The sequence below is a fragment of the Paenibacillus piscarius genome, assembly GCF_022234545.1.
In the GTDB taxonomy this organism is placed as follows: domain Bacteria; phylum Bacillota; class Bacilli; order Paenibacillales; family Paenibacillaceae; genus Paenibacillus_AQ; species Paenibacillus_AQ piscarius.
In genome coordinates, this window is record NZ_JAIEUI010000001.1 from 639,276 (window position 1) to 696,493 (window position 57,218).

54 protein-coding genes and 1 riboswitch are annotated in these 57,218 nt (G+C 56.6%); of the genes, 36 read left to right on the top strand and 18 right to left on the bottom strand.

Annotation, left to right across the window (positions count from 1 at the left end):
- Positions 1-127 precede the first annotated feature (127 nt).
- Positions 128-1,183, top strand: a complete 1,056-nt coding sequence (locus K1558_RS02910; protein ID WP_238650016.1) for an FUSC family protein — start codon at positions 128-130, stop codon at positions 1,181-1,183.
- Between the two features lie 53 nt (positions 1,184-1,236).
- On the top strand, positions 1,237-3,600 hold the full coding sequence (helD, locus tag K1558_RS02915) for an RNA polymerase recycling motor HelD (RefSeq protein WP_238649853.1): 2,364 nt from the start codon (positions 1,237-1,239) through the stop codon (positions 3,598-3,600).
- A 46-nt stretch (positions 3,601-3,646) separates the two neighbouring features.
- Here the strand turns inward: helD and K1558_RS02920 are convergent, their stop codons facing one another.
- The 3 genes from K1558_RS02920 to fsa form a co-directional block, all read right to left on the bottom strand.
- The gene (locus tag K1558_RS02920; protein WP_274528335.1) at positions 3,647-4,864 is read right to left on the bottom strand and encodes an MFS transporter; all 1,218 of its coding nucleotides are present in this window, start codon (positions 4,862-4,864) and stop codon (positions 3,647-3,649) included.
- A 12-nt stretch (positions 4,865-4,876) separates the two neighbouring features.
- Positions 4,877-5,407: a MarR family winged helix-turn-helix transcriptional regulator gene (locus K1558_RS02925; RefSeq protein WP_238649854.1), complete on the bottom strand. Its 531-nt coding sequence runs from the start codon at positions 5,405-5,407 to the stop codon at positions 4,877-4,879.
- A gap of 605 nt (positions 5,408-6,012) precedes the next feature.
- Complete coding sequence (gene fsa / locus K1558_RS02930) at positions 6,013-6,660, bottom strand: fructose-6-phosphate aldolase (RefSeq protein WP_238649855.1); 648 nt, start codon at positions 6,658-6,660, stop codon at positions 6,013-6,015.
- A gap of 236 nt (positions 6,661-6,896) precedes the next feature.
- On the opposite strand from fsa, the gene K1558_RS02935 reads away from it, so the two are divergent.
- A complete protein-coding gene (locus tag K1558_RS02935) occupies positions 6,897-7,361 on the top strand; it encodes a hypothetical protein (RefSeq protein ID WP_238649857.1) in 465 nt (154 codons plus the stop codon).
- A complete protein-coding gene (locus K1558_RS02940) occupies positions 7,324-7,878 on the top strand; it encodes a macro domain-containing protein (protein WP_274528336.1) in 555 nt (184 codons plus the stop codon). The genes K1558_RS02935 and K1558_RS02940 overlap by 38 nt, the downstream gene beginning before the upstream one ends.
- 32 nt (positions 7,879-7,910) lie before the next feature.
- On the opposite strand, the gene K1558_RS02945 is transcribed toward K1558_RS02940, so the two are convergent.
- Complete coding sequence (locus K1558_RS02945; protein WP_238649858.1) at positions 7,911-8,108, bottom strand: hypothetical protein; 198 nt, start codon at positions 8,106-8,108, stop codon at positions 7,911-7,913.
- 108 nt (positions 8,109-8,216) lie between these two features.
- Here K1558_RS02945 and rpiA point away from each other — a divergent pair, with 108 nt between their 5' ends.
- From rpiA to K1558_RS02980, 7 genes are all read left to right on the top strand, one after another.
- Positions 8,217-8,897, top strand: coding sequence for a ribose-5-phosphate isomerase RpiA (gene rpiA, locus K1558_RS02950; protein WP_238650019.1), 681 nt, complete (start codon positions 8,217-8,219; stop codon positions 8,895-8,897).
- Complete coding sequence (locus tag K1558_RS02955) at positions 8,881-9,378, top strand: VanZ family protein (RefSeq protein WP_238649860.1); 498 nt, start codon at positions 8,881-8,883, stop codon at positions 9,376-9,378. The genes rpiA and K1558_RS02955 overlap by 17 nt, the downstream gene beginning before the upstream one ends.
- A gap of 51 nt (positions 9,379-9,429) precedes the next feature.
- The gene (locus K1558_RS02960) at positions 9,430-9,870 is read left to right on the top strand and encodes a GNAT family N-acetyltransferase (protein WP_238649862.1); all 441 of its coding nucleotides are present in this window, start codon (positions 9,430-9,432) and stop codon (positions 9,868-9,870) included.
- A gap of 153 nt (positions 9,871-10,023) precedes the next feature.
- Positions 10,024-10,476 carry a MarR family winged helix-turn-helix transcriptional regulator gene (locus K1558_RS02965; protein WP_238649863.1) on the top strand — a complete coding sequence of 151 codons (453 nt, stop codon included), beginning with the start codon at positions 10,024-10,026 and terminating at the stop codon, positions 10,474-10,476.
- Complete coding sequence (locus tag K1558_RS02970) at positions 10,473-13,631, top strand: MMPL family transporter (protein WP_238649864.1); 3,159 nt, start codon at positions 10,473-10,475, stop codon at positions 13,629-13,631. Before K1558_RS02965 ends, K1558_RS02970 begins: the two co-directional genes overlap by 4 nt.
- A gap of 201 nt (positions 13,632-13,832) precedes the next feature.
- Positions 13,833-14,366, top strand: a complete 534-nt coding sequence (locus K1558_RS02975) for a sigma-70 family RNA polymerase sigma factor (protein WP_238649865.1) — start codon at positions 13,833-13,835, stop codon at positions 14,364-14,366.
- On the top strand, positions 14,363-15,505 hold the full coding sequence (locus K1558_RS02980; protein WP_238649866.1) for a DUF4179 domain-containing protein: 1,143 nt from the start codon (positions 14,363-14,365) through the stop codon (positions 15,503-15,505). The genes K1558_RS02975 and K1558_RS02980 overlap by 4 nt, the downstream gene beginning before the upstream one ends.
- A 78-nt stretch (positions 15,506-15,583) precedes the next feature.
- Here K1558_RS02980 and K1558_RS02985 read toward each other — a convergent pair whose 3' ends face one another.
- Positions 15,584-16,255: a tetratricopeptide repeat protein gene (locus tag K1558_RS02985; protein ID WP_238649867.1), complete on the bottom strand. Its 672-nt coding sequence runs from the start codon at positions 16,253-16,255 to the stop codon at positions 15,584-15,586.
- Positions 16,256-16,514: 259 nt separating this feature from the next.
- Here K1558_RS02985 and K1558_RS02990 point away from each other — a divergent pair, with 259 nt between their 5' ends.
- From K1558_RS02990 to K1558_RS03000, 3 genes are all read left to right on the top strand, one after another.
- Positions 16,515-17,516, top strand: coding sequence for an aldo/keto reductase (locus K1558_RS02990; RefSeq protein ID WP_238649868.1), 1,002 nt, complete (start codon positions 16,515-16,517; stop codon positions 17,514-17,516).
- A gap of 37 nt (positions 17,517-17,553) precedes the next feature.
- Positions 17,554-17,922: a hypothetical protein gene (locus K1558_RS02995; RefSeq protein ID WP_238649869.1), complete on the top strand. Its 369-nt coding sequence runs from the start codon at positions 17,554-17,556 to the stop codon at positions 17,920-17,922.
- A 203-nt stretch (positions 17,923-18,125) separates the two neighbouring features.
- Positions 18,126-18,284, top strand: a complete 159-nt coding sequence (locus K1558_RS03000) for a hypothetical protein (protein ID WP_238649870.1) — start codon at positions 18,126-18,128, stop codon at positions 18,282-18,284.
- 162 nt (positions 18,285-18,446) lie between these two features.
- Here K1558_RS03000 and K1558_RS03005 read toward each other — a convergent pair whose 3' ends face one another.
- The 3 genes from K1558_RS03005 to K1558_RS03015 form a co-directional block, all read right to left on the bottom strand.
- A complete protein-coding gene (locus K1558_RS03005) occupies positions 18,447-18,752 on the bottom strand; it encodes an HNH endonuclease (RefSeq protein ID WP_238649871.1) in 306 nt (101 codons plus the stop codon).
- Between the two features lie 3 nt (positions 18,753-18,755).
- Positions 18,756-18,968, bottom strand: a complete 213-nt coding sequence (locus tag K1558_RS03010; protein ID WP_238649872.1) for a hypothetical protein — start codon at positions 18,966-18,968, stop codon at positions 18,756-18,758.
- Between the two features lie 87 nt (positions 18,969-19,055).
- Positions 19,056-19,454, bottom strand: a complete 399-nt coding sequence (locus tag K1558_RS03015) for a hypothetical protein (protein WP_238649873.1) — start codon at positions 19,452-19,454, stop codon at positions 19,056-19,058.
- Between the two features lie 168 nt (positions 19,455-19,622).
- On the opposite strand from K1558_RS03015, the gene K1558_RS03020 reads away from it, so the two are divergent.
- The 17 genes from K1558_RS03020 (at position 19,623) to K1558_RS03100 (ending at position 42,626) form a co-directional block, all read left to right on the top strand.
- Positions 19,623-21,002 (top strand): ABC transporter substrate-binding protein, encoded by a 1,380-nt coding sequence (locus K1558_RS03020; protein WP_238649874.1) that lies wholly within the window; start codon positions 19,623-19,625, stop codon positions 21,000-21,002.
- Positions 21,003-21,113: 111 nt separating this feature from the next.
- On the top strand, positions 21,114-22,841 hold the full coding sequence (locus tag K1558_RS03025) for a cache domain-containing sensor histidine kinase (protein ID WP_238649875.1): 1,728 nt from the start codon (positions 21,114-21,116) through the stop codon (positions 22,839-22,841).
- Positions 22,842-22,855: 14 nt separating this feature from the next.
- Positions 22,856-24,223 carry an ABC transporter substrate-binding protein gene (locus K1558_RS03030; RefSeq protein WP_238649876.1) on the top strand — a complete coding sequence of 456 codons (1,368 nt, stop codon included), beginning with the start codon at positions 22,856-22,858 and terminating at the stop codon, positions 24,221-24,223.
- A gap of 18 nt (positions 24,224-24,241) precedes the next feature.
- The gene (locus K1558_RS03035; protein WP_238649877.1) at positions 24,242-25,834 is read left to right on the top strand and encodes a response regulator; all 1,593 of its coding nucleotides are present in this window, start codon (positions 24,242-24,244) and stop codon (positions 25,832-25,834) included.
- 340 nt (positions 25,835-26,174) lie between these two features.
- Complete coding sequence (locus K1558_RS03040; protein ID WP_420800393.1) at positions 26,175-26,360, top strand: hypothetical protein; 186 nt, start codon at positions 26,175-26,177, stop codon at positions 26,358-26,360.
- A gap of 117 nt (positions 26,361-26,477) precedes the next feature.
- The gene (gene desA, locus K1558_RS03045; RefSeq protein ID WP_238649878.1) at positions 26,478-27,545 is read left to right on the top strand and encodes a Delta(5) desaturase DesA; all 1,068 of its coding nucleotides are present in this window, start codon (positions 26,478-26,480) and stop codon (positions 27,543-27,545) included.
- A gap of 148 nt (positions 27,546-27,693) precedes the next feature.
- Complete coding sequence (locus K1558_RS03050) at positions 27,694-28,833, top strand: sensor histidine kinase (RefSeq protein ID WP_238649879.1); 1,140 nt, start codon at positions 27,694-27,696, stop codon at positions 28,831-28,833.
- A complete protein-coding gene (locus K1558_RS03055; protein WP_238649880.1) occupies positions 28,830-29,432 on the top strand; it encodes a response regulator transcription factor in 603 nt (200 codons plus the stop codon). Before K1558_RS03050 ends, K1558_RS03055 begins: the two co-directional genes overlap by 4 nt.
- A gap of 286 nt (positions 29,433-29,718) precedes the next feature.
- Positions 29,719-31,164 carry an SWIM zinc finger family protein gene (locus tag K1558_RS03060; protein WP_238649881.1) on the top strand — a complete coding sequence of 482 codons (1,446 nt, stop codon included), beginning with the start codon at positions 29,719-29,721 and terminating at the stop codon, positions 31,162-31,164.
- A 14-nt stretch (positions 31,165-31,178) separates the two neighbouring features.
- Positions 31,179-32,996 (top strand): HEAT repeat domain-containing protein, encoded by a 1,818-nt coding sequence (locus tag K1558_RS03065; protein ID WP_238649882.1) that lies wholly within the window; start codon positions 31,179-31,181, stop codon positions 32,994-32,996.
- Positions 32,997-33,018: 22 nt separating this feature from the next.
- Complete coding sequence (locus K1558_RS03070; RefSeq protein ID WP_238649883.1) at positions 33,019-34,851, top strand: HEAT repeat domain-containing protein; 1,833 nt, start codon at positions 33,019-33,021, stop codon at positions 34,849-34,851.
- Between the two features lie 39 nt (positions 34,852-34,890).
- A complete protein-coding gene (locus K1558_RS03075) occupies positions 34,891-35,994 on the top strand; it encodes an ATP-binding protein (protein ID WP_238649884.1) in 1,104 nt (367 codons plus the stop codon).
- Complete coding sequence (locus K1558_RS03080; RefSeq protein WP_238649885.1) at positions 35,991-38,345, top strand: DUF5682 family protein; 2,355 nt, start codon at positions 35,991-35,993, stop codon at positions 38,343-38,345. Before K1558_RS03075 ends, K1558_RS03080 begins: the two co-directional genes overlap by 4 nt.
- A gap of 15 nt (positions 38,346-38,360) precedes the next feature.
- Entirely contained in the window at positions 38,361-39,575 is a 1,215-nt protein-coding gene (locus tag K1558_RS03085) for a VWA domain-containing protein (protein ID WP_420800394.1), read from the top strand.
- Positions 39,576-39,702: 127 nt separating this feature from the next.
- On the top strand, positions 39,703-40,788 hold the full coding sequence (asd, locus tag K1558_RS03090; protein ID WP_238649887.1) for an aspartate-semialdehyde dehydrogenase: 1,086 nt from the start codon (positions 39,703-39,705) through the stop codon (positions 40,786-40,788).
- A 173-nt stretch (positions 40,789-40,961) separates the two neighbouring features.
- Positions 40,962-41,657, top strand: a complete 696-nt coding sequence (locus K1558_RS03095) for a pseudouridine synthase (RefSeq protein ID WP_238649888.1) — start codon at positions 40,962-40,964, stop codon at positions 41,655-41,657.
- A gap of 30 nt (positions 41,658-41,687) precedes the next feature.
- Positions 41,688-42,626: a hypothetical protein gene (locus K1558_RS03100; RefSeq protein WP_238649889.1), complete on the top strand. Its 939-nt coding sequence runs from the start codon at positions 41,688-41,690 to the stop codon at positions 42,624-42,626.
- 130 nt (positions 42,627-42,756) lie between these two features.
- Here the strand turns inward: K1558_RS03100 and K1558_RS03105 are convergent, their stop codons facing one another.
- Positions 42,757-44,580 (bottom strand): ABC transporter ATP-binding protein, encoded by a 1,824-nt coding sequence (locus K1558_RS03105; protein WP_238649890.1) that lies wholly within the window; start codon positions 44,578-44,580, stop codon positions 42,757-42,759.
- An 86-nt stretch (positions 44,581-44,666) separates the two neighbouring features.
- On the opposite strand from K1558_RS03105, the gene K1558_RS03110 reads away from it, so the two are divergent.
- Positions 44,667-45,218, top strand: coding sequence for a GNAT family N-acetyltransferase (locus K1558_RS03110; RefSeq protein WP_238649891.1), 552 nt, complete (start codon positions 44,667-44,669; stop codon positions 45,216-45,218).
- Positions 45,219-45,641: 423 nt separating this feature from the next.
- Here the strand turns inward: K1558_RS03110 and thiE are convergent, their stop codons facing one another.
- From thiE to K1558_RS03145, 7 genes are all read right to left on the bottom strand, one after another.
- On the bottom strand, positions 45,642-46,313 hold the full coding sequence (gene thiE, locus K1558_RS03115; RefSeq protein ID WP_238649892.1) for a thiamine phosphate synthase: 672 nt from the start codon (positions 46,311-46,313) through the stop codon (positions 45,642-45,644).
- The gene (thiD, locus tag K1558_RS03120; protein WP_238649893.1) at positions 46,310-47,140 is read right to left on the bottom strand and encodes a bifunctional hydroxymethylpyrimidine kinase/phosphomethylpyrimidine kinase; all 831 of its coding nucleotides are present in this window, start codon (positions 47,138-47,140) and stop codon (positions 46,310-46,312) included. The genes thiE and thiD overlap by 4 nt, the downstream gene beginning before the upstream one ends.
- Positions 47,141-47,173: 33 nt before the next feature.
- Positions 47,174-47,971, bottom strand: a complete 798-nt coding sequence (gene thiM, locus K1558_RS03125; RefSeq protein WP_238650020.1) for a hydroxyethylthiazole kinase — start codon at positions 47,969-47,971, stop codon at positions 47,174-47,176.
- Between the two features lie 30 nt (positions 47,972-48,001).
- Positions 48,002-49,090 carry an ABC transporter substrate-binding protein gene (locus K1558_RS03130; protein WP_238649894.1) on the bottom strand — a complete coding sequence of 363 codons (1,089 nt, stop codon included), beginning with the start codon at positions 49,088-49,090 and terminating at the stop codon, positions 48,002-48,004.
- On the bottom strand, positions 49,087-49,860 hold the full coding sequence (locus K1558_RS03135) for an ABC transporter permease (RefSeq protein WP_238649895.1): 774 nt from the start codon (positions 49,858-49,860) through the stop codon (positions 49,087-49,089). The genes K1558_RS03130 and K1558_RS03135 overlap by 4 nt, the downstream gene beginning before the upstream one ends.
- Positions 49,844-50,611, bottom strand: a complete 768-nt coding sequence (locus tag K1558_RS03140; protein WP_238649896.1) for an ABC transporter ATP-binding protein — start codon at positions 50,609-50,611, stop codon at positions 49,844-49,846. The genes K1558_RS03135 and K1558_RS03140 overlap by 17 nt, the downstream gene beginning before the upstream one ends.
- Before the next feature lie 133 nt (positions 50,612-50,744).
- Positions 50,745-50,847: riboswitch (TPP riboswitch) on the bottom strand.
- 68 nt (positions 50,848-50,915) lie between these two features.
- Positions 50,916-51,521: a TetR/AcrR family transcriptional regulator gene (locus K1558_RS03145; RefSeq protein ID WP_238649897.1), complete on the bottom strand. Its 606-nt coding sequence runs from the start codon at positions 51,519-51,521 to the stop codon at positions 50,916-50,918.
- Positions 51,522-51,681: 160 nt separating this feature from the next.
- On the opposite strand from K1558_RS03145, the gene K1558_RS03150 reads away from it, so the two are divergent.
- From K1558_RS03150 to K1558_RS03165, 4 genes are all read left to right on the top strand, one after another.
- The gene (locus tag K1558_RS03150) at positions 51,682-53,202 is read left to right on the top strand and encodes a DHA2 family efflux MFS transporter permease subunit (protein WP_238649898.1); all 1,521 of its coding nucleotides are present in this window, start codon (positions 51,682-51,684) and stop codon (positions 53,200-53,202) included.
- Positions 53,203-53,364: 162 nt separating this feature from the next.
- On the top strand, positions 53,365-54,180 hold the full coding sequence (locus tag K1558_RS03155; protein ID WP_238649899.1) for an amino acid ABC transporter substrate-binding protein: 816 nt from the start codon (positions 53,365-53,367) through the stop codon (positions 54,178-54,180).
- 68 nt (positions 54,181-54,248) lie between these two features.
- A complete protein-coding gene (locus tag K1558_RS03160) occupies positions 54,249-54,917 on the top strand; it encodes an amino acid ABC transporter permease (RefSeq protein WP_238650021.1) in 669 nt (222 codons plus the stop codon).
- Between the two features lie 24 nt (positions 54,918-54,941).
- Positions 54,942-55,691 (top strand): amino acid ABC transporter ATP-binding protein, encoded by a 750-nt coding sequence (locus K1558_RS03165; protein ID WP_238649900.1) that lies wholly within the window; start codon positions 54,942-54,944, stop codon positions 55,689-55,691.
- Positions 55,692-55,765: 74 nt separating this feature from the next.
- Here the strand turns inward: K1558_RS03165 and K1558_RS03170 are convergent, their stop codons facing one another.
- Positions 55,766-56,443 carry an S-layer homology domain-containing protein gene (locus K1558_RS03170; protein WP_238649901.1) on the bottom strand — a complete coding sequence of 226 codons (678 nt, stop codon included), beginning with the start codon at positions 56,441-56,443 and terminating at the stop codon, positions 55,766-55,768.
- Between the two features lie 89 nt (positions 56,444-56,532).
- Entirely contained in the window at positions 56,533-57,108 is a 576-nt protein-coding gene (locus K1558_RS03175; RefSeq protein WP_238649902.1) for a hypothetical protein, read from the bottom strand.
- Between the last annotated feature and the right edge of the window lie 110 nt (positions 57,109-57,218).

The window sequence follows — 57,218 nt, forward strand, 5'->3', positions numbered from 1 at the left end:
CCGGCACAGTTCATGGGTAATAAAGTGTGTGCAATTATTAGGGATTCACCGAATGCCCTCAGGATATACATACATGATTCAGATCAGCAATTACTATAATAAGCACATGCTTCGGGGAGGGATGAATTTGGCTTTTGGCGCCCGCATACTCAAGACCGGAATGGCCGTTACGCTTGCGCTGTATCTGTCCGTTCTATTTAACTTTGCTTCTCCTGTAGGGGCAGCCATTGCGGCGATCTTCGCCATGCAGCCGTCCCTGTACAGGTCCTGGCGGTATTTCCTGGATCAGATTCAGACCAGTACCATGGGGGCGGTGATCGCGCTGCTCGCCGGAATGGTGCTGTCCAATGAACCGATTGCGGTCGGGCTGGTATGTATTCTGGTCATTATGATCAGCATGAAAATGAACCGCGCCGACACGATCGGCCTGACGCTGGTCACCGTTATCTCCGTCATGGAGGCCTCCGGGCAGTGGCAATTTGCGTTAACCCGGTTCCTGCTGACATTGACCGGCATCCTCTCAGCTTTTATTATCAATATATCTGTATTTCCGCCGCAGCCGCGCAAGCAGTACATCCAGCAGATCGAGAGTGTATTCACGAGCCTGTCGCTGCTGCTGCGGACCGCTGTCTCCCATGAGATGAAGGAAAGTGTCTTCCGGGATGAGAAGAACGGCCTGGAGGGCTCGATCAAGGCGCTGGCTGACAAGTATGCCTTGTTCGAGGAAGAGCAGAAGCAGCTCAAGAGGGCCAAGTACAGTCAGACCAGACAGATGGTTGTCTATAAGAATCTGCTGAATTCGCTGCAAAAAGGGTATCAGGTACTCGAAGCTATCGACCGCCACTATTTCCAGGCCGAGCGCACGGAGCATACGGATGAGCTGTTCGACCGGCATCTGGAGCAGCTGATCAAGTACCACGAATACATTCTGCTGAAATTCGAGGATAAGCTGAAGCCCGGCGCGAATGACTCGGAGCCGCTGGCGGAAGACAATGATAACTTCCTTAAGGCCGCGATTGACGGCTATGACCCGGCGAAGGCCGGTCAGCTCCGTCTGTCAGTGGTGGCGGCAGCTATCTATGATTACGGCTACCAGCTGGAGCGTCTGGATAAGGTGGCTGACCAGATTAACCGGATGAACGGGGAGGACAAGGACAGCACCGTGCTTCATGACAAAATGTAAACGGACGCTGTATTCAGCGAAAGCGAATAAGTGAACCTTTCAAAGGGGATGAGATGCACTTGGACAAACAAGATCGAGAGTGGCAGAAGGAGCAGCAGCGGGTAACAGGAATTACCAGGCTGTTATCCGGCCGTATCCGGCTGCTGTCGGAGGAGCTGGGACTCCACCGGACAGATGTCGTGGATATGCGCAAGGACTTCTGGGAAGAGGTGACCGTGAACTTCAGCAGCCCGGACGATCTGGGGGAGACCTCGACCAGCCTGCGGCAGCAGGCCCAGATTCTGAATGAGCGTGAACGCCATCATCTGCAGTCCAGTAAGGCGCTTAAGAAATATAAGAAGCTGGTCGTCTCCCCTTATTTCGGGCGGATTGATTTCAAGGAATCCATAGCTGAGCCGGCTGAACGGATCTATCTCGGCATCGGCTCGCTGATGGAGGATGACGGGACCTTCCTCATCTATGACTGGCGGGCGCCAATATCGAGCTTATATTATGATGGCGCACCGGGTCCTGCCGCCTATGAGACGCCCGGAGGTCTGATTACCGGGACGATGGAGCTTAAACGCCAGTTCGTCATCGACGACGGCGAAATTGAGGTGATGTTCGACACCGGTATGACGATCGGCGATGAGCTGCTGCAGCAGGTGCTGAGCCATAGTGCGGATGACCGGATGAAGTCGATTGTGGCTACCATCCAGAAGGAACAGAATGCAGTGATCCGCAATGACCGCAGCCGGATGCTGGTGGTGCAGGGGGCAGCCGGCAGCGGGAAAACCTCGGCGGCGCTCCAGCGGGTAGCCTATCTGCTCTACAAATACCGCGAGGTGCTTCAGGCCGATCAGATGCTGCTCTTCTCGCCGAACCCGTTGTTCAACAGCTACGTATCTACGGTGCTGCCGGAGCTGGGCGAGGAGAATATGCAGCAGACCACCTTCCAGATGTATCTGGAGCACCGGCTGGGCCAGGAGTTTCAGCTGGAGGATGTGTTCAGCCAGACGGAGAGCCTGCTGAATGCGCCGGATGCACCGGAGGCTGCAATCCGCAGAGAAGGCATTGCCTACAAGTCTTCTGTGGTGTTCCTGGATGTTATCCGGCGTTATGTGAACCTGCTTGAGCATGAGGGGATGCTGTTCAAGCCGCTGATGTTCCAGGGGCGGGCGGTGGTCAGCAAGGAAGAGATGGTGCGCCAGTTCTACAGCTATGATCCCGGAATCAAGCTGGCGAACCGGATTGAACTGATGACAGGCTGGCTGCTGAAGCGCGTCGCTGCGTTCGGGACAGAAGAGCGGACTGCGGCATGGGTGGATGAGCAGATCGAGCTGATGGACAACAGCGATTATCAGCGGGCCTACAACATGATGCGCCGCAAGGGCGGCGGACATAACGAGAGCTTCGATGATTATGAGATGGAGCGGGTCCTGCTCGCCCGGTATGTGGTGAGCCAGAAGCTCAAGCCGCTGCGCGGGTGGACCAAGCGTGGCCGGTTCGTGGATGTGAAGGGCCTGTACAGCAGACTGTTCCAGGACCGCGTATTCATCGAGAGCCTGGATAACCGCCAGCCGCTGCCTGAGGCGTGGGAAGAGATTTGTGAATATACACTGGCTGTGCTTGGCCGGAATGAGCTGGCGTATGAGGATGCCACTCCGTTCCTGTATTTGAAGGAGCTAAGCCAGGGGTTCCGCACGAATACGCTGATCCGGCATGTCATTGTCGATGAGGTGCAGGATTACTCCCCGTTCCAGCTCGAATTCATGCGCCGGTTGTTCCCGCGGGCCAAAATGACGGTGCTGGGCGACCTCAACCAGGCCATCTATGCCCAAGGAGAGGTGCTTGGTGATCTGGCCGGACTGGTCAGTATCTACGGGGAAGAGAATACCGAAGTGATCTCATTAACCCGCAGCTACCGCTCCACCTATGAGATTGTTGAATTTACCCGGGCAATGATTCCCGGCGGCGAGAAGATCATTCCCTTCAACCGGCGGGGAGAGGAGCCGCTGCTGACCGTGGTGGACAGTGAATCAGACCTGCTCTCTTCCGTGGAGAAGGATGTGCTGGGGCTTCATGCCCGGGGCTATCACTATGTGGCGGTCATCTGCAAATCGGCCGAGGAGAGCGCACAGGTGCACAGCGCACTGGAGCAGAAGCTGGGGGTGCGGCTGGTGACGAAGGAAACGCCTAATTTTCAAAAAGGGACACTGGTGCTTCCCGCCTATCTCGCCAAGGGTGTCGAGTTCGATGCGGTGATCATCTATGACGGCTCAGCCGCGAAGTACGGCCGGGAACATGAGCGCAAGCTGTTCTATACCGCCTGCACCCGGGCTATGCATCTGCTGCATATCTATAGCCTGGGACAGCCCAGCCCGTTCCTGCCTGCTGCGGTACGCGAGACGGTTGCGGCAGGCACAAGCCAGAACTGAATATAAAGAAGCCGCCTGCGTATATCGTGCAGGCGGTTTCTTCTTGTTATGACGAGAGGTGAGTTATACCCGGCTTAGTGCTCCGGCCGGAGATAAGAATGGCGAGATACACAGCGAGCAACAGAGCAGGGGCAAGGATGGAATAACGATACATTACCGCATAGCTGGTATATAGAGCGATTACGCCGAGCAGCATGGAGCCGACGGCTACGCCCAGATCGAGCGAATTGAAGAACATTCCGTTGGCGAAGCCGCGCTGGCGCGGTCCGACCGACTGGATCATCCAGGTCTGCAGCGCCGGCTGCATTGAGCCGAAGCCGATTCCGTAGCAGAGGGCAGCGGGGAACAAAGCGGCTGTGGACGAAGCATAAGACAGCAGCAGCAGACCTGCGGAGATGAACAGGCTGCCCGGAATCAGCAGGGCAGCCGGACCGAAGCGGTCATAGATTCTGCCGGAGAGCGGGCGGACAATGACGATGGCCACGACATTGAACAGGAAGAAGTAGGCGATATGCGGGAGCTGCCGCTCCGCGCCGTATAGTGCCAGGAAGCCCAGCAGTCCTCCGTAGGAGATGGACAGCAGGAAGTTAAGCAGGCAAGGCAGCAGTAATCTGCGGGAAGCTCCGCTCCCGGAGGCGGAAGCCGGAGCTTCGTGCGGCTCCTGATGCCCGGCGGGCAGAGAGCGGGCCAGGCGGAAGCCCAGCGGCAGAATCAGCGCCAGTGCTGCCGCAGCGCCGAGCAGCAGGGAGCCGAAGCCCGGACCCTGCAGCAGGCTCAGGCCGATGAGCGGTCCTATCGACATGGCCAGACTGGTCGAGAGGCCGAAGTAGCCCATGCCTTCACCCATCCGCCGGACCGGGATGACATCTGAGGCCATGGTCGGGAATGCGGTGCTTGTCATGCCGAAGCCTATGCCGAACAGCACGCGCAGCAGCAGCATAACAAGGATACTGCCGGTGAAGTAATATCCGGCCAGCGCCGTCAGCAGAATGGCAAGGCCGAGGAAGATCAGCAGGTTGCGGCCGCCCTTCTCCATCGCCCGCGCCGAGAACAGGCGGGCGACGATGGCGCTGAGCGCAAACAGGCTGGTCACCAGGCTGACCTGTACCGATGTGCCATGAAGAGTGTCTTCAACATAGGCAGGCAGAGTGGATAAGGTCATTTGCAGTGCGGTGAATAATAACAGGTTGCAGAGTGTAAGTGTGACGAAGGATGAGGTCCATAACCGTTCGGGTGACTGTTTCAATGTTTCTAATGGTTTCAACGAGGCAGACTCCTATTCATGTTGTAGATTTCCGGTGTTGTGGTAGATATGCTCCAGCATACTGCGGAGCTCTTCAAGCTGCTGTGCACTGAGCCCGGCTACAGCTGCGTTCGTGGCCTGGCGCTCCAGTGAAAGCGTACTGTTGATCAGCTCTTTCCCCTCTTCGGTTGCATAGAGCTGGAAGGCCCGGCGGTCCCCGGGATTAGGCTGTTTGCGGATGAAGCCCTTCTTCAGCAGCAGCTCCACGATCCGCGCGGTGGTCGGCTGGTCTTTGGCGGCCGTATCGGCTACTTCCTTCTGGTTCATTCCGCTGCGGTCGCAGATGATCAGCAGGGTGGACCATTGCTCGGGGGTAATGTCATACGGCTTCAGCGCCCGGGCGAAGCTGACAGAGATCCGCCGGTGGGTTGAGCCCAGCAGGAAGCCGAGAAATTGCTGCGGGGAGGAATCGGACAGGGAATTGCCCAAGGAGTTAGACAAGGAATTGGAGGAGAAACTGGACAAGGAACTGGGCAAGGAATCGGACGAGTGATCAGACATCATGAGCATGCTCCTTAGATATACTTGTTATGACAATTATAATTATAACAAGTAATTTAGTCAAGGGTTAGGCGTTGAGGCGGGGCAACTGAGTGGGAGGGAGGAAAGTAAAAGGTAGAGTCCCAAGTACCGTTCCTGCGCATCAAATATAATCGGTTTTTCGACTATATCCAGCCAAGTGTCATCGTGCGAGGGAAATGAAATCGGTTTTTCGACTACATCCGTCCAAGTATCATCATGTGAGCGAAATGTGATCGGTTTTCCGACTACATCCGGCCAAGTATCATCGTGCGAGCAAAATGTAATCGGTTTTTCGATTATATCCAGCCAAGTGTCATCGTGTGAGCGAAATGTGATCGGTTTTTCGACTATATCCAGCCAAGTGTCATCGTGCGAGCGAAATGTAATCGGTTTTTCGACTACATCCGGCCAAGTATCATCGTGCGAGCAAAATGTAATCGGTTTTTCGACTACATCCGTTCAAGTACCATCGTGTGAGCGAAATGTGATCGGTTTTTCACACACATATTACTTGCCTGCACATCAAAAAGCCCCTCTCCGCAGAAGCGGCAAGGGGCTTGGGAAATCAGTAATCAGATAAAGTGTGCTTAAGCCTTCGGAACAGTCTCCCAGTCCTTCAGGAACCGCTCGATTCCGTTGTCGGTCAGCGGGTGCTTCCAGAGGGAAGGCAGCAGGGTGCCCGGGATAGTAGCGATATGCGCGCCGGCGAGGGCGGCCTGCTCCACATGGGCGATGTTGCGGATACTGGCGGCGATGATCTCGGACTTCAGGTCATAGTTGGCCAGAATCGTCTTCAGTTCCTTGATCAGCTTCATGCCGTCTACACCGATATCATCAAGACGTCCGACGAACGGACTGATATAAGTAGCTCCTGCCTTGGCTGCCATGAGGCCCTGTGCCGCGGAGAAGATGAGGGTTACGTTGGTTTTGATGCCTTTCTTGGTCAATTCATAGCAGGCTTCCAGGCCATCTTCGGTCATTGGCAGCTTGATAACCACGTTCGGAGCCCATTCTGCGATCTCGTAGGCTTCCTTCAGCATCTCTTCGGCCTTAAGCCCGATAACTTCGGCGCTGACAGGACCGGGAACGATAGCTACGATCTCCTTGATGACATCCTTAAACAATCTGCCTTCCTTGGCGATCAGCGACGGGTTCGTCGTTACGCCATCCACTAAACCGAGGCGGGTGATGCGTTTGATTTCCTCAATATTTCCGGTATCCAAGAAAAACTTCATTTCCAGAATCCTCCCTTGATTTCGTATGGATTGACAAACAGCAGGCTCCACTTCATTATGAGACATGCCAGGTCAAGTTTCAACTGTTAATTTGAATATCTCAAAATAACTTTATGGACCGGCAGTAAAACTCATTTTCGCAGCATGACGCATCACGGGCTACTTCTGCCGGGCATAATTCCATGATAATATAGAAGCGGTATGGTTTCATAACAGGCGATTGGCTGGTGAAAATAATGTTTACTATACTTGCAGGCGCCGTGCTGTTTCTGCTGCTGGCCGCCGGAATCATCGCATACCAGAACAGCAGAATCCTCGCTGAGCAGAAGACGGAGGCATCGAGACCGCATACCGGCAAGCGGATGTATTCCGTCTATAATCAGAGCTTCACCCCGGAGACGGAGCTGCCGGCAGCGGTTCCGCTGTTTCAGTTCACGGCAGGTGAGGGCGGAGCGGAAGCCGTCCGCGCCTTGTGCAGGGTCGCCGCCGGTACAGGCGAAATGGCTTTATCCGAGGCGCAGCATTATATGCTGGGCATTCTCCGCCAGGCCGCGCTTCAGGGAGGCCTGCTGAAGGTAGCAGCTTTTGCTGATAACGCTGTCTACACGGGAGAGAAGGAATTGATCCAGGCGCTGGAGGCTGCGGCGAGGGAGGAGGCAGAACATGCAGATCACCGTCAACAGGATCGTTCTGACGGTTGAACAAGGCGACATTACCGCCTGGAATGGCGAGATGATTGTGAATGCTTCGAACTCCGGTCTGTACGGAGGCGGAGGGGTGGACGGGGCGATCCACCGGGCCGGCGGCCCGCGGATTGCTGAAGAATGCGCCGAAATCCGCTGCAGGCAGGGCGGCATTCTCCCTGGTGAAGCGGCGCTGACCAGTGCGGGCCTGCTGCATTTTCGCGGCGTGATACATACGGTCGGACCGATCTGGAAGGGCGGCTCCGCCGGAGAAGCAGTGGTGCTGTCCAGATGCTACCAGAGCAGTCTGGATCTGGCTTGCGCCCAGGGGGTGCAGAGTCTGGCTTTTCCGAATATCAGCACCGGGATCTATAACTTCCCGAAGGAGCTGGCCTGCCGGACAGCGCTGGATTCCGTCATTCAATATGTGCGCGGGAAGGACCCGGCAGAGCTGACACTGCGGCGGATTGACTTCGTGTGCTTCGAGCAGGATAACGCCGAGCTGTACCGTGCGGAATTAGAGGCTTACAGCTAAGCAGGGAGTACATCACTGGCAGCAGCCGGGACTCACGCGTGGTATTTGCCTACGGGTGCGTTCAGTACCCATTCAAGCATCAGGACCATGTCCTGTACCCGGGTCAGCTGGACCTCCAGGCCCGCACGCTGCGGGTCATCTCCCGGCAAGGCGGCAAGCCGCGACTCCAGCGATCTGCGCTGAAGCGTCATTTCGTTGATTTTGGACTGAATCTGGTTCTCGGTTCTCATCCGGGTTCCTCCTGACAGGCAATTTGCAAATTGTATTACCAACGGGACGGCTTGGCCGTCGCTTGCTTCATCCATTATACCGGATAATTTGGAGGGAATAAAATGAGTATCAATGTGAAACAGCTGGCTGCCGAGAAGGCCGTAGAGTATGTGCAGGACGGCATGAGGGTGGGGCTTGGTACAGGCTCAACAGCGTATTGGGCTATTCAAAAGCTGGGGGAGCGGGTTAGCGGCGGCTTGCAGATAACTGCTGTAGCCACCTCCCAGGCGTCCGAGGATCAGGCCCGGGAGCTGGGCATTCCGCTCGTCTCCTTCGGCGAGGTGGACCGCCTGGATCTGACCATCGACGGTGCGGACGAGCTGGACGGTGAGCTGCAGCTCATCAAGGGCGGCGGCGGCGCACTGCTGCGCGAGAAGATTGTCGCGATGGGCAGCGACCGGATGATTGTTATCGCCGATGAGAGCAAGGCGGTCAGTACACTCGGCAAGTTCCCTCTGCCGGTCGAGATTGTCCCGTTCGCCTGGGAGTGGACGGTTGCTGATCTGGCCAAGCTCGGCTGTAAACCGGAGCTGCGGCGCAGCGGGGATGGACTGTACAAGACGGATAACGGCAATTACATAGCGGATTGCCATTTCGGAGCCATCGCCTCAGCGCCGGAGCTGGCGTTGTCCCTCCAGCGTATTCCGGGCGTCGTGGAGCACGGCCTCTTCATCGGTATAGCCAGCATAGCGATTATCGGCAAAAGCGACGGCACTATCGAGATTGTTGAAGGTGGCGGAGATCGCTAATCCGCGTACCCGGAGCCGGAAGGGGAGGGCAGCCGCCCCGGCGGGCAAGCATATGTTATCGCCGGGACGGCGTTTTTGTGCCGGCTTGCTGCTGACTGCTTACAGTGCCATGCTGCTCTATTGGATGTTCCTCGGCTTCGGACGGACGATGCAGCTCGATGGCCCGCTCCGGTACAACCTGGAGCCGCTTCGCACCGTGCGTTTGTATTTTGACATGAGTAACGGCGTGTCGTATGCGAACCGGATGGTCAATCTGCTGGGGAATGTAGCGGTGTTTGCGCCTGTAGGCCTGCTGCTCCCGCTGGCTGCACCGCGTTATTATTCCTGGCTCCGGCTAACGGTGCTGTCTGCGCTATGCATCATGCTGCTGGAGCTGCTGCAGATGGTCCTGCATGTCGGGAGCCTGGATATTGATGACCTGCTACTGAATCTGCTGGGTGTATGGGCCGGTTACGTGCTGCTGCGGCTGGTGAGGGGTTAGCGGTTGCCGTTAGGGTACAGGGATCCACAAGGTGAATGGAGGAATTAATCAATGTTAATCGATATTAAGCCGCTGGCAGCAACACCTGAGGTGAACGAGCTGCTGGGCTATGCGGTGATGGATGACCCGGAGGCGCTGGAGCGCGCTTCGGCAGAGTACAAGGAGCTCCCTGCCCTGCAGCTCTGCGGCTGGGAAGAGGAAGGCCTGCTGGTCGGGATTACCGGCTATGAAGAGACGGAGGATGGATCGCTCGATATTCGTCATATCGCAGTGCTGCCGGAGAACCGGGGTAAGGGGTATGCCCGGGGGATGATTCTGGAGCTGCTGACCGCCCGTCAGCCGCGTTATGTGGTGGCTGAGACGGAAGACGAGACCGCCGCCGACTTTTACCGCAGCCTGGGGTTCATGGTGTACAGCCTGGGCGAGAATGCCGCCGGTATTGAGCTGTTCCGCTGTGTGTACGAAGTGGAGGAGTCAGAGGACGACGAGTAAAAAATGAATGGAGCAGCTACTCCGCACTTAATGGTGCAGGGTGGCTGTTTTTTTATGCCGAAAATTCAATTGACTTTTGCAGAAAAGGACAATATAGTTTTACTGTGAAACAGTTCTACACGTGAACTATAAGGACGGAAGGAGGAACCGGCTTTGAGAAAAGATGCAGAGGAATGGATTAACCGCTACGTAGAGGCTTATATGGTCGTTACCAGGCAGATCAACTCGCGGCTCCGGGATATTTTTGGAGAAGGCCTGACCTCGGATCAATTCCGCATTCTCAGGCTGATTGGCGGGCAGGAGAAATGCACCTCCACCTATCTGGCCGAGGCTGTGGCGGTAGGCAAAAGCTCGATCACAGCGATCATCAACCGGCTGGATGAAGCGGGCATGATTCAGCGGACCCGGGATGAGAATGACCGGAGGCAGGTGTACCTGACAATGACGGAGCGGGGGAAGAATGTGTATGAGACCTCTCAGAAGCAGATGCATGAGCTGATCTCCCCGTATCTGTTCCATTTCGATAATAAGGATATTGAGCATTTCGTTGTGATGTTTGAGAAGCTGGCATTTCTGATGCAGGAACCGGGAGGGCGAAGTAATTGAGAACGATTCTGAAGGCAAAATGGGTGATTATTGCGGTATGGCTGGCGGTGGCGGTTGGGTTATTCCTGAGTGCCCCGCCGATGTCAGAGCTGGTACGCGAGAAGGGGCAAATCTCCGTTCCGGCAGGTTATTCCTCTTCAAGAGCTGCTGAGATCATGAAGGAGGTGGCGGCCGCCAAGGACGGGGAGACGGTGCATCAGGTGGCGCTGGTGTTTCATAAGCCGGAGGGCTTGACGGACGCTGACACTGAGAGCATTAAGCAAGGAATTGAGCAATTGGCCGGGGAGAAGGACGCCCTGAAGATCAGCACAGTGACTGATCCGTTCGCACAGCCTGAGCTTAAGGATACGCTGATCGCCAAGGACGGCAAGACAATTATGGTCGCTTTGTCGGTTAAGGGCGGGGAAGAGGCGGTTAAGGAACTGCCGGCAAAGACGGCTGCACTGCTGGATAAGGTCACTGCAGAGCATTATATGACCAGTGAAGGACTGATTACGGAGGATACGATTGCCAGCTCGGAGGCCGGGCTCAAGAAATCGGAGTATATCACCGTTGTATTCATCCTCCTGATTCTGTTCGTGGTGTTCCGCTCGTTCGTGGCTCCGTTTGTGCCGCTGCTCACGGTGGGGCTTAGTTATATCGTGTCCCAGTCGGTGGTGGCCTTCCTGGTGGACCGGTTCGATTTCCCGCTGTCCACCTTCACCCAGATCTTCATGGTTGCCGTTATGTTCGGGATCGGTACCGACTACTGTATCCTGCTGATCAGCCGGTTCAAGGAGGAGCTGGTTCAGTCTGAGGATACCAAGAGCGCCATTATCGCTACTTACCGCAATGCAGGCAAAACGGTCTTCTTCTCGGGACTCGCGGTCTTCGTCGGCTTCGTGGCGATCGGCCTGTCGCAGTTCATGCTCTACCGATCTGCAGTGGCGGTGGCGGTTGGCATCGCGGTGATGCTGCTGGCGCTGGTGACGGTCGTTCCGTTCTTCATGGCGGTGCTCGGTCCCAAGCTGTTCTGGCCGTCGCGCGGCAAGCTGGAGCATAGCGAGAGCCGGCTCTGGGGGGCAGCAGGCTCGTTCTCGCTGAAGCGTCCCTGGGCTGCGCTGCTGATTGTGGCAGCAATTGTTGTACCGTTCCTGCTGACCTACAGCGGGAAGCTGAGCTTCAACAGCATGGATGAGATCGGGCCGAACTACGCGTCGGTCAAAGGGTTCAATATCATCGCCGACAGCTTCGGTCCAGGGGAATCCATGCCGGGCAAGATTGTCATCAAGAACGATGACCGGATGGATAATGCGGAATATATAGGCCTCGCTGAGAAAATCAGCCGTGAGCTGGAAAAGGTAGATGGCGTTAAGGCGGTACGCAGCATGTCGCGGCCGACCGGGGAGCAGATCAATGACTTCCTGATCCCAACCCAGGTCGCTACCTTAGCTGACGGTCTGGATCAGAGCAATGAAGGCTTAACCAAAATTCAGAACGGGCTGAGCGAAGCGAGCAAGCAGCTGAAGGACAACGGGCCGAAGCTGGCAGAAGCCGCCTCAGGCAGCGCAAAGCTGACCGAAGGAACGGCCGAGCTGAAGAAAGGCATTGCTGCACTGGGCGACGGGCTGACGAAGATCGAACGCGGCATCCGCAGCGGCTCCGCCGGAGCCGGCGAGATTAAGGCGGGCCTGTCGCAGGCGGCGGCCAGCGCGAAGCAGCTGGCCGATGCGAATGCGGCCCTGCTTGAGGGCTACAAGAAGATCGGCAGCGGGCTGACCGCGCTGGATGGCGGGCTGAGCGGACTCAAGACTCAGCTTCAGTCCGTGGCAGATGCACTTACCGGTCTGGGCGGCGCGTTCACGGGACTGGAAGCCGCCCATCCCGAGCTGCAGCAGGATGTGAATTACCAGACCATCAAGGGCACGGTCACCCAGAGCGGCGCCGGCGCTGCCAAGCTGGCAGGCGGACTGGGCCAGATCTCGGACCAGTTAAGCGGTGTTGCGGCCGGATTGACGGAGGCCAATGCCGGCTATGCCAAGGCAGCCGCAGGGCAGGCGGCGCTGGCGAAGGGCCTGAACCAGCTTGTAGCCGGTATCGGCCAGCTGCAATCCGGCCTCAATCAGGCTGCTGACGGCCAGGGGCAGATTGTCGGCAAGATTCCGTCCATCACAAGCGGGCTGGATCAGCTGCAGGGCGGCCAGAAGCAGCTTGCCGACGGCTTCGGCGAGCTTAGCGGACAGCTCGGCAAGCTGACGGACGGACTTACGCAGAGCGCGGACGGTCTGGGCCAGATCACCGGCGGCCTCAGCTCTGCACAGGATTATCTCAAGCAGATTGAGGCGCTCAAGGACGATGAGCTGAGCGGGTTCTTCGTACCGGCGGAAGCACTGGAAGCCCAGGGCATTCAGCAGGTCTTCGACAACTATCTGTCGGGAGACCGCAAGGTCATGACGCTGGATGTTGTTTTTGCCGGAAATCCATACAGCTCAGAGGCCATTGACAGTGTTCCGCAGATTCAGGCTGCGGTGGACCGTGCGGTCGCAGGCACTAAGCTGGAGAATGCTGAAATCGCCATGAGCGGTGTGACCAGCACTTACAATGATCTTCAGCAGATCTCCAATAAGGACTATACGCGTACCGTGATTCTGATGCTGGGCGGTATTCTTCTCATCCTGGTGGTGCTGTTCCGCTCACTGATTATGCCGCTGTATGTCATCGTTTCGTTGTTAATTACGTATTTCACGGCGCTTGGCATCACCGAAGCGATCTTCGTACATCTGCTGAACTACTCGGGCATCACTTGGACGACGCCGTTCTTCAGCTTCGTCATGCTGATTGCCCTCGGGGTAGACTACAGCATCTTCCTGATGGACCGCTTCAATGAGAACAAGACCTGGGATGTGCGTGAAGCGATCCTTCATGCTATGCGCAACATGGGAACGGTCATTCTGTCCGCCGTAATCATCCTGGGCGGCACCTTCGCCTCGATGTACCCGTCCGGGGTACTGTCGATGATGCAGATTGCCACGGTTGTACTGTCCGGTCTGGCGCTGTTCGCCCTGGTGTTCCTGCCGTTCTTCGTGCCGGTGATGGTGCGGATGTTCGGGCGGGCCAACTGGTGGCCGTTCACACCCGGGGCTGGCGAGGACCAGCCTAAATCGCTTGATATGTGACGTTTTGCATTACTAGAGATGCAACAAAAGAGAGCAGGCTTCCCGGTTATCTGGGACCTGCTCTTTGGCTGTTTACAAAGAAAAAATAAAAAATCACCATGCCGATGTAACCATATCGTCTTGTACATCATCTAAAGTGTATATGAAAAAAAGCACTGAATGGGATGCGGCAGCTTCCCGGTAGAAGGGAGGCAATCAACTTTGGACACCGGACAAGAGGATCTGGTCAGGCGGGCCCAGGCGGGCGACAGCGAGGTCTTCATCCAACTGGTGAAGAGCCGGGAGCGGCGGATGTACAGCGTGGCCAAGTCCATGGTCAGAAGTGATGAGGATTGTGCGGATGCGATGCAAGAGACGGTACTGAAAGCTTTTAAAGCCATCTCAGGACTGAAGGAAGCGGCTTATTTCAACACATGGCTGTTTCGGATTCTGATTAACGAATGCAATATGATTCTGCGCAGACGGGAGCGGGTAGTCGTCATGTCCAATCCGCCGGAGAGTGTACAAGCCAGCCCTTCGTCCGCAGAAGAGCTGGATCTGCGCCAGGCCATTGGCAGGCTCGAAGAGATATCAGGGACCATTGTTAAGCTGCATTATTATCAGGGGCTGACCGTGCAGGAGATTGCCGGGCTGCTTGAGCTGTCAGAGAGTGCGGTCAAGACCAGGCTGCACCGCGCCCGAAAGACGTTACAGCAATTCCTGGAGCAACCTGTGGAAAGGAAGGTGAACGGATGAGCCAGCAGCGGTTGGAGAGCAGACTGGCAGACCTTCAGGAAGAGACTCTTCCTGAACTGCCGGAGCTTGTGCATCTGCGGATGGAAGAGACTTACCGGATCATCAGTGGAAAGGATGAGGCGAGCTTGGAGGCAGCTTCAGAGCCTCAGGAGACGCTCAGACGCAAAAGAATACCCCGGTGGCTGTCCCGGGTGATGATCAGTGCAGCAGCTGTGGCCGGAGGACTGGTGCTTCTGATAAGCCTGGGATTCATCTCCCCGGCCATGGCAGAGACCTTGAAGCAGCTGCCGTTCATGTCAAGCGTATTCCAGCTTGCAGGAGATGCCGGGCTGCGAAAAGCCAATGAAGCAGGGTTAACCACAAATGTGGAGCAGACCGTTACTCTAGATGGCATGACCCTCAGGGTGTCGGAACAAATGTATGACGGAAGCCGCTTTTCGGTGGTGCTTACCCGTGTCCAGGCAAAGGAGGATCAAAAAAAGGAGGACTGGTGGGATTTACTGACCCGAAGAGGGCAGCCGGCGGGAGGAATAAATAACATCGAGTTTATAGTGAACGGAGTAAAGGTCAACACCGGATACGGGTTTGCCCGGGGAGGTAGAGGCGCACCTGACTCTATCATTGTTACAGCACTGGATGGAGCGAATTTACAAATCCCTGACCAGTTTGACCTCACTATGTTAGTTCTTATTGATGGAATGGATGAGAAATTCCGCTTTGAGTTTCCCGTTAGCAAAAATACGCTGGGTGACCTTGTGCTTGGCCCTGGAGAGACCAAGGTACATGATCATATCCATCTCCGTTACACACGGCTGGAACTTAGCCAGACGTCAACCCGTCTGCTAACCGAAGTTAAAGGAGAACCTGGCGCGGATCTCAAGGCGATTGAGGAAGCCATTCCAGATAAATACAAGAATATGGGGATTTTAATGATCGGGTTCGAGCTGTGGGATGATCAAGGGAAAAAGGCTGTTCTTGTTAGCGGCGGCGGCAGCGGTGAAGGGGATACGTTCTCGCACAGCATGGTCTTTGAACCTTTTGAGCATAGGCCGAAGTATGTAATTATTAAGTCTTATGTTACATTAAAGGGTGGGGACAAGTACATTCCCGAGCTGGAGATGACCGTTCCTATACCCTAAAATAAAACACCCTCCGGCCACTGCAATATGCAGCAGCCGGAGGGTGTTGCGGTTAATAACCTAAGTCAGTACGCCTCTTCAACGCAGCTTCGCGAAATAACTGCGCAGCGCCCAGCCGCGTTCCTGGCGTTTTTTATACTTGGGCAGCGAACGGTAGACGGCCAGCGATTCGTTAAACGCCAGCTTGGCATCCTCCGTCCGGCCCAGCGCCTTGTACATGGAACCGGCCAGATAATAGGCTTCGCTGGAGGAGGACTGGATCTCCTGGAACTGGCTCACATAGTGCAGCGCCTTGTCCTGGTCGGTATGGCGGAAGGTCTCGGCAAGACGGAGGTATGGCTGCCCGTATTGCGCCCGGCGGTTGATGTCCAGACCCTTGAGCATCTGGGCTTCGCCTTCGGGAAGCTGCCCCAGCTTCAGGTTGGCATAACCCAGCTCCACCCAATACTCCGCAGAGGTCTCGTAACGGTCGGCGATGGCCGTCAGCAGCTCCTTGGCTTCGCTGTAGCGCTTGCGCTCAATCAGCAGCCGGGCCAGATCGAACCTCGCGGTTACATCGTTCGGGTTCTGGGCAATGGTCGTCCGCAGCTTAGACATCTGGCGGCTGCGCCGGAAGGGCTTGCCCAAGCTGGGGAGAAGGCCGACATAACGGCGGTCCAGGAAATAGAGAACGACGAGCAGAATGATTAGCGCGAGAAAAGGGTTACCGAGCAGCCGGTACAGCAGCAGGAAACCGATAAATTTCATCATGAATAATAAATTCCCTCCATTACAGTTATGTACAGTTGAGCTTCCTGCGGCGGATAGGCAGCAGGGCAATTATACCATATCCGCCTTTTTCAAGGCCATGCCCAAAAACGTAAGAAGGCTTCTGCCGGGACGTTCTGCCGGATTTGACAGCCCGCCGGGGCAAGTCTTAAGCTGTGGATACAGCCAGATGCTCGTATTAGCTATAATAGCTTGTATGAGAATGCTGTATTCCACTAATCTGCTGAGAGAAGGAAGAATAATGAAGACACTTGCGAGTGAAGTCAGGCTGCGCCTGCTGGGCCAGTCCGAATTGTCTGTATCTCCGCTTGGCCTTGGCTGCTGGCAGTTCAGCCGGGGAAGCGGTATCGTAGGCCGGTACTGGAGCAATCTCAGCGACGCGGATATTCTGGAGATTGTGCGGGTCAGTCTTGAGGGCGGCATGAATTGGGTAGATACAGCTGAGATATACGGCGGCGGCAAATCGGAGCAGGCCCTGGCCCATGTGCTGGATCAGCTCGCTCAGGAAGGCAGCCCCCACGCCGCTCCCCTGATTGCGACCAAGTGGTGGCCAATGCTGCGCACCGCAGGCTCCATTACCGCAACGATTGATGAGCGCATTGCTGCATTGGGCGGAAGAGACATCGATCTGTACCAGATCCATCAGCCGTTCTCATTATCCTCCATTGCCAGCGAGATGAAGGCGATGGCCGGATTGGTGCAGGCCGGCAAAATCCGTTATGTCGGAGTGAGCAACTACTCGGCCAAGCAGATGACGGAGGCGCACCGGTTGTTAGGCACTTACGGCCTCAGCCTCGTCTCCAACCAGGTCAAATACAATTTGCTGGACCGGAGAATCGACCGGAACGGGACCATGGCGGCGGCCAAGGAGCTGGGCATCTCGATCATTGCCTATTCCCCGCTTGAGCAGGGGATTCTGACCGGCCGCTTCCATCATGATCCTTCGCAGGTGGCGGCCGTGTCGCGGTCCCGGCGGCTGATGTCCGGCCTGGATGACAAGAGTTTGGCCCGCAGTAGGCCGCTAATTGCTTCCCTGACTGCGCTGGCTGACAAATACGAAGCCACGCCCGGCCAAGTCGCACTGAACTGGCTGATTCATTATCATGGCGACACCGTAGTTGCCATTCCCGGCGCTTCCAAGGCCCGCCATGCCCGCGAGAATGTCGGCGCCATGACCTTCCGGCTGCAGCCGGAGGAGCTGGAGCTGCTGAATGAGGCCTCCTGGGCAGCCCTGAAGAAGTGACCGGTAATAACCTGTAATCGGGTGGTGAACCGAACGAATGAGTGAAAAGTACTGGCTGGTGGTGCAGTATCCCCTAAAGAGTGCCAAGGGCAGCCAGCGTGATGAATGGCTGAGAAGCAAGGTAACGGAATACTTGAACCTTTTTCTGGAAGAGGCTGAGTTGGGCTATGTAGATGGTTATGATATGGGCAGAAGCGTGGCAGATCCGGCTAAATATGTGCTTAACCTATTCTGTGTCGTGACGGACGAACAACGTGCAATCTCTCTGGTCAAACGAGTGCTGAAAGAGCACAGGCTGGACTATACGCGTATCTCCATTGCCACGATGCCTTATGCGGGTGGGGGCGATGGTACGTATATGCTGAAATACGCGTCCAAGAAAGGCGTGACGGAGTTTTCGTTATAACGGCCAAGCACGAAGTATTATGCAAGTTATGATGATAGCGGCGGGTCCTGACTTATTTTAAGTCCGGGCCGGCCGCTATTTTGCATAATCATCCAGTTGTTTCGCGAAAAACTGTTTAGGATTGGAAAGAGCGGTTTAAATAAGGGATAAGATGCTTCGCAATCACGCAAAAATGAGTAAAGACGGAGGGAGGTTGAACCTTAATGAGTATGAGCGTACATAATCTTATGGCTTTTAATCATAAGTTTTTTAGACCTCAGCCTGTGCCCGAGCTCAAGATGCAGCGGCATGACGACAAAGCCAAGAGCTTCCAGGATGTCCTGGAGGAGAAGCTGAGCGCTTACGGCGATAAAAAGAAATAACCTGAGAGATTGGACTAATATAGGCAACTAATACACGCATATACGCAGATAATAACGCAGCAGCAATCGTAACATAACTATAGCAGACACCGAAAACAGGTGCTTTCCTTAACGGGAGGGCACCTGTTTTCGGTGTAATCACTCAACTGCAATTAAATTCGGCTAGCGTCTGCCCCGGACCCTTTTGGACTTTCGGAGCTTAGGTTCTGCGCCCGGCGGCTGCTTCTGAATCCATCTCAGATAGGCGGCGATCTGCGGATCGCTGCGGAGACGGTCCAGGGTCGTGAGTCCAAGCACGACAAGATCGCTGTTGGTATAGAGCGCATGAATCTGCCGGTGGCAGGCCCTGCATAGCAGGACAGTGCCGAGCAGAGTGCCGCCAAGCTCGCGGGGCGTCAGATGATGCACAGTTGTTGCCAGCGGGGAGCGGCCGCACAGCTCACACGTATCCGGGGCGGCGGGCTTCACCGGTCAGGCCCGCACTTCAAAGAATTCGCAGCGGCTACGGGAATAATAGGTTAAATCGCTGACCCGTGACTGGATCACCACATCCGTGTCCGTGAACCGTACGATGGTCGCGCCGGAATTCACCAGATGGTCATCCTGAAAGACCCGGACGGGCAGCTTGCGGTCCACCGCTTCCTGCAGGTCGCGGTCAGTCAGCAAAGGGCGGTTGATAGGCATGAGGGGAAATCTCCTTTACAGGTATCTAGAATGATTGCAGTATCTAGTGCTCTACTAGTATACCCGTGCCCGGACTTCAAATCCATCTCACTTTCCGGTCTTCTTCAGCGTATAGGAGCACACCGCCTGCTTGCCCTCTACATCATATTTCAGGGTCAGGGTGTCCTCTGTTCTGGAGGCGTTGACCTGGAGGGGCGGGACATCGCGGTTAGTAATCTTGATTGCGATCGTATCATCCTTCTCATAAGAATAAGTGCCATAGGACATTTCCACCACATTGCCGTTAGTGGCTTCCGTAGAGACGCCGCCGCCCCCGTTGACCGGATTCTTCATGAACCGGAAGCTGGTATAACAGGCTTCACCGCCGGAGCTTAACGCCCACCGCCCCTCGACCTCTGTCTGTCCGGAGCGCTGGATGAAACCGTAAGTAAACAGACCTGCAACCACTACAATGGCTAGAGCAATCAGGTATTTCCATTTCTTCATATTGACAGCTCCCTTCAATTTACTAATTTACTACCCTCTGGTATGCGGTGTAAATCCCGAATCATAATAATTTCCACCATAAATCGGCAATATGCCACCTCAAAAATAAACATTCCCCTACGGTACACTTAAACCTATAAGAGAAACCTTTGAGAGGGGTACAGGGGAATGAAAAAGGCGAAATACCTCACGTTAACGCTGACTTCCATCATACTCACAGGTTCGCTCGCAGCGGGCGGGGCAGACAACACCAGCGGCACGATTGCCGCAAATGAATATACAGGCGGGGATGCGGCAGGACCTCAGGCAGCGGCGGCCGCAGCGGAGTCAGAGCCAAAGACCGGGGCAAAGACAGTGCCGCCAGCGAAGGTGGAGCTGACGTTCTGGACGCTGAATAAAGGAAATTACGCGGATCTGGCACGTGCTTATACCCGGGAACACCCGAATGTAACCATTCAGGTGCTGCAGGCGGATAGCCGCAAGGCGCAGGATGACAAGCTGGCAGCAGGCTCGGGAGCACCGGACATATATCAGCTTGAGGCCGGACTTGTGGACCAATACCTTGAAGAGCAGGATCTGTTCTATAATCTGAACGACCTTAGGGCCAGAGAGCTCCAGGCCGGTTACCTGAAATGGGCCTGGAGACAAGCTTCGTCTGCGGACGGCAGCTTCCAGCTCGGCCTTCCTGCCGATATCGGGCCTACGGTGGTCTTCTACCGCAAGGACCTAATCGAAGCCGCTGGTCTGCCAGGTGACCCGGAAGGCTTCAGTGCATCGATTGATACATGGACGAAGTTCGCTGCTGCGGCACAGGCTGTGAAGGAGAAGACCGGCAAATCGTTCTCCGGGTTAGCGGATTTGACTTATAATGCGCTGCGCGACCAGTCTGTGGATGAAATCTATTACAGCGAAGCGGACGGAACCTTCTTCGGTGATAGCAATCCATATGTGCAGCGGGCCTATGACTATACGGCTGAGGGGATACAGGCAGGATGGATCAGCTATGCGGACATCCGCTCGCCGGAGTGGGAGCAGGGGCTGCGCAGCGGCGCGTTCGCGGCGGTGGTCGGACCTGCGTGGCTGGCCGGGACCCTCAAAGAGAGCGCACCGGACTCCGCGGGGCAATGGAGAATCGCCCAGCTTGCTGAAGGCGCCGGGAACTGGGGCGGCTCGTATCTGGCGCTTCCGAAGGCAGGCAAGCACCCGGAGGAAGCTTATGCCTTCACTGCATGGCTGGTGAACAAGGAGAATCAGCAGGCAGCTTTTTCCTCCCAAGGCCTGATCCCGTCCATTCCGTCCCTCTATAGTGATCCTGCCTTCACAGCGCTCCGTGATGCGTTCTTCGGCGGGCAGCAGACCGGGATAGAATTCGGCAAGGCGGCCAGCCGTGTGAAGCCGGTGTATTACGGGCCGCTGCATGAAGAGACGGATGCCCTGTTCAAGAATGCGCTAAGCCATGTACTGTTGAAAGGAGCCGATCCGGCGTCGGAATGGCGCTCTGCTGTGAAGCGGGCGCGTACACTTGCAGCGGCAGGTGAGATTCGTTGAGACAGGCCCCTGCGGTCCTCCGGTGGAATTCGGCACAAGCTCCGGACAGGAGATCCGGTCATGGATGGAGAATAATACATCACAGAGACAAGCAGGAGGAAGGTACCCTACATGAAGCTCCGCCGCAAAATCTTGCTCGCGATTATTCTCCTTGTATTCATTCCGGTAATTGTCATGGGGATCGTTACCTATGTGAATTTCTCGAATGCCATGGAGAAGAAATCCAATAACTTCTATTGGATCTCCCTGAAGGAGACCGACCGGAAGCTGAAGTTTGCCCTGAGCGAGATTACCTCGACCACCAACTCCGCCATCACCCAGCCGCCAATGCAGCAGGCGCTGAAGCAGCAGAATTTCGTGCTGACCTATGATAATAAGCAACTGATTAACAATCTGCTGTTCATACAGCCGATGATAACTTCCTTCAGTATTTACAGCAAAGACAGGCTGATCTATCAGTATAATGCTCCGATGTCTTTTGCAGAGATGGAGCGTCAGACCTGGTTCAGTGCGATGGAGCGGGCGGAAGGGCGTCCCGTCTGGTCTGGTCCCGGCGAGAATGGCTCGGCTGCGGCAGGCAAGCCCGTGCTGATTCAGGCCAGGGTGATTAAGGACTTCTATTCGCTGGAGGATATCGGCTATCTGGTGGTGTACGTGAAGCCGGATCTGCTGGACCAGATCTTCTGGGAGGCGGCTACGCTGAGAGAAGGGGATATACTGCTGGTGAACAAGCAGGGCAATATCGTCTTCAACAAGTCGGGCGAGCATATCGGGGAATGGACGGAGTTCCCTTTTTTACAGGAGAATTATGTTCAGGAGCAGGACTATTACATCGATAACTATCAGGATAAAAGATCCCTGATCACCTACCTCCCTTCCGATAACTCGGACTGGTACCTGGCTGCCATCACGCCGATGAACCTGATCTCTGCCGAATCGGCTTCCGTCCGCAATCTGGCGATCATTCTCGGAGTCGTCTCGCTGCTGTCTGCGTTTCTGTTTGACCGGTTCTTCATCCGCAGGCTGGTCCGTATCATTAACAGTGCAGTGAACGGGATGAAGCGCGTCAAGCAGGGGATCTTCATGCCGATTGCCGTACCGCTGCGTGCCCATGATGAGAGCGATTCGCTGATCGACGGCTTCAACCGGATGAGCTCGCAGATCAATGAGCTGATAGAGCAGGTCCAGGCGGAGCAGAGCAGCAAGAAGGAGGCGGAGCTGAAGGCGCTGATGGCGCAGATCAATCCGCATTTCATCTATAATTCCCTGGAATCCATTAACTCGATGGCCGTGATTGCGGGCAACAAGGATATCAGCCGGATGGTCATTTCGCTCGGGAGGCTGCTGCGGATCAGCATCAGCCAGAACCAGGAGCTGATTCCGCTGCAGATGGAGTTCGAGCATGTCCGCCATTATCTGGATATTCAGAAGTTCCGCTTCGGCGAGAAATTCCTGTACCAGCTGGAGCTGCCGGATTCGCTGAAATATGTGATGACGCAGAAGCTGATTGTCCAGCCGATCGTTGAGAACGCTCTATATCACGCAATTGAGCATATGGACGAGCAGGGCACCATCACTGTCAGCGCACAGGAGAACGGTAATGATGTCATCATTATTGTGAAGGACAACGGGCCGGGCTTCGATCTTGCGGTGCTGATGAGCCAGTGGAACAAGGAGCGCGCGAATCCCAAGAAGTACAGTGACAGCGGAGTGGGACTGAAGAATGTGCATGAGCGCCTGAATATCCGGTTCGGCCATCCGTATGGCATTATGGTCTGCTCGTCCCCCGGCTTCGGGTCCGCCATCTGTATCCGGATACCGAAGATTCAGCCAACATGAGAAGGGGAGAGCGCATGAACAAGGAGCAGAAGGCGGCCGGCTGGCTGACCAATTGGGGCTGGGTGCTGCTCTACATCCTGCTGATGGCCGGCGCGGTTGGATTCATTTTGCAGGAGAAGAGCGGACAGATTGAGGATTACCCTCCCGAGAAAATCACGTTGACCTTCCGCCACTTCTGGATCAAGGAGCACGACCGCCCGCTGCTGGCGATCTTTGAAGAGGTGGTTAAGAACTATCAGGAGAGCCACCCGAATGTGAAGGTGAACTTCGAAGGGCTGGACCAGACGATCCACCGGGAGCAGAGACTGAAGAGCGAGATGGTCACCGGCACACCGCCGGATATGTTCGTCCTGTTCGGCGGGGCAGAGATCGAGCCTTATGTCCGTTCGAACCGGCTGATGGATCTGACAGCATTCACGGAGGAGAACGGGCTGAAGCAGCAGTTCAAGGACCTTCATCTCTGGACCTTCAACCAGCATATCTACGGGCTGCCGATCGAAGGCAATGCAGAGCCGCTATATTATAATAAAAGAATCTTCGAGCAGCTGGGGCTCACCGTACCCGGTACACTTGCCGAGCTGGATCAGGTGATCGGGAGTCTGAGCGCTGCCGGGTACATTCCTTTTGCGCTGGGCAATGAGGACCTCTGGCCAGCCGGGGTGTTCGCCCACTACCTGATGGACCGCTATGCCGGTCCCGAGCTGATTCAGGAGCTGGTGACCGGGGTGCCGGGGGCGAGCTTCCGGAACAGCGGCTATCTGGAGGCCTTCCGCCATCTGAACCGCTGGATCGGCGAAGGAGCCTTCAGCGGAAATGCGAACAATGTATCCACCGAGAACGCTGTTAAGCTGTTCACCGGAGGCAAAGCGGCCATGTACCTGAACGGTAACTGGGATATCAATCTGTTCTCCGGCCCCGCCGCGCCGCCGGACTTCCAGAACCGGGTCGGGGTCATTCCGTTCCCGGCCCGTGATGCGGGCAGCGAGGCTTCGGTCGCCGGGGGCTACACCATCGGCGTCGGGCTCTCCTCAAGCCTGACCGGGGCCAAACGGGAAGCCGCGCTGGAACTGATGAAGGCCTTCTATACGAAGGAGATTCAGACCCGGATCGTCTATGAAGGACTGCGGATTCCGTCGATGCGGATCGGCTTCGACCCGCAGAAGACCGGTCCGGTCTTCGCCCAGGTCATGGAGCTGATGGAACAGAATAACCAGAGCTTCGTGCCTTATGACAATCTGCTGTCACCGGAGGTCAAAACGACCTTCCTGAGTGTGATCGAAGAGATGATCGACGGGAAGCTGCAGGCGGATACAGCCTTGAAGGAGCTGCAGGCCGCATCCAAACAATACTGGAATCTGATCCGAAGTTCAGCCGGTCAATAGGTCTGGAGGCATGAGATAATGGAAGCTGACGATAAATATAAAGTGCTGCTCGTCGATGATGAGCCGCTCATCCTGCGCAGCCTGAGAGTGGCGGTCCCTTGGGACGAGCTGGGCCTGACCATTGCCGGTGAAGCGAAGAACGGGGAGGCTGCTCTGGAGCTGATTCAGGAGACTTCACCGCATATCGTAATCAGCGACATCCGCATGCCGGTGCTTGACGGGATCGCTCTGATGAAGGAGGTACTGCCGCGAAATGCGCAGCTGATCTTCATCTTCATTAGCGGCTACGGAGAGTTCGAGTATGCCCGGGAGGCGCTTCGCGCCGGGGCGTTCGACTATCTGCTGAAGCCGATTGACCATGAGGAGCTGACGGACATGCTGGTGAGGGCCCGGGAGCGGCTCGACCGCCAGCGGGAGAACGAGCAGATGCTGCTCTCGGTGCAGACTCTGTCGCTGCTGGCCCGTGAACGGATGCTGGCCGAGTTCACGCTCGGCAATCCGCGTCCGCTGCAGCATCTGAAATGGCTGGAGAACAGCGAGCTGGAGCAGGACTACTTCATGGCGGTTGTCCGCCTGGATGATTATGCAGGGCTTACCGCCAGATGGAGTGCGGAAGAGAAGCAGCTCTGGCTGTTTGCGGTCCGCAATATTCTGGAGGAATGGTCCATGCAGCACGGCGCCTTGTCGGTGTTCCCGTTCTACAACGGAGAGTGGATTCTGCTCTTCCCGGCTGCCGCTGCTGCTAACCGCAGAGAGCTGGGAGAGCAGCTGATTGACGGTATCCGCCGGTATGCCAAGCTGAATTGCTCTGTAGGCATCAGCCGGACCACCCGGGGCATCGACCAGTTGAGCACGGTGTATCCGTTGGCGGCACAGGCGTTATACCAGCGCTTCTATTCCGGGGAGGCTGGTGTGTTCATGGATGAAGCGGCGGCTGCACCCGGCAGCCGGGAGGTGAAGTATCCGAAGGAGCTGGAGCAGGCGCTGATGGAGAGCATCCGCACCTTGAATCTGGAGCGGATGCTGGCGCTGTTTGATGAGCTGGGGGCCTTCATTGAAGCTCAAGCCTTGCCGCAGAAGCTGGCCGGACATCTGATGATTGAGCTGAGTGTCGTGCTGTACCGGCAATTTGAGCATCTGAACGCCCATGGCGAATGGTCTGTTGAGAGTCTGCTGACCAGACTGAACGATCAGGGCACGCTGTCGGGAATGATTGAAGCGCTTAAGACGGAGTTCCGCGGTTGGCTGGAGCAGAGCCGGAAGTCCGCAGCCCGCGAGGACGGGCGGAGCATTATCGAGAAGACCAAGCGCTATATCGAATCCAACTACCATAAGGATCTTAGCATTGAGGAGGTGGCCGAGGTCGCGGACCTCAGCATCAGCCACTTTTGCACCCTGTTCAAGCAGATCTCGGGCTATACCTTCCTGGAATTCGTCACCCATTGCCGGATGGAGAATGCCAAGTACATTCTGCGCAGCAGCAGTGTGAAGGTCTACCAGGTCGCGCCGCTTGTCGGCTACCAGGACCCGAGGTATTTCACCCAAGTCTTCAAGAAGGCAACCGGCAAGACGCCGACAGAGTACCGTGAGGAGCATGCGGATCAGGCTTGATTGAAGCTACAATCTAACTAAATATTCAAAATCAGCAAGCGCCTAAGCTTTTTAGGCGTTTTTTTGCTTTTTGAGTGGGGGATGTATGCGGAAAACCGAACACTATTGGACTGGGTGCGGCGCACTGGAGTTGCCTGAAGCACTAGCATCCTTCCCCGTTAGATTGCTTATGTTCTAATGCAGAAATGGAGGGTCATGTCACGCCTAAAGCCTTATGCTGAGCCGCCATATCGCAGGAAATAGTTCCGGCGGGAGAAGAAGCTAAAGAAATGAGAATGAATTAGTCAGCGCGGCCGGAACAGCAGGGGGTGGCTGGTCGCATCATACGGTGCTGACGGTCGTGCTGCAGACGTTGACCGGATTCTTTTACCCGTGTATTCATATCGGCATCAATACGCTGCTGCTGCGGCATACCGAAACGGCCTTCATGGGCAGAGTTGGCGGAATAATGGGTCCGATGTTCATGGGCTTCATGGTGATCGGGATGTCTGCCGCCGGTAGGCCATCTCTTAAGAGCGGGATATGACAAATGTCATACCCCGGGGTTGATGTTTATGACTTACGGGGGTGACACTTTCTTCTTTATAATGGAAGCACATGAAGTGTCCCTAGAATGGATGCATCCGAGGAGGAACCGATCCCGATGACCACCCCCCAGCTTCCCGGGCTTTCCAGCCTGAAGAAAAGTGTAGCACCCTTCGAGCAAACGAACCGTAAGACGAGCATAAGACAGATGTTCAATACACTGGTGCCGCTGGTGCTGTTATGGACCGCTGCCTATTTTAGCCTAAACGTCTCCTACGGGCTGACCCTGCTGTTTGCGATTCCGGCTGCCGGGTTCGTGATCCGCACCTTTATTATTTTTCATGACTGCTGCCACGGCTCATTCTTCAAGAACCGCAAGGCGAACGATATTCTTGGAACGCTCACCGGTGTGCTTACCCTGGTCCCTTACCGCCAGTGGAAACGCAGCCATTCGATCCATCATGCCGGCAGCAGCAATCTCGACAAAAGAGGCATCGGCGACATCTGGATTATGACCGTGGACGAATACAAGGCGGCGAAGCCGCTGGAGCGCCTCTTTTACCGGGTCTACCGCAATCCGCTGGTCATGTTCATCCTCGGTCCAATTGCTGTATTCCTGATTCAGTACCGGTTCAATGCCAAAGGCGCCAAACGCAAGGAACGGATGAACACCTATCTGACAAATGTGCTGATTGCGGCTCTCTACACCGGGCTGATTCTGCTTATGGGCTGGCAGGCGTTCCTGCTGGTGCAGCTGCCGATCGTGTTCGTGTCCGGGTTCCTGGGCATCTGGCTGTTCTATGTGCAGCACCAGTTCGAGCATACCTACTTCGAGCATGATGAGGAGTGGAGCTATGTCAACGCCGCAGTGGAGGGAAGCTCTTATTATAAGCTGCCGAAGCTGCTGCAATGGATCACCGGCAATATCGGCTTCCATCATGTGCATCACCTAAGCCCGAAGGTGCCGAATTATAATCTGGAGCTGGCCCATAATGCGAACCCGACGCTGCAAAAAGCAACCACCATTACGCTCGGAACCAGCCTCCAGGCACTGAAATACCGTCTGTGGGATGAGGAGCGCAAGGCTTTTATCAGCTTCAGAGAGATGAAGCAGCTTCTGCGCCAGAGCCAGCCTGCCGCAGCCGAGAGGCTGAAGGTGATCAAGCCGGGGCTCCAGAGTGAATAGAACGGTTACGAGCGAGAAAGACTTCCCCGGCGTGCAGGAGACCGGAGCGGGTCTTTCTTTTCATATAAAGTATGGGGCCCTCTTGCCGGTTGCGGGAAGGTTTATGCTAAAATGGGGATATACTCTAACTGGCAAAAGGATGGCTGACATGCAGAAGTGGCATCACATTTTTCATAAAAGCACCGGGCTGAGTCCCTATGTGTGGGTTATATTCTATATACTGCCCTTCTATTTCATCTTCCGTTCCTCCTCGGCGGACCGCTGGGTGTACGGCATAGTGATGATTATCATCTTCTTTGCCTGTTATGTGCTGTCATTCAAGTCCAAGGGCTGGCTGGTCTACTTCTGGACGGTCGGGCAGATGGTGGTCTCGATCACGATGACGCTGCTGTTCGGGTATATGTACTTTGCGCTGTTCCTGGCCTTCTTCATCGGGAATATTCAGAAAAGGGCCGCCTTCTTCACGCTCTATCCCATCCATCTGCTTACGACTATCGTGTCGATTAACTATGAGCTGATTATGCGCAATCCCGTGTTCCTCGAGCAGCTGCCGTTTGTGCTGGTCAGTATCATCGCCGTCGTGCTGCTTCCGGTCACCACCTATAACCGCAATAACCAGGACCGGCTGCAGGGCCAGCTGGAGGATGCCAACAAACGGATCTCCGAGCTGGTCATTATGGAGGAGCGCCAGCGCATCTCGCGGGATCTGCATGATACACTGGGACAGCGTTTGTCGCTGATTGGTCTGAAAAGTGACCTGGCCGGCAAGCTGATCACCAAGAACCCGGCCCAGGCGCTGGTCGAAATTAATGACGTCCGCAGCACCGCCCGCAGTGCGCTTAAAGAGGTCCGGGAGATGATTACCCAGATGAGGGGCATCCGGCTCGAAGATGAGCTGGTACGCGTCCGGCAGCTGCTTCAGGCGGCAGAGATTGAATATGTGCTGGAGGGGGAGCCGGATCTGTCGCATACGTCCCTGATTACAGAGAATGTGCTGAGCATGTGCATGAAGGAGGCGGTGACGAACGTGGTGAAGCATAGCGGCGCCTCCCGGTGCCGGATCGAGCTGGAATCCAGCCGGACAGAGCTGGTCGTCAAGGTGAAGGATAACGGCGGGGGAATCGGGGGGAGCCGGCTGTATTCCAAGGGCCATGGCCTGCTAGGCATGAGGGAACGGCTGGAATTCGTCAACGGTTCGATGGAAGTGATTCAGGATGAGGGAACTACCGTAGTCATTAAAGTGCCGAATGCTTCTCAGCAGCCGGACATGGAGGTGAACGCGCAATGATATCAATTGTGATTGCCGAGGATCAGCGGATGCTGCTCGGTGCGCTCTCGGCGCTGCTCGATCTGGAGGAGGATATGCAGGTGGTGGGCAAGGCGGGCAACGGGGAAGAGGCCGTGAATCTGGTGAAGCAGCTCCAGCCGGATATCTGTATTATGGATATTGAGATGCCTGCGATGACAGGCTTGGAGGCGGCGGAGGCGCTGAAGGGGGCAGGGTGCAAGATAATGATCCTCACCACCTTCGCCCGGGCAGGCTATTTCGAGCGTGCGGTCAAGGCAGGAGTGGATGCCTATCTGCTGAAGGACAGCCCGAGCGAGGAATTGGCGCTGTCGATCCGCAGTGTCATGGACGGCAAACGGATGTATGCGCCAGAGCTGATGGACGAGGCCTACAGCAATGAAGCGAATCCGCTGACCCAGCGCGAGAAGGAGGTGCTTGGGCTGATCGCCGACGGCAAGAATACGAAGGAGATCGCCAGCCAGCTCTATATTACCACAGGGACGGTCCGCAACTACATCTCGGTCATTCTGGACAAGCTGGACGTAGGTAACCGGATTGAGGCGATTACGAGATTCAAGGAGAAGGGCTGGTTCAAATAAAAGAAGGATATGGTTATTTCGCAAGCGGCGGCTCTCCGGCAGGAGGGCCGTTTCTGGTGCAGGGGATTAAACCAGGGCCAGAGCTTCATGTTTTATAGGACCTATTTACTGTTTTTATGTTGTAAGCGCTTACTTTATTGGATCATCTGGACGGATTTGCTAATATAAATGCAAACATGTGATCTCATTTGTGTTCTTTTCATGTCAAGTTGGGTAATGAATAGATGTGCTTCATGCAGGCTTACAGAAGCTGCTAATTTCTTAATTTTGCCGGGAGGGATCTGATTTGCCAGAGCTTACAGCTACGTATGTCGATTCACTTGCGCCCAATGCCGCTGCCATCAAGAACGGTCAGGGGCTGGTCCGCAAAAAGAGCTTCACCCAGCTCCACCAATCCGAGAATGGAGACCTGCTGTTCGGCACATGCGCCGGAAGCGGCAAGACGCCTTATGAGTGCTCCGTTGATTTCATCGTCCCGGACAGTCCGGTCTTCCGCTGCAGCTGCCCCAGCCGGCAGTTCCCCTGCAAGCATACGCTTGGACTGCTGTACGCGTACACAGACGGCCTGACGTTTACCTCTGCTCCTGTGCCCGAGGATATCGCCGGGAAGCGCGAGAAGGCGGAGAAGCGGGAGGAGAACAAGGCCAAGCAGGCGGCCGAAGGCGCAGCGCCTAAGCCGAAGAAGGTAAATAAGTCTGCTCTCAAAAAGAAAATCAACGCCCAGCTCGAAGGGCTTGATCTGCTGGAGAAGCTGGTGCTCTCCTTCGTCCGCAGCGGCCTGTCCACGATCGACAAAGCTGCGGTCAAGACGATCCAGGGACATGTGAAGCAGCTCGGCAACTATTACCTGTCCGGTGCGCAGATTGAGCTGCGCCGCTTCGCGAATCTGATGTCCGGCGGCAAGGATATGGAACAGAACTATACATATGCGATGGAGCAGCTGACCCGGCTTCACGCATTCATCAAGAAAGGGCGCGCCTATCTGCAGGCCCGCAGCGAGGACCCGGAGCTGGCGCTGGATCATGAATCGACGATTGATGAATGGCTGGGCCATGCCTGGCAGCTGAGCGAGCTGAAGGAATACGGGCTGGTGAAGGAGGGGGCAGAGCTGCTGCAATTATCCTTCTACAGCTACGACGATCCCGCACGTCAGGAGTTCGTGGATCTCGGGTATTGGCTTGATCTTACGGCAGACGGAGGCCAGATCCACCGGACCTTCAATTACCGTCCTTACAAAGCGGCCAAGCTGATGCGCGAGGAGGACAGCTTCTTCGAGATCGCTGTCGTCCCTCAGCTCTATACCTATCCCGGCGGGATGAATGCTCGGATCCGTTATGAGGCCATGACTTCAAGGGCTGTGCAAGGCGCAGATCTCATGCGCGCAGCTTCCATGGCCCACCGTTCCTATGCTGAGGTAGTCAAGAAGGTGAAGAACCAGATCAAGAACCCGCTGAGCGACAAGCAGCCGGTGATGCTGCTGCACGCCGCATCTCTGGGAATGACTGAGAATGGCCAGTACGTCATGACTGACAGTGAGGGTACCCGCCTGCTTCTGGAGGATCTTCCGTCCATGCCGCAGGGCAGTACGTCTCTGCTGCCGCTGCTGCCGGAGGAGGCCCGCGAGGACTGCACGGTGCTGGTGATGTTCGAGCATGATCTGGATCAGGGACGCCTGCGGGTTCAGCCGCTTACGGTTCTTAAGGATGAAGAGCTGATCCGTCTATTGTATTGACAGGAGGGGCTTCCATGAGCACAGCCTTATTGCAGGAGCTGCATCAGGAATACAGAAGATTGTATATCGCCGGAAGCGGGCTGGCGGCCGGAGATTTCCGCCTGAAGCGCCTGCTCCCGCAGCTTCAGCAGCTTGGTGAGCGGTCACCAGTCTTTAAGAAGCTTGGAGAAGGGGCAGCTGCGCTGCTGGAACCTGCGGACGCAGATGAATCTGTCCAAGGCGCTGCATTGCTGGAGCACACGCTGCTGCTGGAGTCTGTGCTGTATACCCAAGGGACAACTCAGGTGGAGGGTACTCCCGGTCCCGTTCCGGTGCGGAAGTTGACACTTCGGACAGCTCAGCCCTACCGGAAGCTTGCACCCGTGCTGGAGGCGCTCAGTACGACGGGAAGCGGCAGATATGAGATCGTGGTCGATGCCTTCAAGGAAGGCATCTTCGCGGATATGCGCCTGCTGCCGCTGGCTGTCTCTGCGCTGAATGACCCGTATTCGGAGCTGGCGGACTATGTGAAGGAGGAGATTCTTCCTTCGTATGGACCGGAGATCAGCATTTATCTGCTGGAAGGCTTCAATCCGGCAGGAGGGCGGAGCGAAGCGCGCAAGCTGGAAGCCATCGCTAAGGCAGGTGTCTCCGGGCATCTGGAGACTATCTATCATGCTGCGCAGAGCGGCAGCGATGAAGTCAGAGTGGCCGCTATCCCTTGCCTGGCAGGGGATGAGGAATATATCCCTGCCCTGCTTGCGTGGTCCGCTGACAAGAAGAAGGCGATTCGGGAAGCGGCTTATAAGGGACTGGCAGCAGGCGGGAGCGGACAGGGGGCGGAGCGGCTCTACGAGGCTTACTGTGACGGGAAGGACCGTGATATGGTTGCCGAGGTACTCGCTAACCGGCCCGCTGTCCTGGCTGCGGAGAAGCTGGCAGACTTGTTCATGGAGAAGCTGCATCAGGCACCGCAGGATAACAGCGACCCGAAGCAGACTGAGGCAGCCTGGATAGAGATTAAACAGCTCATGAGAGCGCTGCTGATGGCCCGCAGCCGCAAGCTCGATGAAATCTACAGCTATGTGATCAGCGGCTACGACCGCTTCCTGGGACTTGGCTGGAGAATACTTCTGACTGAGGCCGCCAGATACAAGCAATCATCAGAGACAGAGACCAGCCTGCGGGAGCTGCAGGAATTGGCAGAGCGTGACTATAACTATCTGCTGTATTATTTCCGGGCGGCCCGCAGGATGATGAATAAGAAGGAGCTGTACAATCATTTTGCCGGAGGTCTGAAGCAGAAGCTGCTCTCTTTCATGAGAAAGGAAAAGGATGCGGCGCAGCGGGAACAGGCACTGATTGACATTCTGGACCGGGTGATCATTAATCCCCGGGCTCCATACAACTACAGGACAGTGGACACCTATCAGAGGATAAGTCCAGAGGAGATTGAAGCCTCCTGGGACCCTCGCTGGCTCGACTGGTTCATTCAGCGGGATGCGCTGAATCCGGCGTGCAGCTTCGCCAGGCCGGGACATCAGGGGGGGCGGGATTATCTGCTGAAGAAGCTGAAGACGCCCCCGCAGCCCAGTGATGACGAGGTTCTTTCTAACCTTTTCACAGGACTTGAACGTGCAGGAGTTCCGGAGCCGGAACGCCTTGAGCTGCTGATGGCGGTACTGGAGAACGGCAGATTCGAGCATATGAGCCAGTTCAGCCCTTCGCTTACCCGGCTGATGGAACGGTTCCCGCCCGGCTACCGTTCCCGGCTGGAAGCCGTCACTCCGAGATACGGGTCCGTAGCCAAGCGGCAGCTGGAGTATCTGCTCAGCACCATCAACTTAACATAATCAATCATTAGGGAGGACGTCCATGAGCACAGCGTTATTACAGGAGCTTCATCAGGAATTCAGAAGATTATATATAGCCGGAAGCGAGCTGGCCGCCGGAGATTTCCGCCTGAAGCGGCTGCTCCCGCAGCTGCAGCAGCTGGGCGGGAGGTCGCCTGTCTTCAAGAAGCTTGGAGAGGGAGTGGAGACGCTGCTGGAGCCTGGAGGGGCTGACGGGCCTGCTCCAGGCGTAGGTCTGCTGGAGGTTACTCTGCTGCTGGAGTCTGTGCTCTACACGCAAGGCTCGATTCAGGCTGAGGGTACTCCCGGCCCTATCCCTGTGCGCAGCTTTACGCTGCAGACCAAGCAGACTTACCGGAAGCTGGCTTCTGTAGTGGAGGCGCTCAGCACGACAGGGAGCGGCAGATATGAGGTCGTTGTGGATGCCTTCAAGGAGGGCGTCTTCCAGGATCTGCGCCTGCTGCCGCTGGCCGTCTCTGCGCTGAACGATCCGTATTCGGAGCTGGCCGAATATGCGAAGAAGCATATTCTTCCATCCTACGGGCCGGAGATCGCCGATTACCTGCTGGAGAGCTTCAATCCGGCAGGGGGGCGCAGCGAGGTTCGCAAGCTGGAGGTGATTGCGGCCGCAGGCGCTTCGGGTCATCTGGACATCATTGTCCATGCCGCCGAGAACGGCAGTGATGAGATCCGGGCGGCTGCCATCAAGTGCCTGGGCGGCTACGAGGAATATACAGATGCCCTGCTGGAATGGTCTGCCGACAAGAAGAAGGTCATCCGTGAAGCTGCGTACACGGCGCTGGCGGCAGGCGGATCGGCCCGGGGAGCTGAGCGGCTTATTGAGACGTTCATGCAGAAGAAGGATCGTGAGATGCTGGCTTCCGTACTTGCAAACGCTGCTCCCGCTGAGGTGTATGCCAGGGTGACCGCGTTGTTCATGGAGGAATTGCAGGCCGCACCGGAGAATACGGCCGGCAAGAAGGTTACCGAGAAGGCCTGGGAGGAGCTGACTCCCTTCCTGATTACGCTCAGCCGCGTAAAAACTCCTGAACTGGATGCAGTTTATAGCTATGTCATTAAGGAGTATGACCGTTACATTTCGCTGGGCTGGGTTCCTCTGTTTGACCATGCGGCCCGGTATAAGCAGGAATCAGCGGACAGTGCTGCGCTGGCAGAGCTTGAAGCGCTGGCGGAGCGCAGCGTCCGCCATCTGCCGAATTACTTCCAAGCCGCCAAGCGGACGGTCAGCCCGCAGGAGATGTTTGACCGGTTCGCGGGTCTCACTGAGACCAAGCTGATCGGCCAGGCAGCCAAGCAGGCGGCCCAGCGCTCGCAATTGCTGGTCCATACGATTGAGGAGCAAGCCGTAGACCTTTATTGGGACTACGAGGTCAGATGGGATGCCTCGGGCGTGAGACAATATAACAAAAAGATGCTGTCAGCCGAGGAGGTTGCCGCAGAATGGGATCCCCGGTGGCTGGATTGGTCTATTAAGCAGGATGCCTTGAATTTGGCCTGTGTGTTCGCCCGGCCCGGACATCAGGGAGTACAGGATTACCTGAAGGGCAAGCTGGAAGGGCCGTTCAAGCGGTACACGTATGACCGTCTCGCCAATATTTTCAAAGGACTGGAGCGGGCGGATCTGCCTGAGGCCGAGCGGCTGGAGCTGCTGATGTCCGCGCTTGAAGAGAACAATGTCCGCAATCTGTATACCTTTGACCATTACCTGTTCGAGATGATGGAACGCTTCCCGGCCCGCTATGCAGACCGGCTGAAGGAGATTCTGCCCCGGTTCAAATATGAATGCAAGCGGCAGCTGGAATATATATACGATCAGTTAGCGAGTAAGCTGTAAAGGCCCGGATAGACAAGGATCGATAAAGGAGAGGTGTATATGTCAACAGAACAAGGTCAGCTCCAGGATTACATGCGTCTGCCGGCTGAAATCCTGTACCGCGAAGAGCTGGAAGCACTGCGGAAGGAGGATACCGGGCGTATTCCGGCCGGATGGCAGATGTCGCCGCGTTCGGTCCTTACGTTCATTGCCGGCGGCAAGGCTGGCAAGACGCTGATTACCCCCAAGTATATCGGCAATACCCGGCTGATCGAGATGGCGGTAGCCACGCTTGTTACTGACCGTGCCTTGCTCCTGATCGGGGAGCCGGGCACGGCGAAGTCCTGGCTGTCTGAGAATCTGGCTGCGGCGATCTACGGCAACTCCGGCATGGTCGTTCAGGGAACCGCAGGAACCAGCGAGGAGCACGTCCGTTATTCCTGGAACTACGCGATGCTGCTGGCCAATGGCCCGACGCCGGAGGCGCTGGTCAAGAGCCCGATTATGCGGGCGATGGAGGACGGCGGTATTGCCCGCTTCGAAGAGATCTCCCGCTGTGCGTCTGAGGTTCAGGATGCGCTGATCTCTATTCTGTCGGAGAAGACGATCTCCGTGCCGGAGCTGGGCAAGGAGACCAGCGCCCGCAAAGGCTTCTCCATCATCGCCACCGCGAATACGCGCGACCGCGGCGTTAATGAGATGTCTGCGGCCCTGAAGCGGCGCTTCAATATCATTGTGCTGCCTGCACCGTCGGACCTGGAAACGGAGCTGTCCATCGTGAAGAAGCGGGTGGGTGAGATCGCTTCCTCCTACGAGCTTCAGGCAGCGGTTCCGGCTGATGAGGCGCTGCTGAAGGTGGTGACGATCTTCCGCGAGCTGCGCAGCGGCATGACCCTTGATAAGAAGGAGAAGGTCAAGACTCCGGCAGGCGTCATCTCTACGGCTGAAGCGATCTCGCTGCTGACGAACAGCATGGCGCTCGCGGCCAGCTTCGGCAGCGGTGAGCTGACGGATGAAGATCTGGCAGCCGGGCTTCAGGGGGCTATCGTGAAGGATGATGACAAGGATAAGCTGGTCTGGAAGGAATACTTAGACAATGTCATGAAGAAAAAAGGAGCGGACTGGCGCGGACTCTATCAAGCCTGCAGGGAGATGAACGAGTGAGCAGGGCGGCGGCTGCCGGCGTCCATGTCTTCGGGGTGCGGCATCTGTCTCCGGGCGGGGCCAGCCATGTGCTGGACTATCTGAACGAGCTGCGGCCGACTGCTGTGCTCATCGAGGGTCCCGGCGACGCCAGCGCGGAGATCCGCCATCTGACCCATGCGCAGACGAAGCCGCCGGTAGCGATTCTGGCCTTCACGGAAGAGGTGCCTGTGCGTACCGTGCTATGGCCGTTCGCGGTATATTCCCCTGAATACCAGGGGATGAAGTGGGCGCAGGAGAACGGGGCGGAGGCCGAGTTCATCGATCTTCCCTCCTCTGTGACGCTGGGCCTTCAGGAGGCACTGCGCAAGAGTGTCCGGCAGCAGCCCGAGCACCCCGAGCTTAAGCCGGCCGCGAATGAAGAGGGCGAGCCCGCAGAAGAGGATATCCGGGAGCCGGAATCGGTCTACAGCAGGATTGCCCGGCTTGCCGGCGAGCATGACTATGATATGTATTGGGAGCGCAATTACGAGCATAACATGAGCGGCGGGGCATACCGCGCTGCTATATTAGCGTTCTCGGCCGAGATGCGTGAGCTGTCAGAATCTGCGGAACGTGCGGAGCAGCCGCGCGAATATGCGTATAATGCCCTCCGGGAGTCGTACATGCGGCGGCGGATTATCCAGAAGATCAGCGAGGGCCACCAGCCGGAGAAGATTGTGGTGATCTGCGGCGCTTACCATGCGGCAGCATTGGCCGATCTTAGTGATGTTATGAGCGATGCCGAGCTTGCAGCGCTGCCTTCCCCCGCCACGAAGCTGACACTGATGCCTTATTCGTATTATAAGCTCTCCAGTATGTCGGGTTATGGTGCGGGCAACGCGGCTCCCCATTACTTCCAGCTCATGTGGGAGCTGATGGCCTCCGGCCGGCCGGAGGAGCTGCCCCACCGCTATCTGTCCTCTGTGGCCCGGCTGGTGCGCGGTGCCGGGACACACCGCTCTACGGCTGAGGTCATTGAAGCCGTGAGGCTGGCTGAGTCGCTTGCGGCGCTCAACGGCGGCAGCGCCCCGGTGCTGCGCGATCTGCGCGATGCCGCGCAGACGCTGCTCGGCCATGGCGATCTGGCGGCCGTGGCCGACGCGCTAGCCCGGGTCGATGTCGGAACGAGCATCGGTAGCCTGGCGGACGGCGTCAGCCAGACGCCGATCCAGGACGACCTGAACCGGCTGCTGAAGCGCTACAAGCTGGAGAAGTACAAATCGGCGGTGGCCGCCGATCTGGCGCTGGACCTGCGTGAGAACCGCCGTGTGTCGAGCGAGGAAGCGGCTTATCTCGATCTGCACCGCTCTGTGCTGTTCCACCGGCTGGAGCTGCTGGGCATACACTTCGCCCGGAATGTGCCGGTCAGCCAGACCGGAGCGACCTGGGCGGAGCACTGGATCCTCCAATGGTCGCCGGAGGTGGAGATTGAGGTTGTGGAGTCTACACTGCTAGGTGAGACGATCGAAGTGGCTGCAGCTTATGTGCTGCGGGAGAAGCTGAGGGAATGCCGTTCCATTAGCGAAGCGTCGGCATTAATTGTGACAGCGTGCGAATGCGCGATGACTTCGCAGATGGAAGAGAGCAGCCGGGTGCTGCAGAGCCTTGCAGTGGACAGCCGCGATGTGGTGTCCATTGCGGCTGCTGCCAGGGAGCTGTCGAAGATTATCAGCTATGGCGATATCCGCAAGGTCGATACCACCCCGTTCGTGCCGCTGCTGGAGGAGCTGTTCCGCCGGGGCTGCCTGTTCCTGCTGGATGCCAGCGGATGCAATGACGAGGCGGCTACGCTGATGATTACGGCGATGAATGATCTCAATCTCATCTCCCAGGAGCATGATGAGATTGCTGATACTGCCCTCTGGCTCCAGGAGCTGCTGCAGCTGGCCCAGCGGGATGACCGTAACCCGCGCCTGTCCGGCTTCGCCTGCGCGATCCTGATGGAGCGGGCGGCGATCTCTGCCGGAGAGGTGGCAGCGGAGGTATCGCGCCGACTGTCGCCCGGCATCCCGGCAGATCTGGGGGCAGGCTGGTTCGAGGGCCTGTCCATGCGCAACCGCTACGGCCTGCTGTCCAGGATGAGCCTGTGGGAGCAGCTGAATGATTATATCAATGCGCTGGAGGATGAGGAGTTCAAGCGCGCCCTGGTTTTCCTGCGCCGGGCGTTCAGCACCTTCTCTCCGCGGGAGAAGACGATGATCTCCGAGCTGCTGGGCGAGCTGTGGGGCGTGAACAGCGAGCAGGCCGCCGAGATTCTGACAGGGGAACTGAAGGAGGAGGAAGCCAAAATGCTGGATGATCTGAATGATTTTGACTTCGATGATCTGTAGATGGCAGGCGGAGAATTGAAGGATGCCGGTCTGGACAGCGCGATTTCACGCTGGCGGCTGATTCTGGGCCAGGAGGCGGAAGACTCCCTGTCCGCCTGCTCCGCAGGCGGCGGGCAGCTTCTCAGCGAAGAAGAGATGATTATGGATGCCGCGCTTGAAGCCATATATAACGAGACGGGATCTTCAGGAGCGGATGGTAGCACGGGGGCGGGGGTGAGCCGCCGGGGCTCCGGCTCCGGACGTTCGGCGATCAATCTGTCCAAGTGGCTTGGTGATGTGCGCAGCCTATTCCCAGAGGATGTGGTCTCGGTGATCCAGAACGATGCGATGGAGCGCAAAGGCTGGAAGCAGCTGCTCTTCGAACCGGAGCTGCTGGCCGCTGTGAAGCCTGACATCCAGCTTGTGGGTACTTTGCTTGCACTGAAGGGCAAAATCCCCGAGAAAACCAAAGAGACGGCAAGGATGCTGGTCCAGGCGCTGGTGGATGAACTCGTCAAGCTGCTGGAGACCGACATCCGCCGCGCGGTCACCGGAGCGCTTAACAAGCGGCAGCATTCACCGCTGCCTTCCCTCAGCGGACTGGACTGGAAGCGGACAATCGAGCGCAACCTGAAGCATTACGATGCAGAGCGGAAGATTATCATCCCCGAGCGCTTCTTCTATTTCGACCGCGCCCGCCGCAGCAAGGAATGGACAGTGATCGTGGACATTGACCAGAGCGGCTCAATGGCCAGCTCTGTGATCTGGGCTTCAGTGATCGGCTCCATCTTTGCCAGCATTCCGGCGCTCAGCACCCGTGTTGTTGCGTTTGACACCGAAGTGGTGGATCTGACGGAGCAGTGTGCGAATGATCCTGTGGATATGCTGTTCGGCATTCAGCTTGGCGGCGGTACGGATATCAACAAGTCCGTGAAGTACTGCGAGCAGTTCATTGAAGAGCCGAAGAAGACGCTGTTCATCATTATCTCCGACCTGTACGAGAACGGCAATCAGGCCGGACTGGTCCGGCGGATGCGCGAGCTGCGCGAATCGGGGGTGCGGACCATGACGCTGCTTGCTTTGTCTGATGAAGGCAAGCCTTATTATGACGAGCGGCTGGCTGCACAGCTTAGCCGTGACGGCACCCCTTGCTTCGCCTGTACGCCGGCGAAGCTGCCGGTTCTGGTGGAAGGGGCGCTGAAGGGACAGGATCTCGGCGAGCTGGCGAAGCGTCTGGGACTCGGGCGGTAATTTCTGATTCGCGGACAGGAAACAGTTACTTTGCAATCACATATTGTGTAACATGCCGCTATCATTTATAATCGGTTATTAAAAAGCACCTTTCCTTAGGCGCTGCTTGAAAGGAACTGAATATCTTATGTCAAGCAAGTTGAGAGCGGGTATTGTTGGCGGTACCGGAATGGTCGGCCAGCGTTTCATTGCACTTCTTGAGAATCATCCATGGTTTCAGGTAACAGCGATCGCGGCCAGCGCGAATTCAGCCGGCAAGTCTTATGAGGAGTCTGTCCAGGGCAGATGGAAGCTGTCTACACCTATGCCTGAGGCGGTCAAAGGAATCCAGGTTCAGGACGCCTCTAAGGTCGAAGAGGTGGCTGCGGATGTGGACCTGATCTTCTGTGCTGTCGATATGAAGAAGGAAGAGATTAAGGCGCTGGAAGAAGCCTATGCGCGCACCGGAACTCCGGTAATCTCCAATAACTCGGCGCACCGCTGGACGCCGGATGTGCCGATGGTAATTCCTGAGATTAACCCGGAGCATCTGGAGGTTATTGCCCAGCAGCGCAAACGTCTGGGTACAGAGACCGGATTCATCGCTGTGAAGCCGAACTGCTCCATCCAGAGCTACATGCCTACCCTTAATGCGCTGCATGATTTCAAGCCGTCCAAGGTGGTCGTTACGACATACCAGGCGATTTCGGGAGCAGGCAAGACCTTCACTGACTGGCCGGATATGGTGGATAACGTTATTCCGTATATCGGCGGAGAAGAGGAGAAGAGCGAGCAGGAGCCGCTGCGGATCTGGGGCAGGGTTACTGAAGAAGGTATTGTCCCAAGCGAGCAGCCGGTCATTACCACACAGTGTATCCGTGTTCCTGTAGCCGACGGACATATGGCGGCGGTCTTCGTCTCCTTCGAGCAAAAGCCTTCCAAGGAAGAGATTCTGGAACGCTGGAATAGCTTCCAGGGCCGTCCGCAGCAGCTGGGCCTGCCTAGTGCGCCTAAGCAGTTCATCACTTACTTCGAGGAAGAGAACCGTCCGCAGACCCGCCTGGACCGTGATATTGAACAGGGCATGGGCATTTCTGCCGGACGTCTGCGTGAGGATTCACTGTACGATTACAAGTTCGTCAGCCTGTCCCACAACACCGTAAGAGGGGCTGCCGGAGGTGCGGTGCTGATCGCTGAGCTGCTTAAGGCTGAGGGATATATCCAGCCTAAATAAGCGGTGCTGAGCCCTTGATGATTATTCTTGATGCAGCCTGCCGGAGCTTCTCCGCGCAGGCTGTTTGCAGTTTCGCCTGACATTGCCCCTGGAATCATGGTAAGATTTGATTTGGAAGCGTATCAGGTTCCTTTAATATTATGGTGATTATGGTGCGGGAGACAGGAACAATCATGAGAATTGACAAGTATATCAGCGGGACGGGCTTGTATCCGCGCAGGGAGACGGCACGGCTCATTGCCGCCGGACGGATCACGATTAACGGAACGGTCTGTGCGTCGGGAGCAGCCGTCGAGCCGGGCGATAAGGTAGCTGTTGACGGAGTGGAGGTCAACCCGGACCGGGGCGAACGTGTCTATTTGGCCTTAAATAAGCCGGCCGGCATAACCTGTACCGCTGCCCGTGAGGTGAAGGACAATATCATCGATTACGTCGGTTATCCCTCGCGGATCTTTGCCGTCGGGCGGCTCGACAAACAGTCGGAAGGGCTGATCCTCATGACCAACGACGGCTCGATTGTGAACCGGATGATGCGTGCGGAGCATCACCAGGAGAAGGAGTATGTCGTTACGGTGGACAAGCCGGTTACAGCGGACTTTTTGCAGGAGATGTCAAGTGGTGTAGAGATTTTGGGAACCCGGACCCGTCCTTGTGTCACCCGGCAGCTCTCAGGCCAGGAATTCTCAATTATTCTGACCCAGGGGCTGAATCTGCAGATCCGCCGGATGTGCAAGGCGCTGGGCTACCGGGTGCTGCGCCTGGAGCGTATCCGGATTATGCATCTGACGCTCAGCGGGCTTCCGCGGGGAGAATGGCGGATGCTGACCCCGGAAGAAATGGCCGAGCTTCACACCAGACTGGAGGGATAACCTGGGATCACAACTTTTTAGGAGGATGACATGCGGATTATTAGCTTATTGATAGCATTAACTCTGATTGCGGGATGCAGCGGGACAGGTGGCGGCGGGAAGGCAAATGGTCCGTCCTCAATGCCGGGGGCTTCCTCGCCAGCAGATTCAGAAGCAGCACAGGATAGTCAGGTGCACGATGAAGCGGCGGCAGCGCTTGCGGAGGTTTCCTCTGAAATTGCCGATGAGTATCCGGGCTTCGTACATATGGATGCGGTACAGCTGAACGGGCAGGTCTTTCAGGTGTATTACTGGAACAAGGGAGATTTCGCTTATTCACAATTTGTAATTGTCAAAGAGGGTAAGATCGTCTTCGACAGCAAGAAAGCCGGACTGGTTCTCGAAGGAGGGAGCATCTGGAATGAGGAAGAGAAGCTGTGGGCGGAAGCGGTGGTGCAGAACAACCGGAATACCTTCCTGTTCACTCTGACGGACAACCGTCCGGAGTACGCATCCATTATTATAGAGGAGATTGACGGGACCATGCAGGTTACGGTCCACGATGAGGTCAGCGTGAGCTATGAGGATGTGGATCAGGACGGAAGCGAGGATCTGCTGGCCATTCCATTCGCAGCCCAGTCCCCGCTGGGACCGGCGCTTACCGGAATCTACCAGTTGAACGGGTTGGAATACGAGCCGGACAAAGCGCTTACCCGACAGTACGCCGAAGACCAGCTGCTGTCCAGTGAGCAAGAGTACAAAAATAACCCGTCAGAGCAGACTTTAGAGCAGCTGCTGAACGCCTATCTTATCCTTGGGAAGCGCTCAGCGGCAGTGCCAAAGTTTGAGGAATTCTATGAGTGGGCAGGGCAAATGGCCGGAGATGGCGGCTATGTGGACAAGTATGCCCGGCTGCTGCAGGAGACGGAGACTGCCGGGCAGCTTAACGGCTGGATGGATAAGCTGAAGCCGCTGCGGAACACGAAATAGACCAGTTCCATCAGGTCAGATAAAATAAGGGATTTCCGGGGATTCAGGTTCAATTCGCCCTCCGGGAATCCCTTGCTGCTATCATGGAATAGCGGGCAAAGCTCTCTGGCCGTGCATATGTGCGGCTTGCCTACTCCTCTGTCCGAAACTGCTTATTATACAGATCACTGTACACTCCGCCCGCAGCCAGCAGCGTATCGTGGTTGCCAGCTTCTGCGATAGTACCGTCCTTCACAACCAGAATCAGATCGGCGGCCATGATCGTGGAGAGGCGGTGGGCGATGACAATGCTGGTCTTCCCCATCATCAGCTGCTGCATGGCTTGCTGGATATAATACTCGGAGACGGTGTCCAGCGAAGAGGTGGCCTCGTCCATGATGATTACCGGCGGATTCTTGAGCAGGACGCGTGCTATGGAGAGGCGCTGCTTCTCGCCTCCTGACAGCTTGATGCCCCGGTTGCCGACCATTGTGCTGTAGCCTTCAGGCAGCTTCATGATGAAGTCATGAATACAGGCGGCCTCACATGCGGCGGTCAACTCGTCTTCTGTAGCCTCAGCTTGGGCATAGAGCAGGTTCTCGCGGATTGTACCGTTGAACAGATAAGTATCCTGGGTGACCAGTCCGATCTGGGAGCGGAGGGAGTGGAGGGTGAAATCCCGGATATCCTTATCACCGATACGGATGACGCCCGAGTCTGGCTCATAGAGCCTTAGGATGAGGTTGGTTATGGTTGTTTTGCCTGAACCGCTGGGTCCGACCAGCGCGGTCAGTGATCCGGCAGCCGCGGTGAAGGAGATGGCCTTAAGCGCCGGCTTGTCCGGCTGATAGGCGAAGCTCACTTGCTCGAAGCGGATGTCCTCGCCATCAGCACGGCCGGGCAGCGCCTGGGGAGAATCCGTAATGAGCGGTTCCATATCAAAATATTCAAAGATCCGCTCAAACAGCGCCGCCGAACGCTTTACCTCCACATACAGGTTGGTCATCTGCAGAACAGGGCTGTATAAACGGCCGAGCAGTGCCACGAAGGTGACGATAGCGCCGACGGTCAACTCTCCCTGAATAAACAGATAACCACCATACAGATAGATGAGCAGCGGCCCGATGCTGGTGAAGGTGGTGAGCACCATCATGAACCAGCGGCCAGCCATGGATTCCCGGATTTGCAGGCGCGTGGTCTGGGCATTCACCGTCTGGAAGCTTTCCAGCTCCCGGGGTTCCCTGGTGAATAGCTTCATCAGCATGTACCCGCTGAGACTAAGGGTCTCCTCGACGATCCGGTTCTGCTCGGAGAGCTTCTCCTGCGTCTCCTTGGCAATCTTCCAGCGCACATTCCCCATCTTGCGGGTGGGTACGATGAATAGGGGAACAACGATCACACCGAGCAGCGCCAGCTTCCAGTTCATCAGGAACAGGGTAAGCGCTGTAGACACCAGTATGAACAGATTACTGGCAAAATTGACCACAGTGCTGCTGAACACTCCCTGAATTCCGGCAATATCGCTGGTCATCCGGGTGATAATCTCCCCTTGCCGGACACCGGCGAAGAACTGCAGCGGCATCCCCTGCAGATGGCGGTACATCTGATTCTTCATGTCATGGACAATATTCTGGGAGATATAAGAGTTCAAGTAATTCTGCAGCACGCCGAGCAATCCGGATACGACTGTCGTAACCAGCGAAGCTGCAATGAGCAGAATGAGCAGATGCAGATCTTTGCCGGGAAGCGCCCGGTCAATAATTTGCTGAATCAGAATAGGGGGAAGCAGCCCCAGCACTGCCGATACCGCCAGTACGAGCATCACCAGCAGAGTCTGCCCCGAGTAGGGCAGGAAATACCTGACGATACGAAGCACCAGGGCCTTGGACAGGTTCAGCTTGGCACCGGAATCGTCGAACTTCAGCGGGCCGTGACCCGGCCCCCGGCCTGACATGGGCCTGTTACCACTAGACATTCAATCACCAGCTAACATTGGAATAGTAAGACATTTTTTTCCTCAAGTGTCATGGGCATTATACGCCCGGAAGGAGAGAGAATGCAATGAGAATTGAGGCACAAACGTTTGAGCATAAGGGCCTTTGTTACACGATAAGATCTGCTGTGCATGAGGATGCCGGATTATTGTCCGCGCTGAGGCTGCAGGTGGACGGGGAGACAGAATATCTGGACCGGGTGCCGGGCGAGGGATTTATGGACCCTGAAGCGTGGGCAGCGCTGATCGCAGAGGATACACATTATAGCAGAAATCTGTGCCTGGTCGCAGACGTCCAGGGCAGGCTGGCCGGCTTCGCCAGATGTGAAGGCAGCGAGCTGCTGCGGCTGGCGCACCGGGCCGAATTCGGCGTTGGCGTACTTCGGGAGTTCTGGGGATACGGTATCGGCAGAAGCTTGCTCCAGCAAGCAGTCTGTTGGGCGGATCAAGAGCGGCTGGAGAAGCTTAGTCTGCAGGTGCTGGAGACCAACGATAAGGCGATCCGGCTGTATCACAGCCTGGGCTTTGAGGTCGAAGGCGTCCTGCGCAGAGACAAGCGGCTGGCAGACGGGCAATTCTATAATACGGTGGTCATGGGCAGACTGCGGCCTGGAGGTTAATAGTGATGCCCCGAACCCGACTACCTTGGGCTGGCGTGAGGCATGTGAGCGGAATGTAATCGAAAAACCGACTACATTGGGCTGGCGTGAGGCGTGTGAGCGGAATGTAATCGAAAAACCGACTACATTGGGCCAGCGTGAGGCGTGTGAGCGGAATGTAATCGAAAAACCGACCACATTGGGCTGGCGTGAGGCGTGTGAACGGAATGTAATCGAAAAACCGACCACATTGGGCCAGCGTGAGGCGCGTGAGCGGAATGTAATCGAAAAACCGCACACAACCGGCCCGCACGAGGGTGCCACAAGCAGGGTGTGTGCGGAAAACTGAACACTCCGCCAGAAAGCAGACGGCTGAAGAGCGGGTGGGGCCGCAAAGGAGGGTGCGTGTTACCCCAGAGCGTTCACCGTTCGACAGATTTACGTCTATCGCCCCGCTAATTCGCTCTCCAGAAGGCGGGCGAAACTGCGGGTTGTCTTGCGGATCTGCTGCGCTCCGGCGATGGCCGAGATCACAGAGATCCCGTCCGCTCCGGCGCGGATGACCGGCGGCGCATTGTCCACGGTGATTCCGCCGATGCCCACCACAGGAATGGACAGGCCGCTGCTCCGCAGCTCTTCAATGACCGCCGTTCCCCGGACGGGCTCTGCATCGTCCTTGGAGGCGGTAGGGTAGACCGGACCGACCCCGAGATAATCCGCTCCGTCAGCAATTGCCTGCTGCGCTTCTATCAGGCTGTGGGCGGACACCCCGATGATCTTGTGATTCCCAAGCCGCTCCCGGATCTGCCGGGCCGGCAGATCATCCTGGCCGACATGAATGCCGTCCGCGTCCAGCGCGGCTGCAAGCTCCAGATCATCATTGACGATGAAGGGAATCTGATGGGCGTGGCAGATTTGCCGGAGCTGCTTCCCCAGCGCGAGCCGGCCGGTGCCGGTGAGGGCCGCAGGACCCTTTTCACGGAATTGGAACAGGGTGATCCCGCCCTCTGCCGCCGCTGTCAAGGTGTCCGCCGGAGAGAGCCGGCAGTTGACACTGCCCATGATGAAGTAGAGCTTCAGCAGTCTGCGTATTTCTTCGCTGTCGATCCGGCTCACCGCTGCTCCCCCCTTAACCGCATGCGGTTTCCGTAAGCAAAATGATTGGTCGGACCCTGGCCGGCCCCGATGCTCAGACCATCCTCAATCGCCGCCTGAATGAAATCCTTGGCTAATTGCACCGCTTCAGGCATGGAGTGTCCGCCCGCCAGCGCTGCCGTAACCGCCGCCGAGAAGGTGCAGCCGGTGCCGTGGGTATGACGGGTCTCAATCCGCGGACTGGACAGATACTTGAACTCCTGCCCGTCGTAGAGCAGATCGACCGCTTCATCTCCCTCCGGGCCATGACCGCCCTTCAAAACGATATATTTGGGACCCATCGCATACAGAACCCTGGCCGCTTGCTCTCTGTCCCCGCGTCCCTGAATCTTCATGCCGGTCAGCATCTCGGCTTCCGGAAGATTGGGGGTGATGGCGAGCGACAGCGGCAGCAGGCTGGTAATCAGCGCGTCCACCGCTTCCTGGAGCAGCAGCTGGGAGCCGCCCTTAGCCACCATGACCGGGTCAATTATGAGCTGCTGCTGCCAGCCGAATTGCTTCACCTTGGCGGCGACCACGCGGATAATCTCGCTGCTGAACAGCATCCCTGTCTTGATGGCATCCGGCGGCAGGTCGCTGCCCACCGCTTCGAGCTGGGCCGCCACCGCTTCCGGGTCCAGCGGATAGACCCCGTGAACGCCAAGGGTGTTCTGTGCGGTAATTGCGGTCAGAGCGGACATGCCGTAGACGCCAAGCTCCTGAAACGTCTTCAGATCCGCCTGAATCCCCGCGCCCCCGCCGCTGTCAGACCCGGCGATCGTCAATGCTTTGCGTATGCTGGTGGTCATTTTGTGTACATTCTCCTTTTGGGTAGTAAGGTTCTATTGTCCGAGCAAGATCAGCCGGGAACGGCTGCTGTAGAGCTCTGGAGTTACCAGGGACAGCTGGTTCAGGAACTGGGTCTGGAAGCTGCCCGGCCCCTGTCCCTCCGCCGCTTCAGCGGCAAGCTCGGCAGCTACACCATAGAATGAGATGGCTTCGGCCGCAGCGTCCAGCGCGTTACCGCCGCTTACAGCCAGGAATGCGCCAACCACCGCACTAAGCAGGCAGCCGGTGCCTGTAACCTGGGTGAGAATGGGATGGCCATTGCTGGCAATATACGTGCGCGTGCCATCAGTGATTACATCCTCTTTACCAGTAATGATGACGACACAGTTCAGCTTCTGTGCGGCTTTGACTGCCAGGGCTACAGCATCGCCCTCGCCTGACCCGGCATCGACACCCTTGCTGGCCCAGCTCTCCCCGGCGACGTTGGCCACCTCGGCGACATTGCCGCGCAGAGCGGTCAGCTGAAGTCCGCCGAGCAGCTTCGCAGTCACCTCCGTGCGGTAAGCGGTAGCGCCTGCACCGACGGGATCAAGCACCAGCGGAACGCCCTGCCGGTTCGCCGCCTGCCCGGCCTTGAGCATGGAAGCGATGGCAGCGTCGTTCAGCGTACCGATATTCAGCACAACGGCTCCGGCCATTGCCGCCACATCCGCGACCTCTTCGGGCGCATCGGCCATGAAGGGGGACGCCCCCAGGGCAAGCAGCCCGTTCGCCGTGAAGCCCGCGACCACGATATTCGTAATATTATGTACCAGCGGGTTCGCCTGGCGTACCTTGGTTAGAAATGACATCATGATTCCTCCTGATAAGTGTTATTCAATTTATTCTGCCAGATTGACAAAAGCATCCTTGCTCCCGCCATCCTCTGCCAGCAAACCGCTCTCCTTCAGCCACTTGCCCACCTTCTCCCACGAAGCCTTCTCCTGATAGCCGAAAGGCTGGGTGCCTGCATCCATCAGCGGCAGCAGTATCTTAAGGCTGTGCTGCTCAATATCTTCATCCAGCGGGGCAGTGTCCTCCTGATGGGCAAGCAGCAGCTTCAAGGCCGCGTCCGGGTTCGCCGCAACGAATTGCTGGCCCTTGCCGATCGCCTTCACGAACCGGCTGTACCCGTCACGGGATTTCTCTAACCCTTGCTCGCTGGCGACCAGCACCAGCTCATAATAATCAGGGACTCCATAGTCCACGGGGTTGAAGGAGCGGACCAGATGGCCTTCCTTCTCCAGAATCAGCTGCTCATGGTTAATGAAGCCGCCCATAATACCGTCCACACGGCCGGTGGAGAGGGCAGGAATCAGGTCGAAGCCGACATCGGCCAGCTTCAAGGTGGCAGGATCACCGCCGTCACTCTGTACCATCGTATTCAGCATGGCTTCATACAGGGGAACAGAGGAATATCCGGCCTGTTTGCCTGCGAGATCAGCAGGCCGGGTGATTCCGCTATCCTCTGCAACCATAAGATGGTTCAGCGGGTGCCGGACCAGGGCGGCGATGGACCGGACTGGAATCTGTTCATCTCTGGCCAGCAGCACCTGTGGCTGATAGCTGAGCGCCAAATCGACCTTCCCGGCGGCTACAAGCCTCAGTGCATCGTTCGTGTCTGCAGGCATCTGAATCTCCACGTCCAATCCCGCTTCGGCAAAATAACCTTCAGCCTGCGCCGCATACAGAAACGAATGGACGGCATTCGGATACCAGTCAAGCATAATTGACAGCTTCTGTGCGGCTACGCCGGCCCCGGACTCAGGGGCGGCAGCGGATGCGTTCTTGGACCCGGCAGCAGAAGGCTGGTCAGTGCTGCTGCAGCCGCCCAGGAGCAGCAGCGTACATAAGATGAATACATAGAACAGAGAAAGGGATGGCCTCGATGAGCCATTTTCAGGATTGCGGTTATAACGGAATGGGGTCATGAATAATGTCCTCTTTTCTTCAAAATAATCTTCTCCAGCCCGGCAACACACAGGAACAGCACGATGCCCATGACAGACAGAAGCACAACGGCAGCGAACATCTCGGCGCTATGGAGATTGCCGGCCATCCGGCGGCTGAAATAGCCGAGTCCCCGGCTGCCTCCCAGCCATTCCCCGAGCGTTGCGCCGATCACGCAATACACCACCGACAGCTTCAGGCCGGAGAACAAGGAGGGCAGAGCCAGCGGCACGGCCACCTTGCGGAGGATCTGCCAGCGGTTCGCGCCTAATGTCAGCAGCAGATGGCTGTAGGCGTCCGTATTCTTGGACAATCCGTCATAGGCACCGATGACCACCGGGAAAAAGGCAGTCAGGAAGACAATTGCGACCTTACTCCACAAGGTGTAGCCGAACCACATGATGAACAGCGGCGACAGGGCGATCAGCGGGACAGTCTGGCTCATAATCAGCAGCGGGTACAATGCTGTGGCCAGCGGACGGAACAGGTGCATCAGCGTACCCAGCAGGCATCCGCAGATCACGGACAGGGCGAAGCCTGTCAGCACCTCCAGCAGTGTGGCCGGCAGGTGCAGCCCGAACAGCAGACGGCGGTCTTCAACCAAAGCCAGCCAGATGGCAGACGGGGCGGGCAGGATGAACGGAGGAACCAGACCCAGGCGCGCCACCGTCTCCCAAACCGCAAGCGTCAAGTAAGTAAGCAGGACGGAGGGGCCGTAACTCCTGAGCAGCCTTTTAGCTGCGGTGTTCATACAGCATCATCTCCAGATCCCGGCGCAGAGCGGCGAATTGCGGTTCATAGCTCAGACTGTGGTGGCGCGGACGCGGAAGACCGGGGGAATACTCCTGAATTCCGTCCCCGTCCGGTCCGGTCAGCAGATAGATCCGGTCGCTGAGCAGCAGTGCCTCCTCCAGATCGTGGGTGATGAACAGCACGGTCTTATCCAGCTCTGACCATAGCTCCAGCAGCCAGAGCTGAAGGGAGCGCCTGGTAATGGCATCAAGTGCCCCAAACGGCTCGTCCAGCAGCATCAGCTCATTCCCGGCAGCGACCGTTCGCAGAACCGCCACCCGCTGGCGCATACCCCCAGACAGCTCATGCGGATATGCGCCTTCAGCCTCCGCCAGCCCGAAGCGGTGCAGCAGGGTGCGGATCTCAGCGGCGGCGTTAACTTTGGAGCCGCGGCGCTTCAGCTCCCATGGCAGCAGGCAATTGTCCAGCACTGTTCTCCAAGGCAGCAGCAGATCCTGCTGCGGCATATATGCGACCTGGCCCAGTCTAGCGGCCGAAGAGGCTGTAACTTTCCCGTTCAGCGCAACGGTGCCGCTGCTTGGCTCAAGCAGGCCGGCGATGATTCGGAATAAGGTGCTTTTGCCGCAGCCGCTGGCCCCGACAATCGAGATGAATTCCCCGCGGCGCACCTGCATGGAGAGCCTGGAGAACACCGGAGTGCCGGAAGGCGGGGAACCGAAGGTATAAGACAGATTAGTAATATTAATCATCCGGCAGAATGCAGCCCTCCTTGGCGTGGAATAACAGCCATACGAACAACAAAAAAGCCCCGTTCATTCCCGGAGGAGGTGAAGGGGGCTGAAGGTACAGTCAGTCGCAGCGGCAGAACGCACGGCACTACTACACTCTTCTGCTCCACTTCCCTCCGCTGGCATGACCCAGATCAGGTTCCAAGGGTCCGAAGCGTAAGCTTCGTCTCAGTCGTGCGACTCCCCTAGTGAAATAACAGGTGCTATTGAATTCGTAATTGCTACTTAATATATCATAAAATCCCCGGTTGTAAAGAGCCGGCGGTCAGCGTGCGGTAAGGCCGGTAACAAATAAGGTAACGATTCCCCGGGAGATATCCAGCTTGGAGGCCTGATGCCGCTTCTGTTCATACAGGTACAGATCCGGGCCGAGCACTGCCACCAGCGCCGCACTGGCGAAGACGGGATCAATGTCGATGATCTCCCCGTTCGCCGCAGCCCGCTGCAGCAGCTCTGTCATAACTTCCCCCAGCCGCTGGAAAAAAGGATGCTCAAACTGGGTAAGCTGCTTCTTGCCGGTGAACTCGGATTTGATCATATTCAGCAGCTCGGCGTACTGTTCAATGAACCCGGCGACCTGCTCGATGCAGTGCTGCAATTGTGCAAGCGCTGCTTCTTTTCCTGAAGCTTCAGCTACCTGCAGCTCCAGGCCGGACAGGAACTGCTCTGCACTGCCCTTCAGCAGGGCAGAACAGATCTCGCCCTTATCCGTGAAGCGGCGGTACAGAGAGCCTTGTCCTATCCCGGCACGCTTGGCAATGCTATACATGCTGACGGCTTCCAGCCCGCTCTCATTGAACAGCTCACGGGCCGCTTCAAGAATCCGCTCAACATAAGGATCGGCGGGCTTTGGCGTTTCTGAATGTTTCATAACGTCCCCTTTCAGAAAATAATTGACAGAACGGACAATTGTCCGTAGACTATAAAATGCAACAACGGACAATTGTCCGTTCATTCATTATCATTCATTATATAGAGAAATCTGCCCGCCGGTCAATGCAGGCTGCGGACAGCGCAGGAGGAGAAAAGAGATGGAGCAGACCTTGAAGCAGGACGCGGATTTCCGCCTGTCCAGTATTCTGGTGCCGCTGCTGGCGATTATTGCCGGCGTATTCATGGTTGTTCTGGACAGCACGGCAATGAATGTGGCCTTGTCGAGGCTGGTGGTGGATTTCAAGACGGATTTGCATACGCTGCAATGGGTGGTTACAGGCTACATGCTGGCCCAGGCTTCGGTCATTCCGTTGTCCGGCTGGCTGTCTGACCGGTTCGGAGCCAAGACGGTCTTCCTGACGGCGGTTATTATATTTACTATCGGTTCTATTCTATGCGCTACGCCAAGCAGTGCGGAATGGCTGATCGTCTTCCGTGTCCTTCAGGGACTTGGCGGAGGCTGTGTTCTGCCGGTTGGTATGGCATACGTCTACAGGCTGGCACCGAAGAGCAAGGTTGGTGTAGTCATGGGGATTATGGGTATTCCTGTGCTATTCGCCCCGGCGATCGGTCCGGTACTGTCCGGCTGGCTGGTAGAGTACCATTCCTGGCGCTGGATCTTCCTGATTAATATCCCTATTGGTATTATCTGTGTGCTGATCGGACTTCGCAAGCTGCCGAGTGCTTCCAGGAACAGTGTTCCGGGTATGGACAAGTTTGGCATGATCCTTGGACCCTTGGCATTTGCTTCCCTGACGTACGGAGTCAGCCAGGGCGCGCAGAGCTGGACATCAGAGAAGACGCTGACCGGTCTGCTGCTTGGCGGCGTTGCCCTCATCGCCTTCGTGATTGCCGAGCTGCGCTCAAGTACACCGCTGCTGGAGCTGCGGATTCTGAAGTCGGTGGACTTCAGCACCGGCATTATCGTGCAGTGGATTGCCCAGTTCGGCCTGTATGGGGCATTGTTCCTGCTGCCGCAATTTCTCCAGCAGGCCCGCGGCTTCGGCGCCTTCGATACCGGGCTGACCCTGCTGCCGCAAGCCATTGCCTCCGGCCTTATGATGCCGATCGCGGGTATTCTGTTCGACCGGATCGGGGTGCGGTGGCTGGTCGTCTGCGGACTTAGTCTGGTCTCAGGCGCGCTCTTCCAGTATTCTCATGTCGACCTGAACACACAGAGCCGCGATCTGATCCTGCCGCTGATTATGTGCGGCGCCGGTATGGGGATGATGATGATGCCGATGAACACCCATCTGCTGAATAAAGCACCAAGCCATCTGGTGAACCGGGTCACTTCGCTGACCAATTCGATGCAGCAGGTGATAACGTCACTAGCCGTGTCCACGCTGGTTACGATCCTTACAGCGAGAACAACCGCCCGCGCTGCCGAGATGAAGGAAGCTGCCGCCGCTGCCGGCCAGAGTGCTGCCGGAGCGTCCCAGAGTGCATTGGAGCTGGCGAAGCAGACCGTCCTGTCTCAAGGCTTTGCTGACACCTTCCACATTATGATGTTCGTTGCCATGGGCGGTGCAGTGCTTGGTCTGCTGCTCCGCCGGGGCCGCCAATTATCTGGCGGGCACCAGAAAGAGCGGGCAGCAGCCGAGATTCCGCACGCGTAATAAGGCAGACTTATCATAGCATTGAAGACTTAGAGCAGCATTCTCCTTTTATGGGGGATGCTGCTTTTTGTGATGCAGATCCGCCATTCGGGGTAAGCTAGTTACTATTCACTTTGCCGGTGGTCCGGAACTATAGAGAAGATGTGAGAGGGGATTCAGCGAATGAGAAAATTGAGTCTGACTATTGTGCTGCTCCTGGCCATGATCATGATTGCAGCTTGCGGGAACAGCGGGGCTGATTCTGCGGGACAGACTAGTGTGGCTCCCGGAGACAAGAACAGCCTGGCGGCCGTCAAGACCAGTGGGAAGCTGCGGATCGGAACGGAAGGCACCTATGCACCGTTCACGTATCATGAGGCAGACGGCATGCTGACGGGCTTCGATGTCGAAATTGCCGAAGAGGTAGCCAAGCGCCTGGGCGTGACGCCGGAGTTCATTGAGACCCAGTGGGACGGGATTTTTGCCGGAATGGTTGCCAAACGCTTTGATGTGATCTTCAATGAAGTCTCCATTACGGATGAGCGCAAGGAGAAATATGATTTCTCCGATCCGTACATCGTATCCAAGGCGGTGCTGATTGTGCCGGAGGATAACCAGGATATTAAGTCTTTTGCAGACCTGAAGGGCAAGAAGGCCGGACAATCGCTCACCAGCAATCTCGGCCAAATTGCTACCGACAACGGTGCAGAGATCGTATCCATTGAAGGCTTCAATCAGGCGATTGACCTGCTGCTCTCGGGGCGGATTGATGCCACTGTCAATGATGGCTTGTCTTATCTCGACCTGAAGAAGCAGAGGCCGGATGTGAAGATTAAGCAGGTGGATGAGATCGATGAAGGCTCGCATAGTGCAGCTGTCTTCCTGAAGGGCAATAAGGAGCTGGTGCAGGCGGTGAACAAAGCGCTGGCAGCCATGAAGAGCGATGGAACCTATCTAAAGATTTCCGAGAAGTACTTCGGCGCGGATGTATCAGAATAAAATAACGAAATGGACCAGGATGGAGCCGCAGGCTTCCGCCCAGCAGGTCCGAGAAGGATAGCATGATGATGGATGACCGCCAAATACAAATATTCCTGGATTCGCTGCTGCCTCTGCTGAAGGCCGGAATCGCTTTTACCCTGCCGCTTGCCCTGGTATCGTTCATCCTGGGTATGGTGCTGGCAGTGCTTACCGCGCTGGCGCGCCTGTCCTCCTGGAGAATTCCGAGGCTGACCGCCAGGTTCTATGTCTGGGTGATCCGCGGTACGCCGCTGCTGGTACAGCTGTTTATTATCTTCTACGGATTGCCTGCCGCCGGGATTGTGCTGGAGCCGTTCGTTGCAGCCGTTATCGGGTTTATACTCAGTGTCGGAGCCTATTCCTCGGAGATTGTCCGGGCTGCAATTCTGTCCATTCCCACAGGCCAGTGGGAGGCGGCGTTCTCGGTCGGCATGACCCGCAGACAAGCGCTGCGCCGGGTCATTCTGCCCCAGGCTGTCCGGGTGTCGGTGCCGCCGCTATCGAATTCCTTCATCAGTCTGGTGAAGGATACCTCGCTTGCAGCCAGTATTACGTATGTAGAGATTTTCAGAAAAGCCCAGCAGATCACCGCTACCACCTACGAGCCGCTGCTGCTCTATTGCGAGGCAGCACTGTTCTATCTGCTGTTCTGTTCCGTTCTGTCGGCGCTGCAGAATACGCTGGAGAAGCGGCTGGACAGATATACAGCGAGCTAAGGCTAAGGGGGGTACAACACAATCATGATAGAAATACGCGATCTATATAAGTCCTTCGGTCCGCTGGAGGTGCTGAAGGGTGTTAATCTCACGTTGGAGCACGGCCGGGTCATGGTCATTATCGGACCTTCAGGCTCCGGCAAAACCACACTGCTGCGCTGCTTCAACCTGCTGGAGATCCCGGATCGGGGCAGCCTGACGCTGAATACCGTGAAGCTTGACTTCGCCCCGAGCGCCAAAATTCCGCAGCGTACTGTGCTGTCCCTGCGCCAGCAGACAGGGATGGTCTTCCAGTCCTATAATCTGTTCCCGCATATGACTGCGCTCGGTAATGTGATGGAAGCACAAGTCACTGTACAGAAGCGGTCCAAGGAGGAGGCGAAGGCGACAGCCATGGTTCTGCTGGGCAAAGTAGGGCTGGCGGAGAAGGCTGCTGCTTATCCGCACCAGTTATCCGGCGGCCAGCAGCAGCGCGTGGCGATTGCCCGGGCAATGGCGGTGGAGCCGGAGGTGCTGCTGTTCGATGAGCCGACCTCAGCGCTTGACCCCGAGCTGGTCGGCGAGGTGCTGAAGGTGATCAGGCAGCTAGCCCGGGAAGGGATGACGATGGTGATTGTCACCCATGAGATGAAGTTCGCGGCTGACGTGGCCGACCGGATCATCCTGATGGATCAAGGAGTCATTCTGGAGCAGGGAACGCCGCAGCAGGTGCTGGAGCAGACGAAGAACCCGCGGGCAATGCAGTTCCTGAACCGGCTCGGCAGGGAAGAGTAGTATGAAAGCGGGCTGACACAGCAAAGGCAGACCGGAGAGATTCCGTATCTGCCTTTTGTTGATAGATTTTGGGGTTATTTTGTGATAGAATCTCCGTCGCTGACCGACTTCAGATAGTCCAGAGCATTAAACAGCATAACGGCGGCTTCTGCGCGGGTGATCTGACTTTTCGGATTGAACTTGCCGGTTGCGTCCAGTGTGTTGATCTTGTACTTCAGCGAGCGCTGGATGCTTCCCTGATAAGAAGGATTAAGCGCATCGGCATCGGCAATATCCGCCGGTACGATGTTAATCATCGGCAGGTTGCCGGCCTTCTCCACGGCTTGCACCAGCAGGCTGGTGAACAGCTCCTTGGTAATCGGCTTGGCCGGATCGATGTCCGCCGGAATGTCCACTCCGTTGAAGTGGGCGTTCACGAACGCTTCGGCGTACCAGGCTGTATCTTTGATTTTGGGGAATATGGTGCTGATCTTAGGCGCTTTGTTGAAATCGATAGCTGCCAGGCTAAGCTGGAGGCCGCCGGAGATGAACTGCACGCCTTGGGCGGTGGTTACGGTTCCTCCGGGGAGAAACTGGGTGTCCGAGATGCCTTTGATCAGCCCCCGCTGCTTCAGGGCATTGATCTTATCCTTGCCGCTCACATTCCCGATATCCTTGAAGCTGCTGTCTGCCGCGAAGCTCTGCGCACCCAGTGTAAGCGAGAGAACCGTGGCCGCGGTCAGCGCTGCAATAGCCTTCTTGCTGATTATCATCCTGCAATCACCTCTGGTTAAGTTGGCCTTTCCGGCCTTTATCTACCCCCTATACGAATATGTCCGGCAAAAGGTTGCAGTCCGAGCGGCTACATTCTCTCCTGAAACAGAAGATTGCGGTACGGATGCTTGCTGAAGCGTGTCCGGAACAACAGGGCCAGCCCGTTCTCTTCAATAGTGACGGACTGGAGTGCACTTGTCTTCACCAGACTGCGCACCATCGTTCTGGCTGTACGGATATCCTTGCACCGGAGTGCCGCTGCAAGGTTATCTGCGAAATTGCGGTTACACGCCAGCTCCCGGTACAGTGGAATCACAGCGCGCGCGATGCAGCGGTGAGCATTGGTATTGAAGGTGTAACGGGCCATTCCCGGCGGAATCGTCGTCCCGTTGGTATAGAAGCCGACAGGAAGGGGAAACGGAAAAGAGATGAAATAGCCGATGCCGTTCGTACCGTAATTATCGGTGTCCGCCAGGGACGGAATGCCGGAGAGTAATCTGCGCATCAGGTCCAGGTCAGCTGAGACGACAGCGGTTGTCCATTCCCTGGCATAGCTGCGGCTAGCGGCAATTCTCCGGTAAAACGGCAGCATCGCTGCGGCAACCTGGCGCAATACGCGCCCGGTAACAAGCGGCCTTCTTGGTTTAGGTCTAACTTTTGCCATCCGGATCATCCTCACTTTGAAGATTTGTTTCTATAAGATATGGGAAAAGGGCTTCGTGGTGTATAATGGGGTCAGGACTTTTCTTTGGACTGCAAGTTTGTTATGCTTAT

What these genes read in the sequence shown, in the direction of transcription:
- K1558_RS02985 (WP_238649867.1), bottom strand. Translation starts at nt 16,255, where the DNA reads ATGATGAAATTTATCGGTTTCCTGCTGCTGTACCGGCTGCTCGGTAAC.
- K1558_RS02995 (WP_238649869.1), top strand. Translation starts at nt 17,554, where the DNA reads ATGAGTGAAAAGTACTGGCTGGTGGTGCAGTATCCCCTAAAGAGTGCC.
- K1558_RS03135 (WP_238649895.1), bottom strand. Translation starts at nt 49,860, where the DNA reads ATGAACACCGCAGCTAAAAGGCTGCTCAGGAGTTACGGCCCCTCCGTC.
- K1558_RS03050 (WP_238649879.1), top strand. Translation starts at nt 27,694, where the DNA reads ATGCAGAAGTGGCATCACATTTTTCATAAAAGCACCGGGCTGAGTCCC.
- K1558_RS03100 (WP_238649889.1), top strand. Translation starts at nt 41,688, where the DNA reads ATGCGGATTATTAGCTTATTGATAGCATTAACTCTGATTGCGGGATGC.
- K1558_RS03145 (WP_238649897.1), bottom strand. Translation starts at nt 51,521, where the DNA reads ATGAAACATTCAGAAACGCCAAAGCCCGCCGATCCTTATGTTGAGCGG.
- desA (WP_238649878.1), top strand. Translation starts at nt 26,478, where the DNA reads ATGACCACCCCCCAGCTTCCCGGGCTTTCCAGCCTGAAGAAAAGTGTA.
- K1558_RS03030 (WP_238649876.1), top strand. Translation starts at nt 22,856, where the DNA reads ATGAACAAGGAGCAGAAGGCGGCCGGCTGGCTGACCAATTGGGGCTGG.
- K1558_RS03150 (WP_238649898.1), top strand. Translation starts at nt 51,682, where the DNA reads ATGGAGCAGACCTTGAAGCAGGACGCGGATTTCCGCCTGTCCAGTATT.
- K1558_RS03130 (WP_238649894.1), bottom strand. Translation starts at nt 49,090, where the DNA reads ATGACCCCATTCCGTTATAACCGCAATCCTGAAAATGGCTCATCGAGG.
- K1558_RS02990 (WP_238649868.1), top strand. Translation starts at nt 16,515, where the DNA reads ATGAAGACACTTGCGAGTGAAGTCAGGCTGCGCCTGCTGGGCCAGTCC.
- asd (WP_238649887.1), top strand. Translation starts at nt 39,703, where the DNA reads ATGTCAAGCAAGTTGAGAGCGGGTATTGTTGGCGGTACCGGAATGGTC.
- K1558_RS03055 (WP_238649880.1), top strand. Translation starts at nt 28,830, where the DNA reads ATGATATCAATTGTGATTGCCGAGGATCAGCGGATGCTGCTCGGTGCG.
- thiD (WP_238649893.1), bottom strand. Translation starts at nt 47,140, where the DNA reads ATGACCACCAGCATACGCAAAGCATTGACGATCGCCGGGTCTGACAGC.
- K1558_RS02960 (WP_238649862.1), top strand. Translation starts at nt 9,430, where the DNA reads ATGTTAATCGATATTAAGCCGCTGGCAGCAACACCTGAGGTGAACGAG.
- K1558_RS03020 (WP_238649874.1), top strand. Translation starts at nt 19,623, where the DNA reads ATGAAAAAGGCGAAATACCTCACGTTAACGCTGACTTCCATCATACTC.
- K1558_RS03035 (WP_238649877.1), top strand. Translation starts at nt 24,242, where the DNA reads ATGGAAGCTGACGATAAATATAAAGTGCTGCTCGTCGATGATGAGCCG.
- K1558_RS03000 (WP_238649870.1), top strand. Translation starts at nt 18,126, where the DNA reads ATGAGTATGAGCGTACATAATCTTATGGCTTTTAATCATAAGTTTTTT.
- K1558_RS02925 (WP_238649854.1), bottom strand. Translation starts at nt 5,407, where the DNA reads ATGATGTCTGATCACTCGTCCGATTCCTTGCCCAGTTCCTTGTCCAGT.
- K1558_RS02935 (WP_238649857.1), top strand. Translation starts at nt 6,897, where the DNA reads ATGTTTACTATACTTGCAGGCGCCGTGCTGTTTCTGCTGCTGGCCGCC.
- K1558_RS03165 (WP_238649900.1), top strand. Translation starts at nt 54,942, where the DNA reads ATGATAGAAATACGCGATCTATATAAGTCCTTCGGTCCGCTGGAGGTG.
- K1558_RS03170 (WP_238649901.1), bottom strand. Translation starts at nt 56,443, where the DNA reads ATGATAATCAGCAAGAAGGCTATTGCAGCGCTGACCGCGGCCACGGTT.
- K1558_RS03140 (WP_238649896.1), bottom strand. Translation starts at nt 50,611, where the DNA reads ATGATTAATATTACTAATCTGTCTTATACCTTCGGTTCCCCGCCTTCC.
- K1558_RS03070 (WP_238649883.1), top strand. Translation starts at nt 33,019, where the DNA reads ATGAGCACAGCGTTATTACAGGAGCTTCATCAGGAATTCAGAAGATTA.
- K1558_RS03075 (WP_238649884.1), top strand. Translation starts at nt 34,891, where the DNA reads ATGTCAACAGAACAAGGTCAGCTCCAGGATTACATGCGTCTGCCGGCT.
- K1558_RS02980 (WP_238649866.1), top strand. Translation starts at nt 14,363, where the DNA reads ATGAGCCAGCAGCGGTTGGAGAGCAGACTGGCAGACCTTCAGGAAGAG.
- K1558_RS03155 (WP_238649899.1), top strand. Translation starts at nt 53,365, where the DNA reads ATGAGAAAATTGAGTCTGACTATTGTGCTGCTCCTGGCCATGATCATG.
- K1558_RS03010 (WP_238649872.1), bottom strand. Translation starts at nt 18,968, where the DNA reads ATGCCTATCAACCGCCCTTTGCTGACTGACCGCGACCTGCAGGAAGCG.
- K1558_RS03095 (WP_238649888.1), top strand. Translation starts at nt 40,962, where the DNA reads ATGAGAATTGACAAGTATATCAGCGGGACGGGCTTGTATCCGCGCAGG.
- K1558_RS02945 (WP_238649858.1), bottom strand. Translation starts at nt 8,108, where the DNA reads ATGAGAACCGAGAACCAGATTCAGTCCAAAATCAACGAAATGACGCTT.
- K1558_RS03160 (WP_238650021.1), top strand. Translation starts at nt 54,249, where the DNA reads ATGGATGACCGCCAAATACAAATATTCCTGGATTCGCTGCTGCCTCTG.
- K1558_RS03015 (WP_238649873.1), bottom strand. Translation starts at nt 19,454, where the DNA reads ATGAAGAAATGGAAATACCTGATTGCTCTAGCCATTGTAGTGGTTGCA.
- K1558_RS03110 (WP_238649891.1), top strand. Translation starts at nt 44,667, where the DNA reads ATGAGAATTGAGGCACAAACGTTTGAGCATAAGGGCCTTTGTTACACG.
- K1558_RS02940 (WP_274528336.1), top strand. Translation starts at nt 7,324, where the DNA reads ATGCAGATCACCGTCAACAGGATCGTTCTGACGGTTGAACAAGGCGAC.
- K1558_RS03065 (WP_238649882.1), top strand. Translation starts at nt 31,179, where the DNA reads ATGAGCACAGCCTTATTGCAGGAGCTGCATCAGGAATACAGAAGATTG.
- helD (WP_238649853.1), top strand. Translation starts at nt 1,237, where the DNA reads ATGCACTTGGACAAACAAGATCGAGAGTGGCAGAAGGAGCAGCAGCGG.
- K1558_RS03025 (WP_238649875.1), top strand. Translation starts at nt 21,114, where the DNA reads ATGAAGCTCCGCCGCAAAATCTTGCTCGCGATTATTCTCCTTGTATTC.
- K1558_RS03105 (WP_238649890.1), bottom strand. Translation starts at nt 44,580, where the DNA reads ATGTCTAGTGGTAACAGGCCCATGTCAGGCCGGGGGCCGGGTCACGGC.
- K1558_RS03175 (WP_238649902.1), bottom strand. Translation starts at nt 57,108, where the DNA reads ATGGCAAAAGTTAGACCTAAACCAAGAAGGCCGCTTGTTACCGGGCGC.
- fsa (WP_238649855.1), bottom strand. Translation starts at nt 6,660, where the DNA reads ATGAAGTTTTTCTTGGATACCGGAAATATTGAGGAAATCAAACGCATC.
- thiM (WP_238650020.1), bottom strand. Translation starts at nt 47,971, where the DNA reads ATGTCATTTCTAACCAAGGTACGCCAGGCGAACCCGCTGGTACATAAT.